Below are 54922 nucleotides of genomic sequence, written 5' to 3'. Positions count from 1 at the left end.
ACCCACCTGCAGGAAGAGAAACAGCCCGTGATCTCTGCGTTTCCGCAGGTCACGGGCTGTTTCGTGTCTGGCTCCCCCGATTGGACTCGAACCAATAACCCTGCGATTAACAGTCGCATGCTCTGCCAGTTGAGCTACGGGGGAATGCTACGTGTCCACCCACGGGGTGGAGCGGGGAAACACTAGCAAGGCAGGGGCGGTCGCCAGAAATCGAGGTGCCCCGCCCGAGGCGTCAGACCTGGACGTCGGCGCGGGCCGCGGCCAGCGCCTCCTGCACCACCGCGTCGACCTGCGGGTCCGTGGGGTCCAGCCCGTCGTCGTACTCGACGAACCAGGCGAGGTCGCCGTGGCCGCTGGGGGCGCGGCGGGCGAGGATCCGCACCGAGCGGCGGCCGGAGACGGCGACATGGCGCTGGACGGCGATGCTGGCGGTGACCCGCTCGCGGACGAGCTGGAGCAGGCGGTCGGCGTCGTCGAGGCGCAGGACGTGGAGCGGGGTGGGCTCGCCGAAGCGGGCGACCTCGACCACGCGCAGCACCGACTCCTCGTGGTCCCAGTCGGCGCTGGCGACCTGCTCCCACGGGATCCGGCCGGGGAGGTAGAGGGCGTCGCGGGTGCCGCCGACGAGGGGCGGGCCGTCGCCGGGCTGCCGGACCACGGCCCAGGCGAGCAGCCGCTCCCCCGGCCCGACCGGGAAGGGCGGGCGGCGCGACGGGAGGGGCGGGAACCTCACGGGAGCATCCTCACGGGGCGCCCACGATCTTCTCGCGCAGGGTGCGCCGGTGCTGCTCGAGCGCAGCCAGCTCGCCGAACATCTTGTTGTAGTCGCCTGCGTTCTCGAGCGGGTTCGTGCGCTGTAGGCGGGAGCGGACCTCGTCGATCCGGCGCAGCACCGTCAGCTCCTGCAGGCGGTGGACGTGGTGGGCGACGTACCCGGCGTCGACGTCGCGGTTGACCGGGATCGGCTCGACCGCGAGCGCGCTGATCAGCGACGAGACCGCCGGGTCGGTGGCGGCGTCGCGCAGCCGCGCCACCCAGCCCGGGTCGTTCTGCCCGGCGACGGTGCCACCGGCGGCGGCGACCAGGTCCCACACGGCGCGGTAGGTGGGGTGGGTGAAGTCGTTGCTGCCGATGTCGGCGGTGGTGCGCCCGATCGCGAGCGGCTGCTGCAGCACCAGCTTGAGGGTCTCCCGCTCGATGCCGAAGCGCGGGTCCCGGAGATCCGGTACGGCGGAGCGCGGGGCGGCTCGTCCGCCGCCGGGGCCTGCGGGGCGTGGCCGCGGTCGGGGCGGCCGCTGCGCTCGGGGCCTCGCGCCGCGGCCCTGCGCACCTCGGTGCGGGCCTGCTCGATGTCGACGCCGACCATCCCCGCGAGCTCGCGGGCGAAGGCGTCGACCTTGGACCGGTCACGGACGCTGGCGACCAGCCGGGCACCGGCGCGGAGGGCGTCCACGCGGCTGTCGGCGCGGTCGAGGTCGTAGCGGCCGACGACGTTCTCGAGGACGAACCGGTAGAGCGGGCGGCGGCTGGCGACCAGGTCGCGGACGGCCGCGTCGCCCTCCTTGATCCGCAGCTCGCAGGGGTCCATCCCCTCGGGAGCCACCGCGACGTACGTCTGCGCGACGAAGCGCTGGTCGCCCTCGAAGGTGCGCAGGGCGGCCTTCTGGCCGGCCTCGTCGCCGTCGAAGGTGAACACGACCTCGCTGCGCAGCTCGGCGTGGTCGTCGAGGAAGCGCCGCAGCACCCGGGCGTGGTCGTCGCCGAAGGCGGTGCCGCAGGTGGCGACCGCCGTACCCACCCCGGCGAGGTGGCACGCCATCACGTCGGTGTAGCCCTCGACGACGACCGCCTGGGAGCGCAGCGCGATCGGCTTGCGGGCCAGATCGATGCCGTAGAGCACGTTGCTCTTCTTGTAGATCGGGGTCTCGGGGGTGTTGAGGTACTTGGCCTCGATCCGGTCGTCGTCGAAGAGCCGCCGGGCGCCGAAGCCGATGGTGTCGCCGTTGGCCTCACGGATCGGCCACAGCAGCCGGCCCCGGAACCGGTCGTAGAGCGAGCGGCCCATCGCCACCAGGCCGGCGGCGATCACCTCCTCGGAGCTGAACCTCCGGCCGCTCAGGTGGCGCCACAGCGCCTCCCCGTCGCGCGGGGCGAAGCCGATGCCGAAGGTGAGCGCGGCCTGCTGGTCGAACCCCCGCTCGGCGAGGAACTGCCGCGCGGCCAGGGCGTCGGGGCCGCCGAGCTGCTCGGCGTAGAACTCCTGGGCGACGGCGTGCGCCTCCACGAGACGGCGGCGCTGCGGTCCCTTGGGGCGGTCGTCGTGGCCGGTCTCGTCGCGGCGCAGCTGGATGCCGTACTTGTCGGCCATCCGCTCCACGGCCTCGCCGAAGCTGAGGCCGTCGATCTTCATCAGGAACGTGAAGACGTCGCCGCCCTCCTGGCAGCCGAAGCAGTGCCAGAATCCGCGCGTCGGCGTCACGTTGAACGACGGGGACTTCTCGTCGTGGAACGGGCACAGGCCCTTCATCGAGCCGCCGCCGGCGTTGCGGAGGGTGACGTAGCCGGACACGACCTCGTCGATCCGCGCCCGCTCCCGGACCGCGGCGATGTCCTCGTCACGGATCCGGCCGGCCATGCCGCGATCCTACTGACGGCCCCGACCCGACGGCGGCGCCCTGACCCGGGCGGCCGGCCGGGGGCCGCTCAGATTTCGTCCGCCTGAGCGTGACCTTCGTCGCATCCGCCTCGTTACATGCGCGGGAGGACCGCACGAAGGGGTCATGGGGATGAGCGTTCGGGGAGGGACCGAGCATGGAGCAGGCGTCTGCGCGCAGCCGCGCCAGCTGGCCGGTGACCCTGATCGTGCTGCTCTTCGCGATCTCGGCCCTGGTCATGGTCCTCAAGGACGGCGACGACGCGACGGAGCAGCGGTCGGCGCCGCTCTCCTCGATCGACCTGGACCTGAAGGACCTGCCGGTCAGCTCCACGACGACGACCCTCGACGCGGCGCCGCTCGACCCGCGACCGATGAAGGTCCCCAAGGGCACCGTGGTGCACCCGAAGCGGGTGACGGCGCTGTACGACGAGCCCGACGGCACACCGTTCGGCAAGATCAAGCCGACCCAGTTCGGCGACACCTGGCTGCCGGTGATCACCCGCAACCGGACCTGGGTTCAGGTGCTGCTGCCGTCGAAGCCGAACGGCTCGACCGGGTGGATCCGGGGCTCGGAGCTCACCGAGGCGCGCAGCAGGTTCCTGGTGAAGGTGCACCTCGGCCAGCGCTCCCTGGAGATGTTCGAGGACGACCAGCTGGTCGGGAGCTGGACCGTGGCGATCGGCGCCAGCGGCACGCCGACGCCGGTGGGACGGACGTTCGTGCTCGGGCAGATCATCGACGACAAGCAGCCGTTCTCACCGGTGATCATGCCGCTGGGCACCCACAGCGAGACGCTCGACTCGTACGGCGGCGGCCCCGGCACCGTGGCGCTGCACGGCTGGACCGACCCGAGCGTGTTCGGCAAGGCCATCAGCCACGGCTGTGTGCGGGTGCCCGATGACGCGCTCGACCTGCTCCGCACCGTGCCCATCGGCACCCCGGTCATGGTCGACGAGGCCTGACCCCGCGAACTGCTCCACCTCGGGGACAAGTGATGAGGATGAAGGGAACACCCATGAAGAACAAGAGGCACCTGGCTCCGGTCGCCGGCGCCCTGCTGCTGGTGGCGGGAGCGGCGACGTCCGTGTCCCTCCTCGCGGGCGGCTCGGCGACCGCGGCGGGCAACCCGTCGTCTGCATACGGCCTCGAGCTCGCGATCGCCGACAACGCGGTGATCGACCGGATGCCGGCCGTCACCTCGACGGACGGCACGCTCAAGACGGACTCCCTCATCGGCCTGCCCACGAACCCGGTCGCCAGCGGCGGCATCGTGAACGCCTCGGCGCAGAACGGCGCCGCGAGCGCGAGCGTCGCCGACCTCGCGGTGGGCGACGGTCTGCTGTCCACCATCGACCCGCAGGGCACGCTGACCGGCCAGCTCGACACGGTCTGCCAGCAGATCGTCGGCCAGCTCGGCCCGGTCCTCGACCCGGTCAACACCCAGGTGCTCGGCCCGCTGCTCACCCAGCTGCAGGGCGTCCTCGACCAGGTCGGGACCGCCACCCAGGGCACGCCGCTCAACCTGTCCGCGCTCGGCGCCCTCGACATCAGCAACCTGACCAACGGCCAGCTCGACGGCCTGTGCGACGTCCTCGCCGGCAAGCTGCGGCTGGTCGGCGCCGGCGCGATCGAGGCCAGGTGCACCGGCAACACCGGCACCACCACCGTCGCGGACCTCAAGGCCCTCGGCCTCCCGGTCAACGTGGACACCAAGAAGGCCAACCAGGCGGTCAAGATCCCGGACGTCGCCGGCGTCCCGCCGATCATCGAGCTCGTCGTGAACCGCCAGACGCCCAACGCCGACGGCACCTTCACCGTGGACGCGCTCTACCTCAACGTGCTCGACCAGATCAAGCTGACCGTCGCCTCCGCCACCTGCGGCAATGTCACCAGTGACCGCGCGCCGGCTCCGGACGACGCGCCGGCCCCCAAGCCGGTCAAGGACCACGTGCCGGTCACCGGCTGACTCGGCTCCGCCGCACCACCGACCCGTCGCGTCCGAGACGCGACGGGTCGGTGGTGCTCGCCTCGCTCAGCCGAGCAGTCGCTCGTGCCAGGCGACCGCGCTGGCGTCGGTGAGCGAGGCGACCTGGTCGATGACCACCCGGGCCCGGGCGGCGTCGTCGGTGGCCGCCCTCCAGTCGGCGGCGTAGGTCTCGTCGAGGGCGTCGGGTCCACGGTCCAGCAGGACGTCGACCAGCGCCGCCAGCAGCTCGCGCTGGCGCGCCTGCAGGGCGACCCGGTCCGCGGCCTCCATGACGTAGTGGGCCGCGATCCCCTTGAGCACGGTGATCTCGGCCCAGGTCTCCGGCGGGATCACCAGGTCGGCGGCATAGCGGACGAACGGGCCGGGACCGGTGGCGAAGGTCGCCTGCTGGACCGCTCCGCAGAACCGGCCGATCAGGTCGCTGGTGAGGTTCTTCAGCGCGGCGAGACCGGCCCGCCCGCCGTCGTACGGCGTGCGCGGCCAGCTCCCGACCTCCCGCAGCCGGTCGAGCACGTCGTCGAGCTCGGCGTCGGTCGCCTCGGGGCGGTACCAGGACCGCACCGTGTCCCACACGGCCGCGGTGTCGAGGCGGGTCAGGTCGACCTTGCCGGCGACGGTCCCGTCCTCGACGTCGTGCACGGAGTACGCCACGTCGTCGGCGAGGTCCATCACCTGGGCCTCCAGGCACCGCCGGCCCTCCGGTGCCCCGGCGCGGAGCCAGTCGAAGGCGGCTCGGTCGTCGTCGTACACGCCGAACTTGCCGTCGTGGCCGGCGGCCTCGGCCCGGCTCCAGGGGTACTTCGTGCAGGCGTCGAGCGTGGCGCGGGTCAGGTTGAGGCCCGCGTCCGGCGTCTTGGCCTCCAGCCGGGTCAGCAGCCGCAGCGTCTGGGCGTTGCCCTCGAAGCCGCCGCAGCCGGAGGCCAGCTCGGCCAGCACGCGCTCGCCGTTGTGGCCGAACGGCGGGTGGCCGAGGTCGTGGGCGAGCGCGGCGGTCTCGGTGATGTCGGGGTGGGTGCCCAGCGCGCGGGAGAGGTCGCGCGCGATCTGGGCGACCTCGAGGCTGTGGGTGAGCCGGTTGCGGACGAAGTCGTCGCTCTGCGGGCCGACCACCTGGGTCTTGGCCGCCAGCCGCCGGAACGACGCCGCGTGCACCACCCGCGCCCGGTCCCGCTCGAACGGCAGCCGCTCGGGCGCCTCCACCCGCTTCGGCGGCTCGGGCACGATCCGCTCGCGCGCGTGGGCGTCGTACCGCTGCTCCACCTCGTCCACCCGGCGACCCTATCGGCGCGGCTCACCCCGACGTGAACGCGGCGAGCGCGATCCGCATCAGCCGGTCGTCCTCGCCACCGTCGCCGTTGCCGGTGGTGGTGAGGGAGAGCGCCAGCGTGCGGCTCGACCCGGGCGACGCGACGGCGAGCGTGCGGTAGCCCGGCACGCTGCCGCTCTTGCCGTACACCACGACGCCGCCCGGGAGCGCCGTGCGCTCCAGGCCGGCGGCGAACCTCGCGTCGCCGCCACCGGCGTCGGGCAGATCCGGTACGGCGAGCATCCGGTCGAGCCAGGGCTGCGGGACCACGCGCCCCGCCATGAGCCGGTCGAGGAAGCGCGCCAGGTCACGGGTCGTCGACACCAGCCCGCCCTCGGCCCATGCGTAGGCGCTCTGGGCCGTGACGTCGACCAGCCGGCCGTGGACGCGGACATACCCGTGGGCGTGGGGACCGCGCAGCCGCACCTCCCCGCGGCCGGGCAGGTAGGTGCGGTCGAGTCGCAGCGGCTCCAGCAGTCGGGCCCGCAGCTCGTGCGCGTAGCTGCGCCCGCTCGCCCCCTCCACGACCAGGCCGGCGAGGAAGTAGTTGATCCCGTTGTACTGCTGCCGGGTCCCGGGCGCGAACGCCATCGGCCGCTCCGTCGCCGAGCGGACGACCGCTCGCGGCGTGTGCCAGTCGAACCGGTGCCGCACGACCCAGGCGGGGTCCTCGTGCCCGGCGTCCTCGGTCGACATCGGCAGCCCGCTGGTGTGGTCGAGGAGCTGTCCGACCGTCACGATCGGGTACGACGACGGCAGCACGCCCGGTAGCAGGCGCTGGACCGGGTCGTCGAGGTGCAGCCGTCCCTCGGCGGCGAGCTGCAGCACCAGCGCCGCGGTGAACATCTTGGTGACGCTCCCGATCCGGAAGCTCGCGTCCTCCGGCACCGGCCGCCCGGTGCGGACGTCGCGGACGCCGGACCGGCCGGCCCACCGGTCGTCCCGGCCGGTCACCCGCACCTGCGCTCCGGTGACCGCGGGCTCGGGCAGCCCGGCGATGCTCGCCGCGAGCGCCTCGTGGTCGGGTGGTGGGGCCGGGCCGGCTCCGAGCACGGCCACGGTCAGCGCACCGGTCAGATGGACGAGGAGTCGTCGGGACATGCCCTCCACCGTGCACGCCGTACCGGCCCGCCCCCATCGGGGACGCCACCCATTCCGGCCCGGGGCCGCCCCTGAGGGGCCGCGTTACGGTGGAACGGTGACGACGCCGCTCGGGACCACGCGCGTCCGGCGGGCACGCTCCGAGGAGTACGCCGCCGTGGGCGAGCTGACCCTGCAGGCGTACGACGCCGACGGGCTGCTCAGCAGCGCGGACGAGACCGACGACGTGTACGCGCCGCAGCTGCGCGACGCCTCACGACGCGACGCCGAGGCCGAGGTCTGGGTGGCCGTGGACGACGCGGACGCCGTCCTGGGCACGGTCACCTGGTGCCCGCCGGGCTCACCGTGGCGGGAGCTGGCCGGCGGCCGGGACCAGGCGGAGTTCCGCATGCTCGCCGTACCGCCCGCCCACCGGGGCCGGGGCGTGGCCCGGGAGCTGGTGGCCTGGTGCGTACGACGGGCGAGTGCCGAGGGGATGCGCGAGATCCTGCTGTCCTCGCTGCCCGCGATGACCGCGGCCCACGGGCTCTACCTGTCCGCCGGATTCCGTCGCGCGCCCGAGCTCGACCACCGGCCGATCCCCACGGTGCTGCTGTGGGCCTTCCGCAGGGACCTGCCGGTCGCGGGCTGAGCCTGCCGGCGCCGTCTGCGGCGCAGGAGGCCGGCGAGGACCAGGACGAGCGGGCCGCCGACGAGGGCTCCCATCTGGAGCACGGCGCTGCGGCCGAGCCCGGCGCCGTCGTACCCGGTGTCGCGGTCGGCGCTCGTGGTGGCCGTGGCGCCGCCGGCCGGGCTGCCGAGGCCCGGTGCGGTGCCCTCGGCCAGCGACCAGCGGCGGGTGGGGTCCGACGATGCGTAGACCGCGCGCTGGCCGTCGGGACCGGTGGCGAGGGTCCGGTACGCCGGATCGATGTCGGTGAGCGTGCTGACGGTGAGCTCGGCGGCCGCCGGCGCGGTCGGGCAGGTGAACCGCAGGACGGCGCCCTGGGTGACCAGGTTGCCGACCTCGCTGACCGCGCCGGGGCAGGCGACGCCGTCGGCCACGACCGCGATGTGCTCGAGCAGGTAGCCGGGCAGCGCCGCCGACGCCGCCACCTTGCGGCCGTCGGAGAACTCGTAGGCGATCGTCCCGTCGGCGCGCACCCGGTCGCCGGGCAGCACCCCGAGGTCGATCCCGAGCAGGGTGAGGTCGTCGGCCGCGCCGGCGCGCCAGACCACCTGGACGACGTCCCCGTCACGCCCGACCTGCAGGGTCTGCGGGTCGCCGAACGGGTGCAGCAGGACGCCGGCGAGGAGCACGCCGGCCAGCGGGGTCATCGAGCGCTCACGCGGCGACCAGGCCGGACACGCCGGCGGCGGCCACCGCGCAGCCGATCAGGGTGATCGTGGTCGCGGCCAGCAGCGGACCCACCCGCGTGGCCAGCGCGAGCACTCGGCGGGACTCGGCGGCACGGGCGACCACGTTGCGCCCGCCCAGGGCGAGCAGGCCGACGACGAACAGGACGGACGCCAGACCGAGGCCGAAGGTGATGACGAGGGCGAGCGCGAAGCCGGAGCGGCCGGTGAACAGGCCGGTGACCAGCACCAGGAACGCGGTCGGCGACGGGACCATGCCGCCGGAGACGCCGAGCAGGATGAGGCCGGGGCGGGCGCTCCCGTCCCCATGGCCGTGACCGTGCCCGTGCCCATGTCCGTGCCCATGCCCGTGCCCATGTCCGTGCCCATGTCCGTGCCCATGTCCGTGCCCGTGACCATGGCCGTGCCCGCCGCGGAGCACGCGGCGCATCAGCACCGCGCCGACGGCGATCACCAGCAGGCCGCCGGCCACCTGGAGGGCGCCGGTGAGCTGCTCGAGACGGACCAGGTCGGAGAGGGAGAAGAAGGTCCAGGCGACCGCGAGCACCAGCACCGAGAGGGTGTGCATCACCGCGACGCTGCCGCCCATCCACGCCGCGTCCCGGACCCGCCCCTCGGAGCCGATCAGGTACGCGGCCGCCAGGCTCTTGCCGTGCCCCGGTCCCACGGCGTGGGCGGCTCCGGCGGCGAACGCCACCACGAAGGCCAACGGGACGAAGCCGGGCGACTGGACCAGCCCCACGAAGTCCTCCCCCAGCGCGGTCGCGAAGGAGAACTCGAAGGACGACGGGAGAAGGGCAGGCAGCATGGACTTTCCGGGAGCTCGGCGGGCCTCGGGCGCGGCAGCCACCCGGGCGACGCCGCTCCGTCCTACCCTTCCGGCGCCGCCCGACATCCCCGTCGCCGCGGTGTGACCGGCGCGGAGCCGAGCGGTGAACACTGGGCGACCGGACCGATCCCGCTCAATGGCCGAACGCGTGCGACGGAAGCGCGTCGAGCGGCAGGGGGCGCACCTGGTTGCCGGCGGCGAGATGCACGACCTCGCAGGCCACGCCGGCGAGCCGCGCGGCGACGTACAGCGAGGTGGCCCAGGCCAGGTCGCGCTCGCCGACGACGGGCGCGCCGGGACGGGCGATCATGAACGCGATGCGCCAACCAGCGGTGTCGTCGTCGAGCAGGTGACGAATCCAGTGGACGAAGCGGCGCTGACGCCCGTCGTCCAGCGGCCCGTCGAGGTCGGTGAAGGTCACCGTGCTCCGGGTGACCCTCCCGTCGGCGTACACGAGCAGGCAGGTCGTGCCGACCGGCGGCTCGTTGCGCCGCCGTACCCAGCCCCGCCAGAGCTGGTCCAGCTCGGCCTGGGTCCGGATGCGCGGTCGAGGGTCGCGTCGAAGCATCTGAGCAGGATGCCCGGCGGGACGGGTCCGGGCCACCGGCTATCCACAGGCCCGGCCTCAGCCCCAGAGCTCGGCGAGCTGCTCGGCGAGGGCCCGGGCCTGGTCGCGACCGGCCCGTGCCGCGGGCGCCCGCAGCGACAGATCCGTCGCGTTCGCGCCGAACATGTGCTCGGCCCCGCTGTCCGGGACGACGGTCGCGACCCTGCTGCCCTGCGCGCGGAGCTCCTCGACCTGCGTGGCGAGCTGCATGCCCCACTCCAGCGGGTGCCGGGTCCGGCCGCCGAACGGTGACAGCACGAGCACCCGGGCGTGCCCGGCGGCCAGGTCGGCGTTCTCGTTGCGCCGGTAGCCGCCGTCGATGTAGCGGCGCTCGCCGATCCGGTACGGCGGCCCGCTGGACGTGCTCGCCGCGACCGCGTCGACCAGGTCGACCCCGCTGGCGCGGTCGAAGACGACCGGCTCACCGGTGGCGGCGTCGACCGCGGTGACGAGCAGCGCCCGGTCCGGCCACTGCCGAGCGGGCAGCCGGGCGGCGACGATGGCGCGCCACCCGGCGTGCCGGGAGCCGTCCGAGGCCGCGTCCAGCTCGAGTGCCGCCGTACCCATCCTGCGGCGCATGTCGGCGGCGTCCTGCGCGGCGGCGATGATGCGGCCGGTCCGCTCGAGGTGGTCGGCCACCGCTCCCGCAGGACCGGGTCGGCCGCCGGGACCGGGCGGACCGGGACGAGCGGGACGAGCGGGAGGAGCCGCGAGGACGGCGGCGTACAGCTCGGGCAGCGCCGCGCCGGTGATCTGGGCCGCGGTCGTCGCCCCGGCCGAGGTCCCGACGATCAGGTCGGCGTCGGTCACGTCCAGGCCGACGTCGAGGAGGCCGGCCGTCACGCCGATCAGCCACGCGTTGCCGACCGCGCCGCCGCCACCGAGGACCAGCGCGCGCTCAGGTGAGGAAGTCGTCATGCTCATGGGAGTCGCCTTTCCCGATTGCCTGGAGGCGCTCCCCGCGACGGCTACCTCCGTCGCGCGATCGTGAGCAGGGGAGCACCCGTTGCGGATACTGCGTTCACGGGACTCACCTCCTCGGATCACGACCGCCGCCACGCTAGTGGTCGTCTCCGTTGATACGTCGGGGGTATCCGTGCTCAGGGTGCGTGCATCGCAAGGCGGCGGCGCGACGGCATACCGGGCTGTCTTCCGAGCGTCGCCAACGCGGCGAGGTGCGTGCCCTGGGTGCGTAGACCCTTGATGAATCAACGGAGATGACCACTAGCACCCCAGATGGGTGGAGGATCTGCTCATGGGTCGGTTCGGCTTCTCGTTCGTCGGTGCGGCCTTCCTGGCCGCCCTGTTCCTGCCGAACCTGTGGTGGGCGTGGCGCGCACGACCTGCCGGGTACGACGCGACCGGCGAGCCGAGAGCGCTCGTGATCCTCGAACGCGGCGGCCAGGTGCTCACCACCGCGGCCGCACTGCTCTTCGCCGACACCAACCTGCGGGCGTGGTCGGCATGGTCGTGGTGGCTCGTCGCGGCGACCGCGGCGCTCGGGGCCTACCTGGCCTGCTGGATCCGGTACGGCCGCAGCGACCGGACCGAGGCCGACTTCTACCGGCCGCTCGGCCCGGTGCCGGTGCCGCTGGCCACGCTGCCGGTGGCGGCGTTCGTGCTGCTCGGCGTCTACGGCCGCCTGCTGCCGCTGGTCGCCGCGACCCTGCTGCTCGGCGTCGGCCACATCGGCATCCACCTCCACCACGTCCGGGACCTCGACACGGCCCCGGACGGTGAGCGAGCAAGCCCTCGACGTGGCGACCGCACAGGTCCCGCTGGGCGCTGCTTGATCGCGGCGACCGTCTCCTCCGGAACGTCCCTGCCTCGGGTTGTGCCGGTGGAGTCGGATGATCGAAGTGTCGGAATAGCTTGTAGGAGTGCATGTCAGCAGGTGCGCTGACATGCTCACCCGGCGGTCCTCAGGGCTGTGCGGGGGTCGCTGTGAGGGCCAGAGCCGCGAGGAGCTGAAGCCGTTCGGCGGTCGCAGAGGCGGGCTCGGCAATGTAGGCGGACAGCGTGATCGACGGGATGGAGTCGAGGGTGAGTTCCTCGAACCCGAGGACGAGGTCGCCGACCTCGCGGTGATGGAGGGTCTTGCTGCCGGCGCGATGTTTGCCGACGTCGTGGGCGCCCCAGCGGGCGCGGAAGTCCTCGCTGCGGGTGGAGAGCTCCCCGACGAGGGCGGTGAGACGTGAGTCGTGCGGGGTGGAGGCGGCTTGGGTGCGCAGTATCCGCACCGTGGTGTCTGCGGCGTCGTCGAGGTCGGCGTAGAACTCCCCGGCGACGGGGTCGAGGAACACGAACGATGCCAGGTTGGGCGGCGCGACTGCGGATCTCCTGGTCGGGCTGTCGTAGATGTCGGAGAACAGTGCCCGGCCCAGCGGGTTCGCGGCCAGGATGTCCAGGCATCCGTTGTGCGCGATGACCGGCGTGGTGCTCATGGAGTCGATGAGCAGCTGCGCCTGCTGCGGAAGGATCGACGACGGTCTGGTCCGTCTGCGGGCGCGGGCGGGCCGACGGACCGCGCGGGCGAGGTCATAGAGGTAGGCGGTCTCGTCGTCGGTCATCTGCAGGACACGGGCGACGGCATCGAGGACCTCGTCGGAGACGCCGGTGAGGTCGCCCTTCTCGATCCGGGTGTAGTAGTCGACGGAGACGCCGGAGAGGATCGCGACCTCCTCGCGACGCAGGCCGGGCACGCGCCGGACGCCGCTGCCTGTGGGCAGCCCGGCCATGTCCGGGGTGATCTTCGCGCGGCGGGTGGACAGGAAGTCCCGCACGCGCTCGTCCTTCGGACTCATGGCCCAAGCCTACGAACGCCTGCTGCCGGGAGACAGGCCCTGCCAGAACCCCGCGAGCGCCTACCAGTGGGGACGGAGGGGGTTCCAACGGAACCTTCCGGGGCCGTCGGTCGCGTTCCACGATTGAGCTGTTCGGTGCGACAGGGATCGCGAGACGCAGGCCCCACGCACAGGCATGAAGCGAAGGGAGAACCCATGAGTGAGAACATCGACATCAAGACCCTGAACGGCTACGGAACGACGCTGGCGGCCGTGATCAACCTCCCGCCGGACTTCGACGCATCGAGGACCTACCCGGCCGTCGTCGTCTCCCATCCCGGCGGCGGCGTGAAGGAGCAGACCGCGGGTCTGTACGCGGGCATGCTGGCGGAGCTCGGGTTCGTCACGGTCGCCTATGACGCGTCGTTCCAGGGCGCGAGCACGGGCGAGCCGCGTCAGCTGGAGAACCCCTACATCCGCACCGAGGACGTGTCCGCGGTCGTGGACCACCTGACCACGCTCGACTACGTCGACAGCGACCGGATCGGCGCGATGGGCATCTGCGCCGGCGCCGGCTACACGGCCAACGCCGCGATCGACGACCCCCGCATCAAGGCTGTGGGAACCGTCAGCATGGTCAACATCGGCCAGATGTTCCGCAACGGCTGGACCAACGACGTCAAGGATGCCGACGCGGCTCCGGTCCTGAAGATGGGCGCGGACGCGCGCACCGCCGATGCCGCGGGGAAGGACAACCCGTTCCCGCTGGCGCCGATGAAGGAGGAGGACGCCCCGAACGAGGAGCTCCGCCAGGCGTGGGAGTACTACCACACGCCGCGCTGCGAGCACCCGAATGCCCCGGGCTACATGACCGCGCGCAGCCTGTCGCAGATCATCGCCTACGACGCCTTCCACAAGGCCGAGGCGTTCCTGACCCAGCCGCTGCTGTTGATCGCGGGCAGCGAGGCGGGGTCGAAGTGGATGAGCGACGACCTGTACGAGCGCGCCGCCAGCACGGACAAGTCGTTCCACGTCGTCGAGGGCGCGAACCACATGGAGCTCTACGACGGCGAGAAGGAGGTCGCCGAGGCCGTCAGCAAGCTCGGCCCCTTCTTCACCGACAAGCTCTGAGCTGGACGATGGGGACGCGTGTCGCCTCGCACGACGGCGGAAGTCGTTCGGGCCCACCACAAGGCTGCATGGCGCCTACATCCAACGCAAGAATCGTACGTCGGATGCAACGTCCGACATTGTCAGAAGACCGAGACGTGCACGTGGTCGTAGTGGTTGGCGGTGGCCGAGCCGCGGTTCGGCATGCCCCGCCAACCCTCGCCGGAGCGCTCCACGGACCAGATCTTCTGCGCGTAGATGACGTACGAGACGCCGAGGGCGGAGTAGTTCGCGCGAACGAAGTTCGCGATCTCCCAGCCGCGGGCGCCCGAGATCATGATGTCGACGGCCCGGCCGCGGGGGTGGTCGCCGCCGCCGCCGCGGAGGGTGCCGTAGACGCGGACCTCCGGGAAGTTCGCGCAGACCGCCTCGTGCACCTTCTTGATGCTGGCGCTGACGTTGGCCGGGACGCTGGTGCCGTTGGTGCAGGCGCCGCCGAGGGTGGCCGGCTTCTCGTCGGAGAAGTGTCCGGCGGTCACCCAGCGGGACTTGCCGTCGAGGACGATCTCGGCGCGCTCGCCGTACGTGCGGCCGGTGAGGAGGACCTTCTCGCCCACCTCGATCTCGCCGACCTGCTTGGCCCGCTTGTCAGGGCGGGTCCACAGGTTCAGCGGGGCGGCGGTCCAGCGGCGCTGGTCGGCCTCGGCGACGGCCTTCGCGGTCGCGTCGTCGGAGAGCAGCGCGTCGAGCTCGGTGCCGATGGCGTCGGCGGACCGGTCCGCGCTGCGGGACAGGACGGGGAGGCGGCGGCCGCTGTCGCCGACGGAGCCGGCCGCGGCCTTCGAGCGGTCGACGGCGACGAGGTCGGCGCCGGGGGCCGAGGAGTTGAGGACGCCTCCCGTGACGACCGCGGTGGTCGCGAGGGCGGCGAGGGAGCCGGCCAGAACGGCGGCTCGGGGCGTACGTCGCGCGGTTTCCCGCTTGTGGCTGGTGGCCACGCGCTGATTCCTTTGCTGTCGCTTACAGATGCATCCCGAGAACCCTGGCCTGCGCCAGAGCATCGTGCGAGTAGAGCACAGAGATCAAGCCTTCAACCAATTGGTGAGACCGCTCGGAGGGGTGAGTCGGGTCACCCGCCGGTGGTCTCGTCGACGTCCTCCAGTACGCCGGAGCAGCCGTCGCCGAGCCCGTCGGTGTCGTCCAGCCAGCCCTCCGGGAGCACCACGCGGTGCCGGGGGGCACCCTGCCGGCCGCGGGGGCGCCGAGCTCGGAGGCGGGGAACGGCTCGGCCGGGTCGAGGTCGGCGAGCAGCCGGTCGAGCGTGGCGAGCGAGTCGACCAGGCCCAGCGAGCGCCGCAGCTCGCCGCCGGCCCGGAACCCCTTGAGGTACCACGTGACGTGCTTGCGGAACTCCTTGCAGCCCCGCTCCTCGCCCATGTGCTCGCACAGCAGCTCGGCGTGACGGCGCATCATGACCGTGACCTCGCCCAGGGTCGGGAGCGTCGTCTCCCCCGGGCCGTCGTCGGAGAACGCCGCCGCGAGGTCGCGGAACAGCCAGGGCCGCCCCAGGCAGCCGCGCCCGACCACGATGCCGGCGACGCCGGTCTGCTCGACCATCCGCAGCGCGTCGGCCGCCTCCCAGATGTCGCCGTTGCCGAGGACCGGGATGTCGACGTGCTCGACCAGGGCGGCGATCGCGTCCCAGTCGGCCTGGCCGGAGTAGGCCTGCGCGACGGTCCGCCCGTGCAGGGCGATCGCCGCGCACCCGGCGTCCTGAGCGATCCGGCCGGCGTCGAGATAGGTGAGGTGGTCGTCGTCGAGGCCCTTGCGGGTCTTCATCGTCACCGGCACGTCGTACGGCGCCGCCGCGGCCACCGCCTCCTCCAGGATCCGGCCCAGCAGGTTGCGCTTCCACGGCAGCGCCCCACCGCCGCCCTTGCGGGTGACCTTCGGCACCGGGCAGCCGAAGTTGAGGTCGACGTGCGCGACGCCGTACTCCTCGCACAGGATGCGGGTGGCCTTGCCGACGTACACCGGATCGGTGCCGTAGAGCTGGACCGAGCGGACCTTCTCGGCCTCGTCGAAGACCAGCATCCGCCGGGTGGTCTCGTCGCCCTCGACCAGGCCGCGGCTGGTGATCATCTCGCAGACGTACAGGCCCGCGCCCTGCTCGGCGCACAGCCGGCGGTAGGCGGCGTTGGTGATGCCGGCCATCGGCGCCAGGACGACGGGCGCCGGCACCTCGAGCGGGCCGAGGCGCAGGCCGCTCACGGGGTCTCCTCGTCCTTCTCCTTGTTCTTCTTCACCTTCTTGACCGGGCTCAGCTCGCCGCTCCAGCTGATCGCGTCCAGCCCGCCGAAGGGCGTGAAGGAGACCCGCTCCAGCTCCCGGGTCGGGGCGATGAAGTAGACCTGGCACAGCTCGGCGGTGGCGCCCTCCGCGAACGGCGCCGGCAGCGGGTCGCCGGAGCACACCGGCAGCTGCTCGGCGGTGTAGTAGTTGGGCGCCTCGAGGGTGGTGCCGTCCTCGGCCCACAGCACGTTGTCGAGCCGCAGCCCGCCGAGGTCGACGTCACCGGCGTTGGCGACCCTCACGCGCACGAAGTACGGCGTCCGCGCGGCCGTCACGTCGTCGACGTTCCAGCCCTTGAAGGACTTCTGGAACGAGGTGCGCTCGATCCGCTCGACGGTGACGGCGAGCACGCCGACCTCGTCCTGGCGCCGCTGGAACGCCACGACGCCCTCCTCCCCCAGCGCGAGGGCGGTCCCGGGCTCGGTGAGCGTGACGTCCTCGGGCACCGGCAGGTACGTCGCCGGGGCGGCGGACGTCGCCTCGCTCGGCGACGGCCGCTCCTCGGCGTCGTCGCCGTCGTCGGAGCCGCACCCGGCCAGGGCCGTGAGCGCGAGGCCCGCGGCGATCACCAGCCGGGTGCCCCTCAGCATCCGACGAGCCGCTCGGCGAAGTACGTCGTGAGCTTGTCCAGCGCGACCCGCTCCTGGGACATGGTGTCCCGCTCGCGGACCGTGACCGCCTGGTCGTCGAGGGTGTCGAAGTCGACGGTGACGCAGTACGGCGTGCCGATCTCGTCCTGGCGGCTGTAGCGCTTGCCGATCGAGCCGGCGTCGTCGAAGTCGATGTTCCACAGCGCCCGCAGCTCGGTGGCGACGGCGCGCGCCTTCGGCGTGAGGTCCTCGTTGCGGCTCAGCGGCAGCACCGCGGCCTTGACCGGCGCCAGCCGTGGGTCGAGGCGCAGCACGGTGCGCTTGCGGACGCCGCCCTTGGTGTCGGGCGCCTCGTCCTCGGCGTACGCGTCGACGAGGAAGGTCATCAGGCTGCGGGAGAGACCCGCTGCGGGCTCGATGACGTAGGGGACGTAGCGGGTGTTGGAGGCCTGGTCGAAGTACGACAGGTCCTTGCCGGAGTGCTCGGCGTGGGTCGACAGGTCGAAGTCGGTGCGGTTGGCGATGCCCTCGAGCTCGCCCCACTCGGAGCCGGCGAAGTTGAAGCGGTACTCGATGTCGACGGTGCGCTTGGAGTAGTGGGACAGCTTCTCCTTGGCGTGCTCGTAGTGGCGCAGGTTGGCCGGGTCGATGCCGAGGTCGGTGTACCACTTCGTGCGGGCGTCGATCCAGTACTGGTGCCACTCCTCGTCCTCACCCGGCTTGACGAAGAACTCCATCTCCATCTGCTCGAACTCGCGGGTGCGGAAGATGAAGTTGCCGGGCGTGATCTCGTTGCGGAAGCTCTTGCCGATCTGGGCGATGCCGAACGGCGGCTTCATCCGCTGCGAGGTGACCACGTTGGCGAAGTTGAGGAAGATGCCCTGCGCCGTCTCGGGGCGCAGGTAGTGCAGGCCGGACTCGTCCTCGATCACGCCGAGATAGGTCTTGAGCAGGCCGGAGAACTGGCGCGGCTCGGTCCAGGCGCCGCGGGTGCCGCAGTTGGGGCAGGCGATGTCGGACATGGGGACGTCGTCGGGGTCGTCGATCCCCTTCTTCTCCGCGTACGCCTCCTGCAGATGGTCGGCGCGGAACCGCTTGTGACACGACTGGCACTCGGTGAGCGGGTCGGTGAAGGTCGCGACGTGCCCCGAGGCCTCCCAGGTCTGGCGCGGCAGGATCACGCTGGAGTCGAGGCCGACGACGTCGTCGCGGCTCTGCACCATCGAGCGCCACCACTGGCGCTTGATGTTCTCCTTGAGCTCCACCCCCAGCGGGCCGTAGTCCCAGGCCGAGCGGGTACCGCCGTAGATCTCCCCGCAGGGGTAGACGAAGCCTCGGCGCTTCGCGAGGGAGACGACCTGGTCGACGGTGGACGGGGGCGGCTTGGCCACGTGGATTCCTTTGTGGGACGAGCCCGGCTGGCTGCCGGGCGGGCTTGGTGCGCGACTCGCAGAGCGAAGCCCCTAGGTTACGCGAGACTCCGCCACGTTGAGCATTCCTCCGGGCTCCACGACCTCGTAGGCGCCGGGCTCGTCGATGGCCCGGCTGAGCACCGGGACGCCGTGCAGCTTCAGGTCGTACGACGACAGCGCGCGCCGGTACGCCCCGACGTTGGCCCAGCGGGTGGTGAGCGTCCACAGGCCGGGGTCGTCGACATTGCGGCCGACCCAGCCGTCGACGTACCCGGTCTGCTCGGCGAGGAGGCGGTGGACGCGCTCGAGGTCGGCCCGGAGCCCGTCCGGGTCCTCCCCTGCGCGGAAGCGGTTCACGACGAGCACGGCCGCACTCTACGCACGCGCCCGCCGCATCGATTTGACGGCGACCCGCCCACGGATGAGAATGATTCTCATGCGCTCTCTGCAGGCCGTCGTCGCCGTCACCACGCTCGCCCTCGCCACCGCCGGCTGCTCGGCCTTCTCCGACGGCGGCGACACGAAGTCGGGCACCTCCGGGGCCAGGCCCGAGGTCGTCGCCGCCTTCTACCCGCTGGAGTACGTCGCCGCGCGGGTCGCCGGCGACCACGCGAAGGTCACCTCCCTCACCAAGGCGGGCGTGGAGCCGCACGACCTGGAGATCAACGTGCAGGACACCGCGCGGATCGCGGCGGCCGACCTGGTGGTCTTCGAGAGCGAGTTCCAGCCCGCGGTGGACGAGACGGTCGCCGAGAACGCCGGCGGCGAGACGCTCGACGTCGCCGACGTGGTCGAGCTGGAGCCCTTCGAGGAGCACGAGGACCACGACGAGCACGCGGACGAGGAAGGCGACGAGCACGCCGACGAAGAGGGCGAGGAGGGCGAGGAGGGCGAGGAGGACCACGAGCACGGCGAGTTCGACCCGCACTTCTGGCACGACCCGATCCGGGTGGCAGCCTTCGGCGACGCCGTGGCGACCTCGCTGTCGGAGCTCGACCCCGACCACGCGGCGGACTACGCGGCCAACGCGGCCGACCTGCGCTCCGACCTGGAGGCGCTGGACCAGGAGTTCGAGGCGGGGCTCTCGTCGTGCGAGCGGGACACGATCGTGGTCTCCCATGACGCGTTCGGCTACCTGGAGAAGTACGGTCTGCACATGGCATCGATCGCTGGGCTCTCCCCCGACGCCGAGCCGACCCCGGCCGCGATCGCCGAGCTCCAGCAGCTGATCCGGCGCGAGGGGATCACCACGGTCTTCAGCGAGACGCTGGTGAGCCCCAAGACCGCGGAGACCCTCGCCGGCGACCTCGGCATCGAGAGCAAGGTGCTCGACCCGATCGAGGGCCTCACCGACGAGACCGCGGACCAGGACTACCTGTCTCTCATGCGGTCCAACCTGGCCGCCCTGCGCACCGCCAACGGGTGCTCATGACCTCAGCCTCCGCTCCCGTCACCGACGCTGCCGTCGCGGTCCGCGACGGCAGCGTCGCGCTCGGCGGGCGCCCGATCCTGCGCGGCATCGACCTCGCCGTGCGCGACGGGGAGTTCCTGGCGCTGATGGGCGCCAACGGCTCGGGCAAGTCCACGCTGGTCCGGACCCTGGTCGGGCTGAACCCCCTGACCACGGGCGAGGTGAGGCTCTTCGGTGCGCCGCTCGACCGCCACGCCGCCTGGCAGCGCGTCGGGTACGTCCCCCAGCGCGCCTCGGCCGCGTCCGGCGTACCGTCATCGGTCTGGGAGGTCGTCGCCTCCGGCCGGCTCACCCGCCGGCGCCTGCTGCGGCCGCTGAGCCGCGCCGACCGGTCCGCGGTGGAGCGGGCGCTCGACGTCGTGGGGCTCCGCGACCGGCGCCGGGAGTCCGTGGGCGACCTGTCCGGCGGCCAGCAGCAGCGGGTCCTCATCGCGCGTGCGCTGGCCGGCGAGCCGGACCTCTTCTTCCTCGACGAGCCGACCGCCGGCGTCGACCTGCCCAACCAGCAGATCCTCGCCGACACCCTCGGCCACCTCAAGGACGACGGCGCCACCATCGTGCTGGTCGCCCACGAGCTCGGGCCGCTGGCGCCGCTCGTCGACCGGTGCGTCGTCATGCGCGACGGCCGGATCGCGTACGACGGCCCGCCGCTGGCCGACCACGAGGTGCACTCGTCGTGGCTCGCCGAGCCGCACACCCACCACCATCACCCCGGCTCGGAGCCGAGCACGGGCGACCGCTCCCCGCAGATCTCCGCGCCGGTCGACACCACGGAGGACGAGCGCCCGTGAGCCCGGCCGAGCTGTTCTCCCTGCCGTTCATGCAGCGCGCGCTCATCGCCGCGCTGGCGACCGGCATCGCGGCGCCGATGATCGGCACCTACCTCGTCCAGCGCCGGATGGCGCTGATGGGCGACGGCATCGGCCACGTGGCGGTCACCGGTGTGGCGATCGGCCTGGTCACCGGCACCTCGCCGATCTGGACGGCCGTCGTGGTGACCGTGCTCGCCACCTTCCTGATGGAGCTGATCCGCGAGAAGGGCCGCACCAACGGCGACGTCGCCCTCGCCCTGATGTTCTACGGCGGCCTGGCCGGCGGCCTGCTCATCACCGGGCTCGACGGGCAGGGCACCCAGACCATCGGCCGCTACCTGTTCGGCTCGCTCACCGCGATCTCGGTCGACGACGTGCTCACCACCATGATCCTCGCGGCGATCGTGATCGTGCTGTGCGTCGGACTCTCCCCCCAGCTGTACGCCATCGCCCAGGACGCCGACTTCGCCCGCGTCGCCGGGCTGCGGGTCCGTGCGTACAACCTCCTGGTCGCGGCGCTGGCGGCCGTCAGCGTCACCGTCGCCATGCGCACCGTCGGCCTGCTGCTGGTCTCCGCGCTCCTGGTGATCCCGGTCGCGACCGCCCAACAGGTGTCCCGCTCGTTCCGCACCACCATGGCCGCCTCCGTGCTCCTCGGCACCCTCGCGGCGGTCGGCGGGCTGGTCCTCGCCGCCCTCGCCCCGAGCGACGTGACCGTGCAGCCGGGACCCACCATCGTCATCCTGGCCCTCACCCTGTACGCCCTGACCTGGCCGGTCGGGATCTGGCTGCGCCGCCGCACCCGGCTGCGCGAGCCCTTCGCCTCCGGCCGGGCCGTGCCCGCCCACGAGACCTGCGACGAGCACCCGCACGCCCACGGGCCCGGCTGCGGGCACCTCGCCGTCCCCCACGACGACCACGTCGACTACGTCCACGACGGCCATCGCCACGCGGCTCACGGCGCCCACTACGACGAGCACTAGGTTCATGGGCCGAGCGTGTCGCTCGTCCCTCGCGCCACGCTGCCGGCCGCGCGGTCGAGGCTCGCTCGGTGTCAGGTCGCCTGGCGGCCAGACGGTCGGCTCGCGGGAAGACTCGCCTCCTCCGCTCCGGTCGCTCGTCCCTCGCTCCCTGCGCTCCGTCGCCCTCGCATCCCGCGATGACCGACACCAGTGGCAGGTGGGTCGGGCCCGGCGACTTCTCTACTTGACCCACTGCAGCGAGGCGTCCCGGGCTGCCTCGACGACCCAGTCCCAGAGGCGCTGCACCGGGTAGAAGATCCCCGACGTGCCCGCGAGCAGCATGACCGGCAGCATCCCCCAGGTGCCGACCTTCTGGCTGCTCGGCACCAGGATGACCAGCATCTGGGCGCCACGCTAGTGAGGTGCGGAGTCAGGCGCTCCCGTAGCGGCGGTCGCGGCGGGCGTACTCGTCGATCGCGGCCCACAGGTGGCGGCGGTCGACGTCGGGCCACAGGACGTCGGAGAAGACGAGCTCGGAGTACGCCGCCTGGTAGAGCATGAAGTTCGAGAGCCGCTGCTCGCCGGAGGTGCGCCAGATCAGGTCGGCGTCGGGGAGCTCGGGGACGTAGAGGTAGCGGCCGAGGGTGCGCTCGTCGACCTTGTCCGGGTTGATCCTCCCGGCAGCGACATCGCGGGCCAGGGCGCGGGCGGCGTCGCCGAGCTCGGAGCGGCCGCCGTAGTTGACGCACATGGTGAGCGTCAGCACCCGGTTGTGCCGGGTCAGCTCCTCGGCGACCTGCAGCTCCTTGATGACCGACTTCCACAGCCGCGGCGCGCGGCCGGCCCAGCGGACCCGGACGCCGAGCTCGTGCATCTCGTCGCGGCGGCGACGGATCACGTCGCGGTTGAACCCCATCAGGAACTTCACCTCCTCGGGGCTGCGGGACCAGTTCTCGGTGGAGAAGGCGTACGCCGAGATCGCCTTCACGCCGATCTCGATCGCCCCCTCGACGACGTCGAACAGGCTCGACTCGCCCTCCTCGTGCCCCCGGGTCCGGGGCAGCCCGCGCTCCTTGGCCCAGCGGCCGTTGCCGTCCATCACGATCGCGACGTGGGGGGGCACGAGCGCCTTCGGGACGGCCGGGGGCGGGCGCCGGACGGGTGCGGGCTGGGCGGACGGACGGGAGAGCGGCGGGCCACCGGAGCACCCTACGACGCGCCGCGCGCGTTTCCGGGACGAGCCCGCGGGTAGGCCCCGCTCATGGGCTACAACCTCAATGTCGTGGTGGTCGAGAGCACTCCGCTGGCCGGCCTGGCCGAGGCCGGGTGGGTCCGGTCCGGGGACGAGCTGCCCGCCGAGGAGGCCACGCTGAGCACCTTCGACGGGGTCGCCGGCTACGACGCCGGCGGTCACGCCGTGCTGTTCGACCCGGCCTTCGAGATCGACACCGACGCCCTCGCCCGGCGGCTGGGGGTGACGGTGGTGAACGCGCTGTTCGGGAGCGCCGCGGACGTCTACCAGTACCGCGTCGCCGGCCCCGCCGGCGTACGGATGGTGGTGCTGCAGGCCGGTGACGTCACCGAGTCCGTCGGCGAGCCGCTGCCGGAGGAGCAGGAGGTCGCCTCCGGGCAGTACCCGGAGGACTGGCTGTTCGCGCTGCTGGCCGCCCGCGGCCATGCCCTCGTCTGGGACGACCGTACGGCGGTCCGGCTGGTCCCGGCGGCGCCGCCGCCCGCACGCAGGCGCGGCTGGTTCCGGCGCGGCTGACGCGCCCGCTGTCTGTGGAAGAGCGGTTGCGACCGCATCCTCGCTCGCTGAGCATCGCGGCATGGAATCTCTCGGGAAGGTGGGGCAGCATGGTGACCATGACGATCGACACGGGGGTGCCGCCCGGGCGAGCGCTGACGGTCGACGACCTCGACGCGCTGCCCGAGGACGGGCTGCGTCATGAGCTCGTCGACGGGGTGCACGTCGTGAGCGCGGCACCGACACCCCTGCACCAGCGCGTCAACTTCCAGCTGTGTCGCATCCTCGATGATGCCGCGCCGGAGCACCTCTGGGTGGTTCCGCCGATCGACGTGGTGCTCGCCCACGACACCGTGCTCGAGCCCGACGTGGTCGTCGCACCGCGCGACCGGCTCACCGGCAAGCGGCTCGACGGCCCGCCGCTCCTCGCCGTCGAGGTGCTCTCGCCGAGCACCGCACTGACCGATCTCAACACCAAGCACGACCGCCTCGAGCGCGCCGACGCGCCGCACTACTGGGTCGTCGATCCGGTCGCGCCGCGGCTGATCGCCTGGGAGCTGCAGGACGGTCGCTATGTCGAGGTCGCCGACGTCTCCGGCGACACTTGCTGGCACGCCGAGCGACCGTTCCCCGTCTCGATCCGGCCGACCGACCTCGTTCGGTAGGGCTCAGCGCTCGACGTACGCCAGCGAGCGGAGCCCGCGCTCCAGCTGCCACTGCACGAACGCCGCGACCAGGCCGCTGGCCTCGCGGACGTGCCGCGGGTCGGCGGCCTCGACCACCGCCCAGTCGCCGGCGAGCAGACCGCCCAACAGGGTGAGGGTCTCGGGGCGGGGGTCGCGGAGCCGGGGATCCGGCAGGTCGAGCACAGCACGCCGCCCATCGAGGGGTTGAACCAGCGGTGGTGACCGAGCTCCCCGGTGGCGGTCACGGGCGGACGGCCGCAGTGGGCGCAGTCGACGAACGCGGGCGCGTAGCCGGCGATCGCCAGCGCCCGCAGCAGGTACGAGTCCATGACGTGACCGGGCAGCCGCTCCCCCGCCGCCATCGCGTTGAGCCCGCCGAGGAGCAGCGAGAACTGCTGCCGGGCCGGCTCCCGCTCCTCCACGACCAGCCGCTCGGCGGTCTCGAGCATGGCCGTGCCGGCGGTGTAGCGGTCGTAGTCCGCGCCCAGCGGCGCGGCGTACGCGCCCCGGGTCTCGGCCTGGGTGATCGTGTCGAGGTTGCGGCCCTCGGCGAGCTGGAGGTCGACGTGGGTGAACGGCTCGAGCCGCGAGCCCCACCGCGAGGTCGTACGGCGCACGCCCTTGGCCACCGCACGGACCAGGCCGTTCTCGCGGGTCAGCAGCGTGACGATGCGGTCCGCCTCACCCAGCTTGCGGGTGCGCAGGACGATCGCCTCGTCACGGTAGAGCGGCACCCCCTCATTGTGCGGCCTCGGGCGTGACGAAGCCCGGCGCCACCCCGTTGAAGGGTCATGCGGCGCATCACTCTCGGTCTGCTCGTCCTGCTCGGCCTGGTCCTGTCCCTCCTCGCGCCCGGCGCGGCGCGCGCCGACGCCGGCGACCCGGCGTACGCGCCCCTCGACCGTCCCGGCCCCACGCTCAGCGTGCCGGCGGCGACCCTCGACGCCGCGCTGAGCTGTCACGGCGACCCGGCCACGGGGCCGCGGCCGATCCTGCTCAACCCGGCCACGAGCGTCACGCCGGTCGAGAACTACTCCTGGAACTGGGAGCGGGTGTTCGCCGCGCAGGGCCGCTACTACTGCACGGTGACGATGCCGTTCCACACCTTCGGCGACATCCAGGTCGCCGGCGAGTACGTCGTCCACGCGATCCGCACCATGTACGCCGCCACCGGCCGCCGGATCGCGATCCTCGGCCACAGCCAGGGCGGGATGAACCCGCGGTGGGCACTGCGGTTCTGGCCCGACGTACGCGCTCAGGTCGCCGAGGTGATCGGCATGGCCCCGTCCAACCACGGCACCGCCCTGCTCGGCGGCTGCATCCCCGGCCTGACGACGTGCGTGCCCGCGGTGTGGCAGCAGAAGGCGGGCTCGGCGTTCATGAAGGCCCTCAACAGCGGCGCCGAGACCTTCGCCGGCATCGACTACACCAACGTCTACACGAGCCTCGACGAGGTCGTCGTCCCCCACGTCTCCTCGACGCTGACGACCGGCGACGGCGCCATCGCCAACGTCCGGGTCCAGGACGTGTGCCCGCTCGACCCCTACGAGCACGTCCTGACCGGCACGGTCAGCCCGGCGACCTACGCCATCGTCACCGACGCGCTCGACCACGACGGCCCCGCCGACCTCGCCCGGATCGACCGGTCGTGGTGCTCGCGGCTGTCCATGCCCGGCGTCGACCCGCTCGACGTGCGGTCCTACACGCCGGTCCTGTTCGCGCTGCCGAGCCTGGTCAGCACGGTGCTGCCGATGGTCACGTTCAGCGGGGCGCCGCTGGTGCGGCGGGAGCCGGCGCTGCGGTGCTACGTGTACGCCGCGGGCTGCTGACGTCGGTCAGGAGGAGCCGGTACGACGCCCTCGCCGCGCCGAGCGGGTGCACTCGCGCGCGAACCGGGTGACCGCGATGTCGAGCCGCTCGGGCCGGCGGCGCCACTCCAGCGGCACCTCGGCGCGCTCGAGGACGGCACCGGGGATCTCGCCGGCGAGCATCTCGGCGTCGCCGGCGGGGTGGAACGGGTCGGCGGTCCGGGCCAGCACGAGGGCGGGCACGGCCACACCGGCGCGCTCGTCCGCGGAGGGCGCGAACCGGCCGAAGAGCACGCCGTGGACGACGGCGGCGACCGGTGCGGGACGTGCGTCGAGGGTGTCCAGGGCCAGCCGCACCCAGGCCGGGGCGATCCGCCGCGGCAGCGGGCGGGTGGCCAGCCGCACGGCGGTGAGGGCGAAGGGGGCGAGCCGGGCGGCGGCGAGCACCGGGCCGAGCACGGCGAGCTGGGCGCCGAGGGCGTTGTCGAGGACGGGCCCGTCGAGGATCAGGCCGGCGACCCGCTCGGGGCGAGGACCGCGACCTCGAGCGCGACATTGGCGCCGATGGAGCTGCCGCCGACGACGGCCCGCGCTGCGCCGACGTGGTCGAGCAGCGCCACGACCTGCTGGGCGAAGGCCGTCACCGAGTACGACAGCGGGTCGGCCGGGCGGTCGGAGCGGCCGTGACCGAGCGGGTCGAGGACGAGCACGTGCAGGCCCTGGGAGGCGAGCATCCGCGCGGTGCGGTCGTGCACCCGCCGGGGCACGAGCAGCGGCGGGAGGAGCACGACCCAGGCCTCGCCGGCGCCGTACTCGGTGTACTCGAGGCGGTCGCGGCCGCGCCGGCCCTCGACGAAGACCTGTCCGACCTGCTCGGAGGCCAGCGCGGCGCGACCCATGCTCAGCCGCCCGCCGGGATCGTGATCGCCTGCGCGCGGTTGGCGGCGCACACCACCGCACGGAGCGAGGCCGTGACGATGTTGTGGTGGATGCCGATGCCCCAGACGATCTCGCCGGCGATCTCGCACTCGACGTACGCCGCGGCGACGGCGTCGCCGCCCGACGAGAGCGCGTGCTCGGCGTAGTCGAGCACGCGGATGTCGGCGCCCGCCTGGCGCATGCCGTCGACGAACGCGGCGACCGGGCCGTTGCCCATGCCGGTGAACGCGATCTCCTCACCGCGGACGACGAGGCGCACCTCCTGGCGGTCGTCGCCCTCCTCGTCGGTCGTCGAGGAGAACGACACCAGGCTGTAGGGCTCCTCGCGGTCGAGGTACTCCGCGCGGAAGATCGTCCAGATGTCCTCCGGCGTGACCTCGCCGCCCTGGGTGTCGGTGTGCTGCTGGATCACCCGGCTGAACTCGATCTGGGCACGGCGCGGCAGGTCCAGGCTGTGCTCGGCCTTGAGGACGTACGCGACGCCGCCCTTGCCGGACTGGCTGTTGACCCGGATGACCGCCTCGTAGGTGCGGCCGACGTCCTTGGGGTCGATCGGCAGGTACGGCGCCTCCCACGGGATCTCGCTGACCGGCTTGCCCTGCTCGGCCGCGATCCGGTCGAGGTCCTCCAGGCCCTTCTTGATGGCGTCCTGGTGGGAGCCGGAGAACGCGGTGTAGACCAGGTCGCCGGCCCAGGGGTGCCGCGGGTGGACGGGCAGCTGGGTGCAGTACTCGACCGTGCGGCGGACCTCGTCGATCTCGGAGAAGTCGACCTGCGGGTCGATGCCCTGGCTGAACAGGTTCATGCCGAGGGTGACCAGGTCGACGTTGCCGGTGCGCTCGCCGTGGCCGAACAGGCAGCCCTCGACCCGGTCGGCGCCGGCCATCAGCGCGAGCTCGGTCGCGGCGACCGCCGTACCCCGGTCGTTGTGGGGGTGCAGGCTGATGATCGAGTGGGCGCGGCGGGTCAGGTGGCGCCCGAAGTACTCGATCTGGTCGGCGTAGGTGTTGGGCGTCGACATCTCGACCGTCGCGGGCAGGTTGAGGATGATCTCGCGCCCCTCCTCCGGCTGCCACACGTCGGAGACCCGCTCACAGACCTCGATCGCGAAGTCGGTGGGCGTCTGGGTGAAGATCTCCGGGCTGTACTGGTAGCCGAAGTCGGTGCCGTCGAGCAGCTGGTCGGCGTACTTCATCACCCACTCGGTGCCGCGGGTCGCGATCGCGATGCACTCGGCCTCGGTGACGCCGAAGACGACCCGCTGGAACAGCGGGGCGGTCGCGTTGTAGAGGTGGACGGTCGCCTTGTCGGCGCCGACGAGCGACTCGACGGTGCGGGCGATCAGGTCCTCGCGGGCCTGGGTCAGCACCGAGATGCGTACGTCGTCGGGGACCCGGTCCTCGGTGACGAGCTGGCGCACGAAGTCGAAGTCGGTCTGGCTCGCGGCCGGGAACCCGACCTCGATCTCCTTGTAGCCCATCCCCACCAGGAGCTCGAACATCTTCATCTTGCGCGAGGGGCTCATCGGGTCGATGAGCGCCTGGTTGCCGTCGCGCAGGTCGGTGGAGAGCCACCGGGGGGCGCGGGTGATCTTCCGGTCCGGCCAGGTGCGGTCCGGCACGGTGACGGGCTCGAAGGCGGTGTAGCGGTGGTAGGGCATCCCGCTGGGCTGCTGGCTCGGGACGGTGACGCTCGGCCGTGCGTTGGTGGTCATGACTTCCTCGGTTCGTGAGTTTCGAGATGGGCGCCGGGCGCGCGACTCACTCCGCAGCGAGGGGTCCGGCAGATCAGACCTCGCTGCGGCCGCTAAGAAGCAGAACTCGCGTCATGACGGCAGCCACTCTAGCAGCACCGCGGCGCCGGCCGCTCCGTAGGCTGGCCGGGTGCCGAGCCTGCTGATCGTCCACCACTCCCCCAGCCGCTCGATGCGGGCGCTGCTCGAGCAGGTGGTCGCCGGCGCCCACGACGACGACGTCCAGGTCGCCGGCGGTGGCGTCGAGGTCGTCGTACGGCCGGCGCTGGAGGCGACCGCGGACGACGTGCTGGCGGCCGACGGCTACGTGCTCGGCACGACCGCGAACTTCGGGTACATGAGCGGCGCCCTCAAGCACTTCTTCGACTCGACCTTCCTCGCCGTCGGCGGCGCCCTCGACCCGTCCGGCGCCCCGGCCGACGGCGCCGGGGCGACCACCGGGCGGCCGTACGGGCTGTGGCTGCACGGCCGCTACGACCTCACCGGCGCGGAGCGGTCGGTGCGGTCGATCGTGGGCGCGCTGGGCTGGCGGCAGGGGTACGACGTGCTCGGGGTGCTCGGTACCGTCGACGACGCGGCGCTCGAGGCGGCCTATGCGCTGGGCGCTACGATCGCGGCACTTCTGACCGACTGATCGCCGACCGACCATCGACGTCACGAGAGGGGCTGGATCGCGTGCTGCACCGTGTCGTCGTGGTGCTCGCGCTCGCGCTGCTGGCGCCGGTCCTCGCGTCCTGCGGCTCCGAGAGCCAGGGCGGCAACACCGACGACGACCTGGTCGACTCCGTGGAGATGCCCGAGAGCGGCGTGTGCCGCTCGCTGACCCCGAAGACGTCGCCCTGCCGGCCAACGCGACCAAGACCGTGCCGTGCTCGGAGGAGCACACCGCCGAGACCTTCGCGACCGGGAAGCTGCCCGCGGAGTTCGACGACGTCGAGTACGACGACGCGAGCCTCGGCGCGTTCGCCTACCGCACCTGCTCGACCGCGTTCGCCAAGTTCGTCGGCGCCGACGAGAGCCTGGTGCTGCGCACCACACTGAGCTGGGCCTGGTTCCGGCCGTCGGAGAAGGCGTGGAAGAAGGGCGCCCGCTGGTACCGCTGCGACGTGCTGGGCGGGAGCACCGCGAGCACGTCGTACCGTCCCCTGCCGGAGACCGCCGAGGGCATGCTCGCCGGGCGGCCGCCGGACGTGTGGCTCAGCTGCGCGCGCGGCCCGTCGGTCGGCGAGGGCGAGAAGGTGCCGTGCTCGCAGAAGCACGACTGGCGCGCGGTGACGACGGTGAAGCTCGGGCAGCCCGAGGACGAGTACCCCGGCGACCGGGTGATGGAGAGCCGCACCCGCTCCTTCTGCGCCACCTCGGTCAAGGCGTGGCTGAACTACCCGGCCGAGTTCGAGTACGGCTTCACCTTCTTCCACAAGGCGGAGTGGGACGCCGGCATCCGGCGGTCGGTGTGCTGGGCGAGGACGGGTGAGTGACGTGACGGGGAGCCTTCGCCGGGTACGACGCGCGGCCAACGCCGGCGCTGCCCTGCTCGCGCTGACCGGCCTCGTCGCGTGCAGCGGCGGCGGGGAGGAGAAGGAGCCGCCCCCGACCGCGCCGTCCACGCAGGCCCCGGCGGCGGCCCCCGATCCCGGCCCCACCGCAGGCGCCTGCTACCCGCTGCCGTACGACGCCGCCGTCGCGCCCACCTCCGAGGTCGAGGCCGTGGACTGCGAGCAGCCCCACACCAGCGTGACCTTCGCGATCGGCACCATCGACGCCTTCGTCGACGGCCACCTGCTCGCCGTCGACTCCGAGAAGGTCCAGGCCCAGGTGTCCTCGGCCTGCCCCACCCAGCTGCTGAGCTACGTCGGCGGCACGCTCACCGACCTCCGGCTGAGCATGATCCGCTCGATCTGGTTCACCCCGACCGTGGAGCAGTCCGACGCCGGCGCCACGTGGTACCGCTGCGACGCGGTCCTCCTCGACGGCGCCTCGCGGCTCGCCGACCTCGACGGCGACCTGGAGGGGGCGCTCGCGGGCGAGGGCGTCCCGAACAAGTACGCCATGTGCGGCACCGCCGCCCCCGACGCCGAGGACTTCGAGCGGGTCCGCTGCTCGGCGAAGCACTCGTGGCGCGCGATCGACGTCGTCGCCTTCGAGGCGGTCAAGTACCCCGGGGTCAAGAAGGTCCGTGCCGCCGGCCGGACGCGCTGCGAGGACGCCGCCGCCGACGTCGCCGAGGACCCGCTCACCTTCCAGTGGGGCTATGAGTGGCCGACCAAGGAGCAGTGGGCCATGGGCCAGAAGTTCGGTCGGTGCTGGACGGCTGATTAACGCTGTTCACAATCTGACGCGGGGTTCTGAAATGTTGCGGTTGGGGACCAAACCGGGTGATTTCGGCGACGGGACATGCAGTCTCTGCCCAAACGCAAAGACTCACCAATCTCACCCGACGAGACAGGCAAGGGGTCACGCAGCCTAGAAGCCCAGCTTGCGCAGCTGACGGGGGTCCCGCTGCCAGTCCTTGGCGATCTTGACGTGGAGGTCGAGGTAGACCGGGGTGCCGAGGAGGGCCTCGATCTGCTGACGGGCGGCGGTGCCGACCTGGCGCAGGCGGGCGCCCTTGCGGCCGATGACGATGCCCTTCTGCGAGTCGCGCTCGACGTACAGGTTGGCGTGGATGTCGAGCAGCGGCTTGTCGTCGGGGCGACCCTCGCGCAGGCCCATCTCCTCGACGACGACGGCGATGGAGTGCGGGAGCTCGTCGCGGACGCCGTCGAGGGCGGCCTCGCGGATCAGCTCGGCGGCGAGGATCTCCTCGGGGGCGTCGGTGAGGTCGCCGTCGGGGTAGAGCGGCGGGCCCTCGGGCATCAGGCCGACGAGCAGGTCGCCCAGGAGGGAGATCTGGTCGCCGGCGACGGAGGAGACGGGGACGATCTCGGCCCACTCGGTGCCGGTGGTGCGGCCGAGCTCGGCGATGTCGAGCAGGTGCTCGCCGATCCGCTCCGGGGAGGCGAGGTCGGTCTTGGTGGCGACCGCGATCTTGGTGGTACGCCGGACCTTGGCCAGCTCGTTGACGAGGAAGGTGTCGCCGGGGCCGATCCGCTCGTCGGCGGGGAAGCAGACGGCGACGACGTCGACCTCGGCCCAGGTCGTCCTCACCAGGTCGTTGAGCCGCTCCCCCAGCAGGGTGCGGGGGCGGTGCAGGCCGGGGGTGTCGACGAGGACGAGCTGGCCGTCGGGGCGGTGCACGATGCCGCGGACGACGGTGCGGGTCGTCTGCGGCTTGTCGGAGGTGATCACGATCTTCTGGCCGACCAGCGCGTTGGTCAGCGTGGACTTGCCGACATTGGGGCGCCCGACGAAGCAGGCGAAGCCGCTGCGGTAGCCCTCGGGGACGTCGCCGGTGCCGAACACCGGCGCCACCGGCGCCACCGGCGCCGCCGGCGGCGGCAGCGCCCCGAAGTCCTCGTCGAACTCGTCCAGCTCGTCCAGCTCGTCGTCGTGCTCGCTCATCCCTGTGCCTCCCGGGCGGCGTCGTAGTCGGCCCAGATCTCCTCGTCGGACTTCCCCGCGGCCTTGCCGGCGCGCCAGATCGGGCCGGGGTCGACGGCACGCGGCTGGCGCTTGGCGACCGAGCGCCAGTAGCCCATCACGTCGTAGTGGGTGCTGGGGAGCCTGCGCTCGCGCATCAGGTGCTTGCGGATGGCCCGCATCTGGGCGGACTCGCCGGCCATCCAGAAGTAGCCCGGGCCGTCGGGCCAGTCGAGCTCCTCCACGACCTCGGCGAGCCGGCTCTCCCCGTCGAGCGGCAGCCAGGTGACGTCGGCGGTGTCGGGGAAGTAGCCGGGGATCCGCGAGTCGGCGGGCACCTCGGCATGGATCCGCACCGGCAGCCGGTCGCCGTGCTCGACGGCGATCCGCGCCATCGCGGGCAGCGCGGTGAGGTCGCCGACCAGCAGCAGCCACCCGGCGTCGTCCGGCGGCAGGAAGGAGCCCTTGGCCTCGGTGAGGACGACCTGCTGGCCGACCACGTCGTCGGGGTCGCCCGAGCCACCGGACGCCCACTCGGTGACCAGCCCGACGTCGTGGACCACGATGTCGAGCACCATCGCGCCGGCGTCGAGCGAGCGCACCGTGTAGTAGCGGCTCTGGAACTGGCCGGGCACCACCAGGCCGATCCACTCGTCGGAGATGCCGGTCGAGGCGAAGCCCGGGACGTCGAGGGTCAGCCGCACCAGGTGCGGCGTCAGCTGCTCACGGCCGCGGACCGTGGCGTCGTACTGCTGGGCCCGGGTGCTCACCCGCCCAGGCTAGCGGTCGCGGACACCCAGTCAGCGGTTGTTGATGGTGGCGCGGTACCTGCGGTGGGAGGCGTCGGTCGGGACGAGGAACAGCGAGGTGGCCTTGAACTTGCGCCGCTTCACCGTGTAGGTGCCCTGTCCGGGGCCGGGGCGCCGGGTGGTGAAGGTGAGCTCGAAGCTGCGGTTCGAGCCGCGGGTGACCAGCGGGATGTTGGAGACGTCGACCAGCTTCATCTTCAGCCGCACGCCGGGGCCGACGACCTTGAACCGCGCCTTGCGCTGCTTCTTGAAGCGCTTGCGGCGGTACAGCTTGGCGTTGCGGGTGTAGGCGCGCGGCGCGGCCGCGACGGCCGGGGCCGCCGCCGCCTGCGGAGCGGCGACGGCGAGGCCGGGCGTGGGGAGGCCGACGACGGCCACGGCCGCGCCGGTGGCCCCGGTGGCGAGGACGGTACGGCGGGTCAGGTCGGTCATCGGATGCTCCTGGCGACGGCACTAGGCTGGCGGTTGTGACTGCGTGGTTCGACGTCGAGGACTTCTCCGGACTGGTGGGCGACCCGTTCGAGGTCGCCCTGCCGGACGGGGGCGCGCTGACCCTGGTCCTGCGCGAGGCGTCCACGACGGGCGTGCCGGGCGGGACCGGGCCGGACGGTACGCCGCGCGACCAGTTCTCGCTGGTCTTCACCGGCCCACGGCGCCGACCCTGACGCAGGCCACGTGGGCCGTCAGCCACGCCGGGCTCGGCGGCCTCGAGCTGTTCCTGGTCCCGCTCGGCCCGCAGGACGGCGCGATGCGCTACGAGGCCGCCTTCGCCTGAGCGTCCCGCCGCGCGGGGGCTCCAGGGGCTCACGACGGGCTCCGTTCCATCAGCACGTAGACCCCGCGCCGGGCGACGGGGCGGAAGCCGAGCCGCTGGTAGAGGCGGGCCGCGGGGTTGTGCACCTCGACGTGGATGCTCGTCGACCGGCCGGACGCCGTCGCCTCGTCGATCACCCGGGACACCAGGGCTCCCCCGATGCCGCGGCCGCGGAACTCCGCGGTCAGCGCGACGTCGACGATCCGGATGTCGTCGGGCCGGCGGCTGACGTAGAGCCGGCCGGCGGGCCGGCCCTCGACCTCGACCAGGTCGAAGCTGCCCTGCGGGTGCGCGGCGCGGTACTGGGACGTCTGCAGGTCCAGCTGCATCCGCAGGAACGCCTCGCGCTGGCCCGGCTCCCAGGCGACCTGGTCGAGCTCGGCGGCGCGGATCTCGCCGTAGAGCGCCAGCAGGAACGCGTCGTCGGTGTCCGTGACCGGACGCAGCACCACCGGGTCGAGGACCGTCGTGCCCATGCCCTGCTCCTCTCAGCTCCGCGGCGGGTACACGCCCTGGAGGGCGATGCAGAAGTAGAAGGTGAGGTACGGCTGCATGTTGTTGTGCGGCTGGCTGCTGCCGGCGGGACTCAGCGCCTCGGCCGCGAGGTACTCGCCGCCGGTGGCCGTGGACTGGTAGAGGGTGCCGCCCGAGGACGGCGCGAAGGCGGCCGCGGCGCTGGGCGCGCTGGTGTCCGCCACGCCGTCGGTGTTGGCCCGCAGCGGGTGGGTGTGCGACGGGATCTCCGACTCCAGGAGGGTCACCGTCTCCGAGCCGCCGGTCTCGCCGAGGTCGTGCAGGCTCAGTCCCGGGCCCTGTCCGGGGTGCATCGGCGCCCGGCCGTGCAGGTCGGGGAGCGCGAAGTTCGACTGGCCGTTGCCGCCGTATGTCGTGCCGAGGAGCGAGAACAGCGCGGTGTTCTGCGACAGCGGCAGCAGCTGGCCGTCGCACCACGCCCAGCCGCGCGGGGCGAAGTTGAAGGGGAAGATGCGGATCTCCGCAACGAAGGGGTCTGCCATGACGTGTCCTGCTCCTACGTGGGCGAGGGGAAGATCCCGTAGAGGGAGATGATGAAGCTGACGCAGAGGTACGGCTGCATGTTGGCGTGCGGCTGGCTGCCGCCCGCCGCGGTGATGGCCGCCGGGTTGAGGTTCGTGGCCGGGACGTCGTTGACGTACGGCACGACGTTCAGCGACATCGCGGGCAGGTTGCCGGCCGGGCTGACCTGGGTGCCGGGCTTCCCCTGGACCCCGAGCAGGGAGTGCTGGTGGCCGGGCAGCTGCTGCTGGGTGAGCGTGACCTCCTCGGCGCCGCCGGTCTCGGCGAGGAGGTAGCTGCCTCCCCCGCCGGTGCCCTGGTGGATCGGGATCCGACCGCGCAGGTCGGGCAGCGCGAAGGTGCTCTGCCCGTCGCCGCCGTAGGTCGTGCCGAGGAGCTGGAAGAGGGTCTCGTTCTCGGAGATCGGCAGCAGCTGTCCCTCGCAGAACATCCAGCCTGCGGGGGCGAAGTTGCCGCCGAACATGCGGATCTCGCCGACATAGGGTTGGGCCACGACTGCTCCTAGTTCGGGCTCGGGAAGATGCCCTGCAGCGCGATGCAGAAGCTCAGGGTCAGGAAGGGCTGCATGTTCTGGTGGGCCTGGGAGCCGCCGAGGGCGCCGACCGTCTGGGGTGCAGCGTCGTGCTGGCCGGGCCCGGACGGTACGCGTTGTTGCCGCCACCGAGGAAGGCGTCGGCCGGGATCGCCGTGCCGCCCGTCGCCGCCGTCGAGACGGCGACCCGGTGGGTGTGCTGGGGCAGCTCGCTCACGCTGAGCGTGTGGGCCGCCGCGCCGCCGGACTGCCCGAGGGAGTGCCACGCGTCGACGTGGATCGGAGTGCGCCCGCGCAGGTCGGGCAGCGCGAAGGTCGTCTGCCCGTTGCCGCCGAAGGTGGTGCCCAGCAGCGAGAACAGCGCCTGGTTCTGGTTGATCGGCAGCAGCTGGCCGTTGCACAGCGCCCAGCCCTTCGGCGCGAAGACGAAGGACATCAGCCGGATCTCGGCGAGGAACGGCTCAGCCACGGGCTCTCCTGGTGGGTCGCGGGTTCATGGGGTGGGGCATCCGGTCGCGACGAAGCCGCCGCCGGTGCCCGACGCGCTGGCGTGGACGACGGGCGGACCGGTCGGGTTCTGGGCCGCGATCCAGGACTGGACGGCGGCCGTGCCGGTGCCGACGAGGCCGGGCACCCGGATGGTCGTGTTCTGCCGCTGGCGGAGCACGACGTCGGTGACCAGTCCGTTGGCGGGGTACACGACGGCGCCGCTGGCGTCGAGGACGTTGCCGCGGACGTCGGCGCACACGTCGAAGGAGTCGCCCGGGAAGGTGCCGATGTTGTAGTGGACGCCCTGCTTCGGCAGGGCACCGGTGCCGGGTGCGTTGCCCGGCTCGGTGATGGTGTTCCCGGTGACCACGGTGCTGACGCTGCCGGACTGCGTCACGCCGCCGCCTCCCGCGAGGACCTCGATGCCGTAGTTGTTGTAGCCGCGGATCCGGTTGCCGGTGACGGTCCACGCGAGGGAGCCGCCGCCGAGCTGCTGCAGCTTGAGCGCCGAGCCGGAGACCGATCCCGAGTCGGGTACGCCGGCCGCGCCGAGGTCGTTGTCGCCGAAGCTGCCCGTCTGGTGGGCGGCCCCCTGACCCTTGGCGACCAGGACGCCGGCGCCGACCGCGCCGCGGAAGGTGTTGCCGGTGATGTCCATGGTCGTGCTGCCGGCCGCGCCGTCCTGGTAGATCGTCACACCGCCGCCACCGGTGGCGATGGCCGGGTGGTCGTTGGCGAAGGTGTTGCCCGTCAGCACGAGGTCGCCGGCGCCGGAGGCCGTGTGGCTGTACTGGAGGACGTCCCCGGCCGCGCCCTGGACGCTGCTGCTCGCCACGGTGACCGGGAAGCTGCCGGTCCCGCTGGACTCCAGTGCGATGGCGTCGTTCTGCGGGCTCGCGCCGTTGCGGGTGAACGCGACCCGGGTGAGCGTGAGGCGCTGCAGGTCGGTGTTCGTGTTGCTGACCCGCAGCGAGTCCTCGAGCCCGCCGGCGATCGCCGTGTCGGTGATCGACGCCGTGCCGGAGAGGTTGGTGAGGAGGACCGCCGAGTCGTCGTACGGGGTCGCGGTGGTGGTGCCGAGCGTGCCGTCGACGACACTGTGGGTCAGCGTGAGGCCACGGGTGCGGTCGCCGCGGATGCCGTAGTTGGTGGCGTCGTGGACCCACATCCGGGTCAGCGACGGCGCCTTGGTGTCGGTGAGCACGATGCCGGTGCCGACCGGCGCGGTGCCGGCGTCGTCGCCGCCGGCGCTCGCGGTGATGACGCCGCCCGAGCAACCCGCGGTGCTGCCCGCGGCGCAGGTCCCGCCGGATCCGGTGACCTGGAGCGAGCCGGCGTCGCCGGTGCCCGCGAGCACGATGCCGTTGGGGGCGCCGGCGGCGCTGATCCGCTCGAAGACGAGGCCGGCGGCGTCGATCCGGGTGGCGGAGACGCCGAGCGCGCGGCCGGTGCCGCTGGTGATCCGGTTGCCGGCGCCGGTGACGGCCAGGGTGCCACCGCCGTTCGCCTCGATGCCCCTGCCGATCGACGTGGTGATGACGAGACCGCCGCCGGTGAGGCCGAGGGTGTGCCCGGCGCCGGTGCCGTTCGCGGTGAACACGACCGCGTCGGCGGTGCCGGTGCTCAGGGTGGTGCCCTGTCCGCTCAGGAGGGTGCTGCCGCCGCTGTTGCCGCTGACGACCAGGCCGCCGCCCGCGCCGGCGGCGTCGGCGATCGGCTGGGTGATCGCGACGGTGCCGCCGGTGCGGCCGGAGACCTCGAGCGAGCGTCCGGGGCCGTCGCCGATGGTGCCGTCGTAGGTGATCGCGCCGCTGCCGCCCTCGACGACGAAGGCGCCCTGGGCGTGGCCGGTGATGCTTCCGCTGCCGCCCGAGAACGACCCGCTGCCGAGGCCGCTGAGCCGGATCCCGCGGGTGGTGCTGTTCGTCGAGCTGACGCTGTCGAAGCTCAGCGCCGGGTTCGCCGCGGTGGCGATGTCGACGGCCGGCCCGTTCGCCGCGGCGATCGTGGCGGTGCCGCTCGACGGCACGGTGACCGCGCCCGTCCCCTGCAGGGCGAAGGCGGTCCCGCCCGTGGTCTGCAGGGCGAGGTCGGTGAAGGTGACCGCGCCGGTGGTGTTGACGAGGCTGATCCCGCCGCTGGCGGAGCCGGTGACGCTCACGGTGTCGAGGACGCTGCCGGTGAGGGCGGTGCCGGTCGCCGCGAGGGCCTTGGCGCCCTTGACGTCGAGGCGGATGGTGCCGGCGGGGTCGAAGAGCACCGCGCCGGCGGAGCTGAGCTGGACGCCGACCGAGCCGTCCGTCGTACCGCTGGCGGCGGTGTTGTCGACGGCGAGGTCGGTGACGGTGAAGGTCCCGGTGGTGCTCGCGAGGTTGATCCCCGGCTTCGTGCCCGCCGCGCCCGTGTCGATGATCCGGACGTCGGCGAGGACACCGCTGCTGACGCCGCTGCCGCCCGCGATGGCGCTGGACGCGCCGGACGGGTCGAGGCGCACGCCGGTGACCGTCGCTCCGGAGGCCAGCGTGACGACGTCCCCCATGGTGGCGGTGAGCACCGGGCGGGCGCCCGGCGCGCCGGTCGCGAGGGTGCTGCCGCCGACGACGAGGTCGGCCGCCGCACCGACGAGGCGCTGACCGGTCTTGAGCGTGATGCCGGTCGTGTAGCCGGTGGTCGTGCCGTCGCCGCCCGCGACGTGGATGGTCTGGCCCGCCGCGGAGGCGGCCGCCGCCTGGGCGAGGGTCGCGAAGGGCTCCGAGGAGGTGCCGGCGTCGTCGCCGGTGGCGTCGTTGGCGACGTACCAGACGCATCCGCTGATCTGGACCGTGACGGTGCCGGTGCCGGTCAGCGCGCCCGCCGGGTCCTGGTCGGTGACGGTGTAGGCGAAGGTGTCGCTCGCGACGGTGCAGCCGGCCGGCGGGGTGTAGACGAAGTCGCCGTCCTCCTGCAGGGTGACCGAGCCGCCCTGGGTGGTGCCGGTGGTCGCGGCGACGACGGCGAGGGAACCGGGCGTCTCGACGTCCGAGGCGCCGGCGAGGAGGTCGCCGGTCACGGTCTTGTGCGGCCCGGCCACGGCCGGAGCGGCGTCGGTCGCGTCGTCGACGACCAGCACGGTGTTGCCGACCGCGCCGGAGGCGCCGGTGAAGGTCGCGTCGGCGGCGACCGGCGCATCGTTCACGCAGGTGACGGTGACCGTCACCGTGGCGCTCGAGCCGCCGGTGATCGTGTAGACGAAGTTGTCGAGCGTCGTGCCGGGCGGGTCGTTGCAGTAGTCGGCGTCGGGCACGTACCGCACCTGGGTGCCGGTCATCGAGGTGGTGCCGTGCGCGGGCTGGCCGAGCAGCGTGACCACCGGGCTGACGTCGCCGAGGGTGTCGTTGGCGAGCACGTCGATGGTGACCGCGACGTCCTCGATGGTCGACGCGCTGTCGGCGTGGGCGACGGCGGGGTCGATGACGCAGGTGACGGCGACCGACACGGTGGCGGTCGAGCCGCCGGTGATCGTGTAGTCGAAGGTGTCGGGGAGCGCCGGCGGGTCGTTGCAGTAGTCGGCGTCCGGCCGGTAGGTCAGCCCGGTGCCGCCGCCGGTGATCACGACGGTGCCGTTGGCCGGCTGGGTGGCGGCGGTGATCGCGAGCCCGACGCCGTCGGGGTCCCGGTCGTTGGCGAGGACGTCGATCGCGGTGGCGTCGTCGTCCTCGGTGAGGGTGGCGCTGTCGTCGACCGCGACCGGGTCGTCCGCGACGCAGGTGACGGCGACCGTGACCGTGGCGGTCGAGCCGCCGGTGATCGTGTAGGTGAAGCTGTCCGGGTCGGTGCCCGGCGGGGTGTTGCAGTAGTCGGCGTCCGGCTCGTAGGTGACCGTCGCGCCGTTCGTGGTGGCGGTGCCGTGCGCGGGATGGGTCACGGCCGTGACCGAGGGCGGGGTGTCGCCGATGACGTCGTTGGCGAGCACGACGATGATCACCGAGGTGTCCTCGTCGGTGGTCGCGTGGTCGTCGACGGCCTCGGACAGGTCCTCCACGCAGGTGACGGCGACCGCGACGGTCGCGCTCGGGCCACCCGCCAGCGTGTAGGTGAAGACGTCCGGGTCGGTGCCGGGCGGGGTGTTGCAGTAGTCCGGGTCGGGCTCGTAGGTCAGCCCGGTGCCGCCACCGGTGATGACGACGGTGCCGTGGGCCGACTGGGTCACCGCGCCGATGACGAGCGGGTCGCCGTCGGCGTCGCTGTCGTTGGCGAGGACGTCGATCGCGGTGGCCGGGTCGTCCTCGGTCACCGTCGCGGTGTCGTCCACCGCGACCGGCGCGTCGTCGACGCAGGTGACCGCGACGGCGACGGTCGCCTCGGCGCCGCCGGGGCTGAGCGTGTAGGTGAAGGTGTCCGGGTCGGTGCCGGGCGGGGTGTTGCAGTAGTCCGGGTCCGGGACGTAGGTCAGCCCGGTGCCGCCACCGGTGATGACGACGGTGCCGTGGGCCGGCTGGGTCACCGCGCCGATGGTGAACGGGTCGCCGTCGGCGTCGGTGTCGTTGGCGAGGACGTCGATCGCGGTGGCCGGGTCGTCCTCGGTCACCGTCGCGGTGTCGTCCACCGCGACCGGCGCGTCGTCGACGCAGGTGACCGCGACGGTCACCGTGGCCGTCGCGCCACCGGGCGTGAGCGTGTAGGTGAAGGTGTCCGGGTCGGTGCCGGGCGGGGTGTTGCAGTAGTCGGGGTCCGGCTCGTAGGTCAGGCCCGAGCCACCGCCCGTGACCACGACCGTGCCGTGGGCCGGCTGGGTGACCGCGCCGATGACGAGCGGATCGCCGTCGGCGTCGGCATCGTTGGCGAGGACGTCGATCGCCGTGGCCGGCGCGTCCTCGTCCACCGTCGCGGTGTCGTCGTCCGCCGTGGGGTCGTCGGGCAGGCAGGCGATGTCGACGGTGACCCGGCCGACGTCGGTGCGCCCGGTGCCGTCGGCGACGGTGTAGTCGAAGCCGCCGGCGCCGGGGCCGCAGAGATCCGGCGTCGGGTCGAACCGGATCACCGTGCCGACGATCTCGACGGTCCCGCCGACCGGGTTCACCACCGCGATCACGGTGAGCGGGTCCCCGTCGGGATCGGTGTCGTTGGCGGCCGGGCTGCCCGGTCCGCTGACCGGCAGCTCGAGCAGGGTGTCCTCGTCCGTGCCGACGGTGTCGGGCACGGCGACGGGTGCGCCGGGCTGCCGCGGCGGGGGCTGCGGGTCGGTCCGGTCGGCGCAGCTGCCGTTCGTCTTGTCGCCCTGGGTGGTCACGACCGTGTCGGCGCCGGGACCGCAGCCCAGGCGGTCCGGGCCGGGACCGCCGTCGAGCCGGTCGTTCCCGCGTCCGCCGCGGAGGATGTCCGCGCCGCGGCCGCCGTACAGCCGGTCGTCACCGGGACCGCCGCGGAGCACGTCGTCGCCCGTGCCCCCGCGCAGGACGTCGTCGCCGCGCCCGCCGTACAGCCGGTCGTCGCCGCCGCCCCCGCGCAGCACGTCGTCGCCGCCGCTGCCCCAGATCACGTCGTCGCCCGGGCCGCCGTCGATCACGTCGTTGCCCGGGCCGCCGCTGATCACGTCGTCGCCACCGCGGCCGTAGATCCGGTCGTCGCCGCCGAGGCCGCAGATCACGTCCCGGCCCGGGGTCCCGACGAGGATGTCCGGTCCGGGGGTGCCGACGATGGTGCAGGCGTTGCGCGCCGGCACCACCGGTGCCGTCGCGGCCGCCGGCAGCGTCGCCGCCAGCACGAGCACAACCAACCCGATCCAGCTCGTCGCCCTTGCTGCACGCGTGGTCGCACGACCGAACGCCATGACCGCTCCCCAGCCTGTTGTGTCCCCTCCAGTGCGCACGACGCGACACCGAGCCCCGGGCGCGAGTCTGGCACCCGCCGTGGCCGGCCCGGACGAAAACGCCGCAGGCCCGGGACCAAGGTCCCGGGCCTGCGGTCCGATCGGACCGATCCGTCAGAACTCGTGACGCAGGGGGTAGCCGCTGTCGCCGTCGTCGGTCTTCGTGGCCAGCACGTGGTGGAGCTGGATCTCGTTGCGCTCGAAGGCGATCCGCGAGCCCGCCATGTACAGGCCCCACACCCGAGCCGTGCCCTCGTCGGTCTCGGCGACGCAGGCGTCCCAGTTGTCGGCGAGGTTCCGGCACCAGCCCGCAAGGGTCTTCGCGTAGTGGACCCGGAAGTTCTCGTGGTGCTGCACCTCGAGCCCGGCGTCCTCGACGGCCCGCACGATCGTCCCGGAGCCGGCGAGCTCGCCGTCGGGGAAGACATAGCGGTCGATGAAGGCGCCGGTACGCCGGTCCACGTTGTCGTGACGGGTGATGCAGTGGTTGAGGATCCGGCCCCGCGGCTTGAGCTTGTCGCGCATGAAGCCGAAGTACGCCGGGTAGTTGTCGACGCCGATGTGCTCGGTGAGGCCGATCGAGCTGACCGCGTCGAAGTCGCCCTCCTCGACCTCGCGGTAGTCGGAGTGGCGCACCTCGGCGAGGTCGTCGAGCCCCTGGCGCTTGATCTCCTCCTGCGCCCAGGTGGCCTGCTCCCGGGAGAGGGTCACGCCGAGCACCTGGACGCCGTAGTGCTTCGCGGCGTGGCGCACCATGCCGCCCCACCCGCAGCCGATGTCGAGCAGGCGCTGCCCGGGCTGCAGGTCGAGCTTGCGGCAGACGAGGTCGTACTTGTGGTCCTGCGCCTCCTCGAGCGTGGCGTCCTCGGTCGGGAACACCGCGCAGGTGTAGGTCATCGAGGGGCCGAGGACGTGCTCGTAGAAGGCGTTCGAGACGTCGTAGTGGTGCTGGATCGCGTCGGCGTCGCGCTCCTGCGAGTGCCGGCCCCACTTGCCGAGGGCGCGCAGGCCCTCGAGGCGGTGCCGCCAGGCCGGGAGGTGCTCCTGCGGCGGCGGCGGCGGCGGGATCAGGTGGCTCAGCCCGAGCGAGCGCAGCACGCCGATCAGCTCGAGCGGCCCCGGGATCCCGAAGTCGGTGTGGTCCTTGAGCAGGGAGAACGCCTCGTACGGGTCCCCGGGGTGGGCGCCGTGGAGGACCAGGTCGCCGGCGACGTAGGCGCGGGCCAGGCCGAGGTCGCCCGGCGCGGTCATGATGTAGGAGAGGCCGCGCTCGCTGACCAGCTCCACGCCGTAGGGCCGGCTCTGGTCGCCCGCGACGGATCCGTCGTAGGCCTTGAGCCACAGGGGCAGCCCGCCCGGGAAGAGGGACGCGATCGTGGGCGCGATGCCCTTGCCTGCCGGTGCACTCGTCGGTGCCGTCATCGGCTCTTCACCGCCTTGTCGTAGAGGGTGGTCAGTCGGTCGTCGGGGTCGTAGCGGCGCTTCACCTCGTCGAGGTGGGCCGTGTTGTAGAGAGCGTCGAAGGTGGCCCGGTCGTAGAAAGCCTCGGAGTAGAGCGATTTATGCCCGCCGAGCTCGTGGACCTTGGCCTCGATGGCGCGGTTGCGCGGGGCGTCGGTGGCATCGGGGCCGACGTGGACGGTGCCCCAGAAGCCGACGTTGACGTAGACCTTGCCGGTCTCCAGGGGGTACGTCGGCCAGGGCCGGGTGGTCGCCAGCGGGCACAGCCACACCGGCCGCATCCCGATCTCCTCGTCGAACCAGGCGAGGAACTCCCCCAGCCGCTCGACGGGGACCTCGATGTCCTGGACGACCCGCTCGCGCAGCGGCCGGCCGGCGCGGCGGTCGAGGCGGTCGGCGATCCCGAACCGGCGGTCGAGGTGGAGCAGCCGCATGTAGACGTCGGAGCGGCGGTAGCGGCGCGGCCAGAGCCGGCGGATGCGCGGGTTCTGCGCGCCGAAGGCGCCCGAGCACCAGAACCAGTCGGTGTCCCAGCGCCACAGGTAGTCGTAGGTGGTGAGCCGGTCGCGGTCGCAGGTCTGCAGCGAGCGGTAGTAGACCTGCTGCCCGGCGTAGTCGGAGGTCGGCCCCGGCTCGTCGGTCCACCGGGCGAGGGTGAGGACGTGCTCGCCCGGGCCGAAGGAGACGCCGTCGAGGCCGTGGACCGGCTCGCCGTCGTACTCCTGGGTGGCGGTGACCTCGGCGATGGTCTTGGCGAGCAGGCCGGCGTCGTCGAAGCGGACGTGCCGCAGCGCGACGTACGGCGGCACCGGCGCCAGCCGGATCCGCAGGCGGGTGGCGTAGCCGAGCGAGCCGTAGGAGTTGGGGAAGGTGTCGAAGAGGTCGTCGCCGGGGCGGGTGGTGACCACCTGGCCGCCTCCGGTGAAGACGTCCATCTCGAGCACCGACTCGTGCGGGAGCCCGCGCCGGAAGCTGGTCGACTCGATGCCGAGCCCGGTGACGGCGCCGCCGAGGGTGATCGTGCGCAGCTGCGGGACGACGTACGGCATCAGGCCGTGGGGCAGCGTCGCGTCGACGAGGTCCTCGTAGGTGCACATGCCCTGGACCTCGGCGACCGGGCCGTCGGGACTGTCGGGCAGCACCTCGATGACGCCGGCGAGACCGCTGACGTCCAGGCCCGGCGCGCTGGTGGCCGCACGCGCACGGAACAGGTTGGTCGTGCGCTTCGCGAGCCGCACGGGCTGACCAGGGGGAATGGCGGCGTAGGAGTCGGCGAGCCGTTGCACAGCCCGCGCATGCTCCTCCCGAGCACGGTTTGCCATAGTTCGAAAATACTCCTGTCCGGGGACATCGGCACGGCGGGGGTCAGTTGACCTCAGTCAACCAGTGGTCCCCCTTCTAGAGCCAGCCGTTTCCGAGCGCGACGAGCACCGCCTCGGTGCGGTTGGTCGCACCGGTCTTGCCGATGGCCGCCGAGAGATGGTTGCGCACGGTGCCCTCGGAGAGGAAGAGCTGGGCCGCGATCGCCGCGACGGAGGCGCCGTCGCGGGCCGCGCGCAGGACGTCGGTCTCCCGGGCGGTCAGCGGCGACTCCCCCGCGACCAGGGAGTCGGTGGCGAGGGCGGGGTCGACCACGCGCAGCCCCTGGTGGATCCGGCGTACGGCGTCCGCGAGCTGCGGCGCCGGGGTGTCCTTCACCACGAAGCCGGAGGCGCCGGCCTGGAGCGCCCGGCGCAGGTAGCCGGGCCGGCCGAAGGTGGTGACGATCAGCACCCGGGTGCCGGGACTCGCGGCGCGGACCTCGGCGCAGGCGGCGATCCCGTCCAGGCCGGGCATCTCGACGTCGAGCAGCGCGACGTCGGGGGTGTGGGCACGGGCCGCGGCGACGGCCTCCTCCCCCGTGCCGGCCTCGGCGACGACCTCCAGGTCGGGCTCGAGCCCGAGCAGCGCCGAGAGGGCGCCGCGGACCAGGGCCTGGTCGTCGGCCAGCAGCAGCCGGATGGGCGCGCTCACCGCAGCACCACCGCCACCGACCAGCCGGGGTCGAGGCTGCGGGTGACCAGGGTCGCGCCGAGGGCGGTCGCCCGCTCCTGGAGGCCGGTGAGGCCCGAGCCGTGGGTCGCGCCCGCGGGGACGCCGCGGCCGTCGTCGCGCACCTCCACCGCGTGGGGCGAGAGCCGCACCTCGCAGTGCCGCGCACCGGAGTGCCGCACCACGTTGGTGACGGCCTCGCGGACGGCCCAGGCGAACAGCTCCCGTGCCTCGCTGGGCACCTCGTCGGTGCTGTTGGGGAGCGCGGCGTCGATCTGGGCGGCGGCCAGTGCCGTCCGTGCGCGGGCGATCTCCCCCGGCAGGGTCAGGTCGCGGTAGCCCTCGACCGCGCGGCGTACGTCGGCGAGGGCGTCGCGGCTCAGCCGCTCGAGGTCGGTGAGCTCGGCCCGCGCCCGCTCGGGGTCGGCGTCGAAGAGCCGGCCGGCCAGCTCGGCCTTGATGGTGATCACGGTGAGCGAGTGGCCGAGTATGTCGTGCAGGTCGCGGGCCAGTCGGTTGCGCACCTGCTCGGCGGCGAGCTCGGCGTTGGTCTCGTGCGCCCGGATCAGCTCCAGGTTGCGGTTCATCATCGAGCGCACGCCGAAGACGGCCAGCGACGCGGCGATGATGGAGAAGGCCAGCCAGGGGCTGTGCTCCCACCCCGGCAGCGCGACGCCGGTGACGAGGACCGCCACGGCGAGAGCCGCCACGACCGGCACGAACACCGCGACCGGGAAGAGCATCACGACGGTGACCGCGAGATAGACCACGCTGGCCGTGCCGACCTGGCCGAGCGCGGCCACCATGACCGCCGCCAGGCCGCTCAGCGCGGCCATCCACACCAGCCGGGTCCGCAGCGGCGGCACCTGCACGAGCCGGGCCCGGTCGGTGCGCACGGCGATCCACAGGGCCAGGTAGGTCGCCGCGAACACCAGGGTCGCGACCAGCCCCAGCCAGGCGTGCGCCGCCGGCAGGTCCGTCCAGGCCGCGCGGACCGGGTCGAGGAGGAACGCCAGCCAGATCGCGGCGAACATCGGGCCGAGCCGGCCCATCGCCCGCGGCGGCTCGACCTGGCCCGGTGTCTCCACGGTCGTCACGGTAGTCCCCGGCGCAGAGGTCCCGGCTCAGACCCGCGCGGTGTCCTTGCTCATCCGCCACGCCGCGCCGGCCACGAAGAGCGCGCACCAGCCGACCGCGTTGACGACGGCGTACCAGGGCAGCTCGTGGGTGAGCGGGGCGCGGACGACCTCGGCCACGCCGTACATCGGCGTCCAGTAGGCCACCAGCCGCACACCGTGGGCGTACTGGCTGAGCGGGATGAACAGGCCGCCGAGGAAGGACAGCAGCGCGAGGCCGGGGCCGAGGATCTGCATGGCGTTCTCGCCCGGCACGACGTAGCCGACGAAGACGCCGAGCGCGGCGAAGGTCAGGGTGCAGACGAGCGCCAGCACGCCGCACTGGATCCAGGTGCTGGCCGGCATGTCCGCCTTGCCCTGCAGCACCCCGACCACGTTGACGGCGAGGATCGCCAGCGCACCCATCACGAGAGCGACGAACGCCTTCATCAGGATGTAGGCGACCGGGTGGAGCGGGGTGAGGCGCAGCTGCCGGGACCAGCCCAGGGAGCGCTCGAGGGCGACCATCGAGCCGCCGGCGGCGGCCGTGAGGGCGGCGCCGTACATCGCCATCGAGGCGAGGATGTAGGCCGCGACGTTGCCGACGCCGGCGCGCTCGTCCCAGCCGGACTGGCCGCCGAAGCTCAGCGTCAGCGCGGCGGGGAGGACCAGCGTGAAGATCACGGTGCGGCGGTTGCGCAGCATCCGGCGCAGCTCGATGCCGAGCACGGTGGGGTTCAGGCCGCCCAGGGGCGGGACCCGGCGGGCGGTCGGGTCGACGGTGCTCGTGGTCATGCCGATTCTCCTGTCAGGCTGAGGAAGGCCTCCTCGAGGCCCATGGCGGTGATCTCGACGTCGCGGGCGTCGGTCTCGGTGAGCAGGTAGCGGGCGACGGCGTCGCTGTCCTTGGCGTGGACGGTGACCGACTCGCCGCGTACGTCGACGTGGTCGACGCCGCCCAGCCCGGCGATCGCCGCGGTGTCGGCATCCGGGAGCCAGGCGCGGATGGTGCGGCCCGAGGCCAGTGCGCGGATCTGCGGGCCGGTGCCGTCGGCGACGATCCGGCCCTTGCTGATGAGGACGATCCGGTCGGCATACTGGTCGGCCTCCTCGAGGTAGTGGGTGGCGAACAGGACGGTGCGCCCGGCGCCCGCGTCGGCGCGGATCGCGCTCCAGAACGCGCGGCGGCCCTCGACGTCCATACCGGTCGTCGGCTCGTCGAGCAGCAGCAGCGCGGGATCGGGCAGCAGCGCCATCGCGAACCGCAGCCGCTGCTGCTCACCGCCCGAGCACTTGGCGACCTTGCGGTCGGCGATGCCGGCGATGCCTGCCCGCTCGAGCACGGCGTCGACCGGCTCGGTGTCGGCGAACAGGCTCGCGGTGTAGGCCACGGTCTCACGGACCGTGATGTCCTTGAGGAGACCGCCGGTCTGCATCACCGCGGACACCAGGCCGCGCGCGATGGCGCGCCGCGGGTCCAGGCCGAGCACCTCGACGGTCCCGGTGGTCGGCCGGCTCAGGCCCAGGACCATGTCGATGGTCGTGGTCTTGCCGGCGCCGTTGGGGCCGAGGAAGGCCACGATCTCGCCCGGGTGCAGCTCGAGGTCGATCCCCCGGACCGCCTGCACCGGACCGAAGTCCTTGGTCACGCCCGCGAGGCGGACCGCCAGCGGGCTCGTGCTCGTCGTCGTCATGGCTCCAGCGTCGCCGCCGGCGGGCCCGCACGCCTCTGGCAGGCGTCACGACCCGGCCATGACAGATGTCATGGCCGGGTGACGGTGGCCCCGATCGCGCCGCGGGCGTCGCCGAGGTGGACGACCACGCCCGCGGCGCCGGCGAAGTCGGCGAGGACGGCGGCGTCCGGCTCGGTGAGGTCCTGCCCGGCGTCCGGCGCGTCCCCGAGGAGGACGCAGGCGTCGACGCCGCGGGAGCCCGAGGCGACGGCCATCGCGACCACGGCCTGCACCGCGCTCAGCCGGAGGGAGGGCAGGTCGACCGTGGCGGCGGCGTACGTGCGGCCGTCGGTGTCGCGGACGGCGGCGCCCTCTGCCGCCTGGATCCGCGCGCGGGTGGCGCGGGCAAGGGTGACGAGCTTCTGGTCCTCGGCGGAGAGGTCGGGCATGGGCCCATCCTCTCAGGGGTGCAGGATGGGCCCATGCCTGCCTACTGGATCAGCAACTACCGCGCCGTCCACGACGCCGAGAAGCTGGCGGCCTACGCCGCCCTCGCCGGGCCGGTGCTCGCCGAGCACGGCGGCCGGTTCCTCGCCCGCGGCCTGCCCGAGCGGGTCTACGAGGCCGGGCTCGACCAGCGGGTGGTGGTCATCGAGTTCGACAGCGTCGAGGCGGCGGTCGCGGCCCACGACAGCACGGGCTACCAGGAGGCGCTCGCCGCGCTCGACGACGGCGCCGAGCGCGACCTCCGGATCGTCCCCGGCGTGTAGCCGTGGCCCTCGGCCTGCGGCTCCGGCTCGGGCGTCCCGAGATCGGCCGGTACGCCGACCGGTTCGGCCTGCCGCAGCGCGCCGACGGCGTCGGCGTGACCTTCCTGGGCGTGGCGTCGCTGCTCGTCGAGGACGGCCGCTCGGCGGTCCTCACCGACGGCTTCTTCTCCCGCCCGTCCCTCCCGCGCGTCGCGCTCGGCCGGATCGCGCCGGACGAGCAGCGGATCCGCCGGACCCTGGCCCGGGCCGGGATCGACCGGGTCGACGTCGTCGCGCCCGTGCACACCCACTACGACCACGCGCTGGACTCCGCGGTCGTGGCCGCCCGCACCGGCGCCCGGCTGCTGGGCGGCGCGTCGGCCGCGCAGATCGGGCGGGGCGGCGGGCTGCCGCAGGACCGGGTCGGGGTCGTCGTACCGGATGAGCCGGTCGTGGTCGGCGGGTTCCGGCTGACCTGGGTCGAGGGCGAGCACTGCCCGCCCGACCGGTACCCGGGGCCGATCACGGCGCCGGTGGTGCCGCCGGCGCGGACCGACGCCTACCGGTGCGGCGAGGCGTGGTCGATCCTCGTCGAGCACGACAGCGGGCGCACCGCGCTGGTCCAGGGCAGCGCGGGCTTCCGCGCCGGAGCCCTGGCGGGCCGCCGCGCCGACGTGGCGTACCTCGGCGTGGGACAGCTCGGCGTGCAGGACCGGGCGTACGTCGAGCGGTACTGGGCCGAGACGGTCGAGACCGTCGGCGCCCGGCAGGTCGTGCTGATCCACTGGGACGACTTCTTCCGGCCCCTCGACCGGCCGCTGCGCGCCCTGCCCTACCTCGGCGACGACCTCGACGCGACGATGGCGGTGCTCACCGGGCTCGCGGAGCGCCAGGGCGTCGGGCTGCACTTCCCGACGGTGTGGCGGCGCGAGGACCCGTGGGCGCTGCTCGGCTGATCAGCCGCCGCTGACGGCGCCGGCCGACGGCGCCCGCGAGATCAGCACGGTGCCGATCTTGTTGCGGCGACCGGCCGCCTGCTCGGCCTCGAAGCGCAGCCCGTGGGCCTCGACCACCGAGCCCGGGATCGGGACCCGGCCGAGGTGCTTGGCGAGCAGCCCGCCGACCGAGTCGACGTCCTCCTCCTCGATCGGGAAGCCGAAGATCTCGTCGAGGTCGTCGACCGGGTAGCGGGAGGAGACCCGGACCTCGTCGTCGCGGCCGTCGCCGACGTGCTCGACCTCGACCTCGGCCTCGTCGTACTCGTCGGTGATCTCGCCGACGATCTCCTCGAGCAGGTCCTCGATGGTGATCAGGCCGGCCGTGCCGCCGTACTCGTCGACGACGATCGCGACGTGCTGGCGGCGCAGCTGCATCTCGCGGAGCAGGTCGTCGACCGGCTTGGACTCCGGCACCCAGACCACCGGCCGCATGACCTCCTCGACCTTCTGGGTGAGCTCGACGTCGGGCGCCTCGAAGTCGCGGCGCACGACGTCCTTGAGGTAGGCCATGCCGCGCACGTCGTCGAGGTTCTCGCCGATGACCGGGACCCGGGAGAAGCCCGAGCGCAGGAACAGCGACATGGTCTGGCGCAGGTTCTTGTGGGTCTCGATGTAGACCACGTCGCCGCGCGGCACCATCACCTCGCGCACGGTGGTGTCGCCGAGCTCGAAGACGGAGTGGATCATCTTCCGCTCGCCGGCCTCGATCAGCTCGGAGGCCTCGGCGATGTCGACGAGCTCACGCAGCTCGGTCTCCGTCTGGAACGGGCCCTCGCGGAAGCCGCGGCCCGGTGTGATCGCGTTGCCGACCAGGATCAGCAGCCGCGGGATCGGGCCGAGCACGGTGGTCAGCGCCGACAGCGGCCAGGCGCACCACACGGCCACGGTCTCGGCGTGCTGGCGGCCGACGGTGCGCGGCGCGACGCCGATGACGACGAAGGAGACCACGAGCATCACGCCCAGCGCCAGCCCGCCGCTGGCCCACCAGGACGCGTCGAGGCGGTCGTCGACGTACAGCGTGACGACGACGATCGCCGCGATCTCGCACAGCAGCTGCAGCAGCAGCGCGGTGTTGAGGTGCCGCGGCGCGTCCTCGAGGACGACGACCAGGCGCCGCGCGCCCGCGCGACCCTCGCCCACCATCTCCTGCGCCCGCGCGCGCGAGAACCCCGCCAGGGCCGCGTCCGCCGCGGCGAACAACCCTGCGAGCACCACCAGGACGGCCGCTGCACCCAGCGGCCACAGACTGTCGGCGATCATCTCCGCCCGCCCGGCGTCAGGAGGCGGCCACGTGGGCGCGCCACTGGGCCAGGAGCTGGTCCTGGAGGCCGAACATCACCGTGTGCTCCTCCGGCTCGGCGTGGTCGTAGCCGAGCAGGTGGAGGATGCCGTGGGTGGTCAGCAGCTCCAGCTCGGCGAGGGTGCCGTGGCCGGCCGCCTCGCCCTGGCGCTCCGCGACGACCGGGCAGAGCACGAGGTCGCCGAGCACGCCCTCCTCGGGCTCCTCGTTGACCAGGCCCGGACGGAGCTCGTCCATGGGGAAGGCGAGCACGTCGGTGGGGCCCTCCTTCTCCATCCACTTCGCGTTGAGCTCGGCGATGGTGTCCTCGTCGACGGCCTTGATGCAGAGCTCGGCGAGCGGGTGGACGCGCATCTGGTCCATCACGAACCGGGCGAGCCGCGAGAAGTGCTTGACGTCGATCCCGCTGCCGGACTCGTCGAGGATCTCGATGGTCACCGGGTGCCCTTCTTCACGCTCTTCTTGGCCTCGCGCCTGGCGTCGAACTCGTCGTACGCCGCCACGATCCGCCCGACCAGCTGGTGGCGGACGACGTCGTGGCTGGTGAGCCGCACGAACGCGAGGTCCTCGACGCCGTCGAGGATGCTCTCGACGACCCGCAGGCCCGAGCTCGTGCCGGAGGGCAGGTCGACCTGGGTGACGTCGCCGGTCACCACGATCTTGGAGCCGAAGCCGAGCCGGGTGAGGAACATCTTCATCTGCTCGGGCGTGGTGTTCTGCGCCTCGTCGAGGATGATGAAGGAGTCGTTGAGCGTGTTGTGCGTGACGATGAAGTCCTCGGTCACGTACAGCGAGTCCTCGGCCGCGACTTGGATGCAGACGCACTCTGCCTCGCCGTCCGGCTCGATGGCAGTGACGAAGCGCATCGGGCGGCCTCCGCCTGTGGCGTCGTACTTCGCCTTCTTCCGTGCGAGTCGGAACGGGCTGAATCCGTCGGGCAGTCGGATGTCCAGAAGGTACGAGTCATGGCGATACGGGACTGGGCGGCCGTTCGCCAAACCGGGCTTGCGGCCGGCCGCCGGGCGGACCCGCCAGGTCACCGTGCCACCCAGCGAGCGGACAAGGAATACGACGTCGTCACGCAGCAGCGGAGAGATCGTCGTGTACTGGACCCGACAGGTGCGACCGTCCTGGGTGACCAGCCCTCCATCGGTGTCCAGGAGTCCCTGGAGTAGCCACAGCCGCACCCATGCCGAGTTGAGCTTGTAGACGTCTGGCACGAACTTCGTCTCCGACTCGCAGCCGGCGAGTCCCAGCGATCGAATCACCCGGGTCGCGGGGTTTTCCACGCGGAGACCGCCACGGCCACCCGCCGGGTGCCGGAGGACGTAACACACCTCGTTCTTGCGGGACAGCTCGATCCCCAACGGTCGCACTGCGTCGGCCAGCCGTTCTGCCAGCTCGGGATCCTTGGTCGTGAAGTCAGGTGTCGTGGCGGTCGTCATGCACCCATCGCCGAGGAGAAGGCCGAGGGCATAGGGATCCATGGGGACATCCTGCGGCTCGAACTCGACCGCGCCCGCCAGCGGCAGCTCGTAGCGGTGAACGTGGCCGCGACGCAAGTGGCCGATCATCTCCCGCGTCTCGAGGGTCCTCGACGTGTAGCGCCGGCGGTCCTCGGGCGTCGTCACCGTCCACAGGTGCTCGCCGCAGGCGCGCGTGGAGGCGCCGTCCTGAGTACGGACGCGATAGACGTCCTTCACTCCCTGGGGAAAGACGCCGAGCACCGGCGTCGGAAGTCCCTGGCTGCCGATGACGAGGTCGCCCACCTCGAGAGATCCGATAGGCGCCCATCCCGCCGGCGTCAGCACCGGAGTGTCGACAGGCTGCGCTCGACCGCGCATATAGGCCAGCGGCGCGACCTCGATCGTCCCTGCCCCCATCAGCTTGGGGATCGACTCCGGGTCGAGCATGTCGTGCAGCGCGTCGTACAGCGGCCGCAGGTAGGGGTCGATCTTCTCGCTGAGGGTGCCGGGCAGGTAGCCCAGTCGCTCGCCGGCCTCGACGGCGGGGCGGGTGAGGATGATCCGGTTGACCTGCTTGGCCTGCAGTGCCTGGACCGCCTTGGCCATGGCGAGATAGGTCTTGCCGGTGCCGGCCGGGCCGATGCCGAAGGTGATCGTGTGCTGGTCGATGGTCTCGACGTAGCGCTTCTGGTTGAGCGTCTTGGGCCGGATCGAGCGGCCGCGGTTGCTCAGGATGTTGAACGAGAGGATGTCCGCCGGCCGCTCGGAGGTGGCGGTCTGCACGCGCAGCATCGCCTCCACGCGCTCGACGACCTCGGGCGTGATGCCCTGGCCGGTGCGCAGGATGGCGACCAGCTCGTCGATCAGCCGCTCGGCGAGCTCGATCTCCTGGGCGTCGCCGGCCAGCGTGATCCGGTTGCCCCGGACGTGGACCTCGACGCCGAACCGCTTCTCGATGATGCCGAGGTGCTCGTCGCCCGGGCCGAACAGGGTGACCATGTCGATGCTGTTGGGCACGACGACGGTGTGGCGGGCGGGGGCAGCCTGCGCGGTCCGGGCTGCGGGGACGGGAGTGGGTGAGTCGGTCATGGATGCCCGAGGACGGGCGGCCTTTCAGGTACGACGATTCGGCCCCTCCATGGTACGGGGCGGGACCGCGTCGCGCCCACCCGTTTGCCGGTGGCGCCCGCCGGCCAGCCGGCGGCGCTCAGCCCGGGGGCCAGGTCAGGTCGCGGCCGGCGAGCACGTGGCAGTGGGTGTGGAAGACCGTCTGCTGGGCGCCGGCTCCGGTGTTGAAGACGAGCCGGTAGTCGTCGTACCCCTCCGCGGTGGCGACCGAGCGCGCCGTGGTGGCGATCTCCGCGAAGGTGGCCGGGTCCGCGGCGGCGGAGGCCGCGGCGTTCGGCTCGTGCTCGCGCGGCACCACGAGGACGTGCAGCGGCGCCTGCGGGTTGATGTCGCGGAAGGCGACCGTGCGCTCGGTGGTGTGGACGACCTCGGCCGGGATCTCGCCGGCGACGATCTTGCAGAACAGGCAGTCGGGTGCGGCAGTCACGGGGACAACCATGCCACCATCGGCGGATGCGCACTCTCCCGAGCCGCCCGTACGCCGTCCTCGCCGCACTCGCCCTCGGCAGCTGCCTGCTGGCCGGGTGCGGCGACGACCCCGAGCCCCGGACCGACCCGACGCCCACGGAGCAGACGTCCGAGCCGACCCCGATCGAGACCGCGACCGAGGAGCCGGGCGACACGGTCGCCGCGCCCGTCTACTTCGTCGGCGAGACCCCGCAGGGGCCGCGGCTGTACCGGGAGTTCCGCCAGGTCGAGGCCGACAACCCGCTCGAGGAGGCGGGGGCGCTGGTCACCGCCGGCGACACGCTCGACCCCGACTACCGCACCGCCTGGCCGCAGGGTGCGTTCGCGTCGGTCACCCAGGCACCGGAGTCGATCGTCGTGGAGCTGGCGGACGACGGCTGGCTGACCGCGGGCGACCTGGACGCGGCGACCGCCGAGCTGGCCGTCCAGCAGCTCGTCCTCACCCTCCAGGGGACCGCCGGGGAGCCGCTGCCGGTGGAGGTGGTGCTCGGCGACGGGCCCGTCGCGACGCTGCTCGGCATCGACGCGACGAAGGGCTTCACCGCGGCCCCCGAGCTCGACGTACTGGCCCTGGTCAACATCACCGAGCCGGCGGAGGGCGCCACGGTCAGCGGCACGTTCACCGCCACCGGCCGGGCCAGCTCGTTCGAGGCGACCGTGCCGTGGGAGGTCCGGGACGAGAGCGGCACGGTCGTCCTCGACGGCTTCGCGACCGCGGAGGGCTGGATGGACAAGCTCTACCCGTGGACCTCCGAGGTCGACGTCAGCACCCTCGAGCCCGGCAGCTACACCTTCGTCGCCCGCACCGACGACCCCTCGGACGGCGAGGGCGGCGGGCCGACCGAGGACACCAAGCGGATCACGGTGAAGTGACGCTCTCGCGCCGCCGGCTGAACCGGACCCTGCTGCTGCGCCAGCACCTGCTCGAGCGCGTCGCGATGCCGCCCGCCGCGATGGTGGGGCACCTGGTCGGGCTGCAGGCGCAGGAGCCGCTGCCGCCGTACCTCTCCCTGGCGGCACGCCTCACCGATCTCGACCCGCACGAGGTCAGCGCGGCGATCGAGGACGGCGCGCTGGTCCGGGTCCTCAGCCTGCGCGACACCGTGCACCTGCACCTGCCGGAGGACGCCGTCACGCTGCCGGTGTGGGCGAGGCCGGTGCGCGAGCGGGAGATGCGGGCGAGCCAGACCATCGGGGCC

53 protein-coding genes, 1 tRNA gene and 8 pseudogenes (1 of these 62 cut by a window edge) are annotated in these 54922 nt (G+C 72.8%); 19 read left to right on the top strand and 43 right to left on the bottom strand.

The window, feature by feature from the left end; all coding sequences use genetic code 11:
* Nucleotides 1–68: 68 nt before the first annotated feature.
* From FIV44_RS26380 to dnaG, 4 genes and pseudogenes are all read right to left on the bottom strand, one after another.
* Nucleotides 69–144, bottom strand: a tRNA-Asn gene (locus FIV44_RS26380).
* Nucleotides 145–232: 88 nt separating this feature from the next.
* Nucleotides 233–733 carry a hypothetical protein gene (locus FIV44_RS26375; RefSeq protein ID WP_141007042.1) on the bottom strand — a complete coding sequence of 167 codons (501 nt, stop codon included), beginning with the start codon at nt 731–733 and terminating at the stop codon, nt 233–235.
* A 10-nt stretch (nt 734–743) separates the two neighbouring features.
* Nucleotides 744–1175 carry a hypothetical protein gene (locus tag FIV44_RS33745; RefSeq protein ID WP_342778859.1) on the bottom strand — a complete coding sequence of 144 codons (432 nt, stop codon included), beginning with the start codon at nt 1173–1175 and terminating at the stop codon, nt 744–746.
* A 233-nt stretch (nt 1176–1408) separates the two neighbouring features.
* Nucleotides 1409–2635, bottom strand: a pseudogene (dnaG, locus tag FIV44_RS33740) (DNA primase); the annotation flags it as partial.
* A 176-nt stretch (nt 2636–2811) separates the two neighbouring features.
* On the opposite strand from dnaG, the gene FIV44_RS26365 reads away from it, so the two are divergent.
* Complete coding sequence (locus tag FIV44_RS26365) at nt 2812–3618, top strand: L,D-transpeptidase (RefSeq protein ID WP_141007041.1); 807 nt, start codon at nt 2812–2814, stop codon at nt 3616–3618.
* Between the two features lie 53 nt (nt 3619–3671).
* Nucleotides 3672–4622: a hypothetical protein gene (locus tag FIV44_RS26360; protein WP_141007040.1), complete on the top strand. Its 951-nt coding sequence runs from the start codon at nt 3672–3674 to the stop codon at nt 4620–4622.
* A 66-nt stretch (nt 4623–4688) separates the two neighbouring features.
* Here the strand turns inward: FIV44_RS26360 and FIV44_RS26355 are convergent, their stop codons facing one another.
* Together FIV44_RS26355 and FIV44_RS26350 are read right to left on the bottom strand one after the other, a co-directional pair.
* A complete protein-coding gene (locus tag FIV44_RS26355) occupies nt 4689–5912 on the bottom strand; it encodes a deoxyguanosinetriphosphate triphosphohydrolase (RefSeq protein WP_181410846.1) in 1224 nt (407 codons plus the stop codon).
* Nucleotides 5913–5934: 22 nt separating this feature from the next.
* A complete protein-coding gene (locus tag FIV44_RS26350; RefSeq protein ID WP_141007039.1) occupies nt 5935–7050 on the bottom strand; it encodes a serine hydrolase domain-containing protein in 1116 nt (371 codons plus the stop codon).
* Nucleotides 7051–7147: 97 nt separating this feature from the next.
* On the opposite strand from FIV44_RS26350, the gene FIV44_RS26345 reads away from it, so the two are divergent.
* Nucleotides 7148–7681 carry a GNAT family N-acetyltransferase gene (locus tag FIV44_RS26345; protein ID WP_219996188.1) on the top strand — a complete coding sequence of 178 codons (534 nt, stop codon included), beginning with the start codon at nt 7148–7150 and terminating at the stop codon, nt 7679–7681.
* On the opposite strand, the gene FIV44_RS26340 is transcribed toward FIV44_RS26345, so the two are convergent.
* The 4 genes from FIV44_RS26340 to FIV44_RS26325 all read right to left on the bottom strand — a co-directional run bounded on the left by FIV44_RS26340 (nt 7579) and on the right by FIV44_RS26325 (nt 10766).
* Nucleotides 7579–8367 carry a hypothetical protein gene (locus tag FIV44_RS26340; RefSeq protein WP_141007037.1) on the bottom strand — a complete coding sequence of 263 codons (789 nt, stop codon included), beginning with the start codon at nt 8365–8367 and terminating at the stop codon, nt 7579–7581. The genes FIV44_RS26345 and FIV44_RS26340 overlap by 103 nt on opposite strands.
* A 7-nt stretch (nt 8368–8374) precedes the next feature.
* A complete protein-coding gene (locus tag FIV44_RS26335; protein ID WP_219996187.1) occupies nt 8375–9214 on the bottom strand; it encodes a HoxN/HupN/NixA family nickel/cobalt transporter in 840 nt (279 codons plus the stop codon).
* A gap of 154 nt (nt 9215–9368) precedes the next feature.
* The gene (locus tag FIV44_RS26330; RefSeq protein WP_141007036.1) at nt 9369–9803 is read right to left on the bottom strand and encodes a hypothetical protein; all 435 of its coding nucleotides are present in this window, start codon (nt 9801–9803) and stop codon (nt 9369–9371) included.
* Between the two features lie 57 nt (nt 9804–9860).
* Nucleotides 9861–10766, bottom strand: coding sequence for a patatin-like phospholipase family protein (locus tag FIV44_RS26325; protein WP_219996186.1), 906 nt, complete (start codon nt 10764–10766; stop codon nt 9861–9863).
* Nucleotides 10767–11097: 331 nt separating this feature from the next.
* Here FIV44_RS26325 and FIV44_RS26320 point away from each other — a divergent pair, with 331 nt between their 5' ends.
* Nucleotides 11098–11745 (top strand): hypothetical protein, encoded by a 648-nt coding sequence (locus FIV44_RS26320; RefSeq protein WP_181410845.1) that lies wholly within the window; start codon nt 11098–11100, stop codon nt 11743–11745.
* 19 nt (nt 11746–11764) lie between these two features.
* Here FIV44_RS26320 and FIV44_RS26315 read toward each other — a convergent pair whose 3' ends face one another.
* On the bottom strand, nt 11765–12646 hold the full coding sequence (locus tag FIV44_RS26315; protein ID WP_141007035.1) for a helix-turn-helix transcriptional regulator: 882 nt from the start codon (nt 12644–12646) through the stop codon (nt 11765–11767).
* Nucleotides 12647–12841: 195 nt separating this feature from the next.
* Between FIV44_RS26315 and FIV44_RS26310 the strand changes: the two genes are divergently transcribed.
* The gene (locus FIV44_RS26310) at nt 12842–13756 is read left to right on the top strand and encodes an alpha/beta hydrolase (protein ID WP_141007034.1); all 915 of its coding nucleotides are present in this window, start codon (nt 12842–12844) and stop codon (nt 13754–13756) included.
* 122 nt (nt 13757–13878) lie between these two features.
* Here the strand turns inward: FIV44_RS26310 and FIV44_RS26305 are convergent, their stop codons facing one another.
* The 5 genes and pseudogenes from FIV44_RS26305 to FIV44_RS26285 form a co-directional block, all read right to left on the bottom strand.
* Nucleotides 13879–14733 (bottom strand): VldE C-terminal domain-containing protein, encoded by an 855-nt coding sequence (locus FIV44_RS26305; protein ID WP_141007033.1) that lies wholly within the window; start codon nt 14731–14733, stop codon nt 13879–13881.
* 131 nt (nt 14734–14864) lie between these two features.
* Nucleotides 14865–15949: pseudogene (dusB, locus tag FIV44_RS26300) on the bottom strand (tRNA dihydrouridine synthase DusB).
* A 53-nt stretch (nt 15950–16002) separates the two neighbouring features.
* The gene (locus FIV44_RS26295; RefSeq protein WP_141007032.1) at nt 16003–16677 is read right to left on the bottom strand and encodes a hypothetical protein; all 675 of its coding nucleotides are present in this window, start codon (nt 16675–16677) and stop codon (nt 16003–16005) included.
* Nucleotides 16671–18068 carry a glycine--tRNA ligase gene (locus FIV44_RS26290; protein WP_141007031.1) on the bottom strand — a complete coding sequence of 466 codons (1398 nt, stop codon included), beginning with the start codon at nt 18066–18068 and terminating at the stop codon, nt 16671–16673. The genes FIV44_RS26295 and FIV44_RS26290 overlap by 7 nt, the downstream gene beginning before the upstream one ends.
* A 72-nt stretch (nt 18069–18140) precedes the next feature.
* Entirely contained in the window at nt 18141–18455 is a 315-nt protein-coding gene (locus tag FIV44_RS26285; RefSeq protein ID WP_141007030.1) for an antibiotic biosynthesis monooxygenase family protein, read from the bottom strand.
* A gap of 70 nt (nt 18456–18525) precedes the next feature.
* Between FIV44_RS26285 and FIV44_RS26280 the strand changes: the two genes are divergently transcribed.
* From FIV44_RS26280 to FIV44_RS26270, 3 genes are read left to right on the top strand one after another with little or no spacing between them, the layout of a single operon-like run.
* On the top strand, nt 18526–19521 hold the full coding sequence (locus FIV44_RS26280) for a metal ABC transporter substrate-binding protein (protein ID WP_246086631.1): 996 nt from the start codon (nt 18526–18528) through the stop codon (nt 19519–19521).
* Complete coding sequence (locus FIV44_RS26275; RefSeq protein ID WP_141007029.1) at nt 19518–20351, top strand: metal ABC transporter ATP-binding protein; 834 nt, start codon at nt 19518–19520, stop codon at nt 20349–20351. The genes FIV44_RS26280 and FIV44_RS26275 overlap by 4 nt, the downstream gene beginning before the upstream one ends.
* Nucleotides 20348–21355, top strand: coding sequence for a metal ABC transporter permease (locus FIV44_RS26270; protein WP_246086630.1), 1008 nt, complete (start codon nt 20348–20350; stop codon nt 21353–21355). Before FIV44_RS26275 ends, FIV44_RS26270 begins: the two co-directional genes overlap by 4 nt.
* A 219-nt stretch (nt 21356–21574) precedes the next feature.
* Here the strand turns inward: FIV44_RS26270 and FIV44_RS30875 are convergent, their stop codons facing one another.
* Together FIV44_RS30875 and FIV44_RS32745 are read right to left on the bottom strand one after the other, a co-directional pair.
* A complete protein-coding gene (locus tag FIV44_RS30875) occupies nt 21575–21736 on the bottom strand; it encodes a hypothetical protein (protein ID WP_181410844.1) in 162 nt (53 codons plus the stop codon).
* Between the two features lie 28 nt (nt 21737–21764).
* Nucleotides 21765–22534: pseudogene (locus tag FIV44_RS32745) on the bottom strand (isoprenyl transferase).
* Between the two features lie 61 nt (nt 22535–22595).
* Between FIV44_RS32745 and FIV44_RS32740 the strand changes: the two are divergent.
* Complete coding sequence (locus tag FIV44_RS32740) at nt 22596–23102, top strand: hypothetical protein (protein WP_141007028.1); 507 nt, start codon at nt 22596–22598, stop codon at nt 23100–23102.
* A gap of 98 nt (nt 23103–23200) precedes the next feature.
* Nucleotides 23201–23746 carry a Uma2 family endonuclease gene (locus FIV44_RS26255; protein WP_141007027.1) on the top strand — a complete coding sequence of 182 codons (546 nt, stop codon included), beginning with the start codon at nt 23201–23203 and terminating at the stop codon, nt 23744–23746.
* A gap of 3 nt (nt 23747–23749) precedes the next feature.
* Here the strand turns inward: FIV44_RS26255 and recO are convergent.
* Nucleotides 23750–24501: pseudogene (gene recO / locus FIV44_RS26250) on the bottom strand (DNA repair protein RecO).
* A 57-nt stretch (nt 24502–24558) separates the two neighbouring features.
* Between recO and FIV44_RS26245 the strand changes: the two are divergent.
* The gene (locus FIV44_RS26245; protein WP_141007026.1) at nt 24559–25596 is read left to right on the top strand and encodes an esterase/lipase family protein; all 1038 of its coding nucleotides are present in this window, start codon (nt 24559–24561) and stop codon (nt 25594–25596) included.
* Nucleotides 25597–25602: 6 nt separating this feature from the next.
* Here the strand turns inward: FIV44_RS26245 and FIV44_RS26240 are convergent, their stop codons facing one another.
* Genes FIV44_RS26240 through leuA form a run of 3 tightly spaced genes read right to left on the bottom strand, consistent with a single transcriptional unit; the run spans nt 25603 to nt 28228 of the window.
* Nucleotides 25603–26034: a hypothetical protein gene (locus FIV44_RS26240; protein ID WP_141007025.1), complete on the bottom strand. Its 432-nt coding sequence runs from the start codon at nt 26032–26034 to the stop codon at nt 25603–25605.
* A gap of 47 nt (nt 26035–26081) precedes the next feature.
* Complete coding sequence (locus tag FIV44_RS26235; RefSeq protein ID WP_141007024.1) at nt 26082–26474, bottom strand: alpha/beta fold hydrolase; 393 nt, start codon at nt 26472–26474, stop codon at nt 26082–26084.
* A gap of 2 nt (nt 26475–26476) precedes the next feature.
* Nucleotides 26477–28228, bottom strand: coding sequence for a 2-isopropylmalate synthase (gene leuA / locus FIV44_RS26230; protein WP_141007023.1), 1752 nt, complete (start codon nt 28226–28228; stop codon nt 26477–26479).
* Between the two features lie 169 nt (nt 28229–28397).
* On the opposite strand from leuA, the gene FIV44_RS26225 reads away from it, so the two are divergent.
* From FIV44_RS26225 to FIV44_RS26215, 3 genes are all read left to right on the top strand, one after another.
* Complete coding sequence (locus tag FIV44_RS26225; RefSeq protein WP_141007022.1) at nt 28398–28901, top strand: flavodoxin family protein; 504 nt, start codon at nt 28398–28400, stop codon at nt 28899–28901.
* A 175-nt stretch (nt 28902–29076) separates the two neighbouring features.
* Complete coding sequence (locus FIV44_RS26220; protein WP_181410843.1) at nt 29077–29745, top strand: septum formation family protein; 669 nt, start codon at nt 29077–29079, stop codon at nt 29743–29745.
* Nucleotides 29738–30586, top strand: a complete 849-nt coding sequence (locus FIV44_RS26215; RefSeq protein WP_141007020.1) for a septum formation family protein — start codon at nt 29738–29740, stop codon at nt 30584–30586. The genes FIV44_RS26220 and FIV44_RS26215 overlap by 8 nt, the downstream gene beginning before the upstream one ends.
* A gap of 144 nt (nt 30587–30730) precedes the next feature.
* Here FIV44_RS26215 and era read toward each other — a convergent pair whose 3' ends face one another.
* From era to FIV44_RS26200, 3 genes are read right to left on the bottom strand one after another with little or no spacing between them, the layout of a single operon-like run.
* Nucleotides 30731–31768 carry a GTPase Era gene (gene era / locus FIV44_RS26210; protein ID WP_141007019.1) on the bottom strand — a complete coding sequence of 346 codons (1038 nt, stop codon included), beginning with the start codon at nt 31766–31768 and terminating at the stop codon, nt 30731–30733.
* The gene (locus FIV44_RS26205; protein WP_141007018.1) at nt 31765–32556 is read right to left on the bottom strand and encodes a siderophore-interacting protein; all 792 of its coding nucleotides are present in this window, start codon (nt 32554–32556) and stop codon (nt 31765–31767) included. Before FIV44_RS26205 ends, era begins: the two co-directional genes overlap by 4 nt.
* A gap of 30 nt (nt 32557–32586) precedes the next feature.
* Entirely contained in the window at nt 32587–33027 is a 441-nt protein-coding gene (locus tag FIV44_RS26200) for a DUF6916 family protein (RefSeq protein ID WP_141007017.1), read from the bottom strand.
* 35 nt (nt 33028–33062) lie between these two features.
* Here FIV44_RS26200 and FIV44_RS34230 point away from each other — a divergent pair.
* A pseudogene (locus FIV44_RS34230) lies at nt 33063–33370 on the top strand (DUF6916 family protein).
* Nucleotides 33371–33399: 29 nt separating this feature from the next.
* Here FIV44_RS34230 and FIV44_RS26190 read toward each other — a convergent pair.
* From FIV44_RS26190 to FIV44_RS26135, 12 genes are all read right to left on the bottom strand, one after another.
* Complete coding sequence (locus FIV44_RS26190) at nt 33400–33885, bottom strand: GNAT family N-acetyltransferase (RefSeq protein WP_141007015.1); 486 nt, start codon at nt 33883–33885, stop codon at nt 33400–33402.
* A gap of 12 nt (nt 33886–33897) precedes the next feature.
* Nucleotides 33898–34425 carry a phage tail protein gene (locus tag FIV44_RS26185; protein ID WP_141007014.1) on the bottom strand — a complete coding sequence of 176 codons (528 nt, stop codon included), beginning with the start codon at nt 34423–34425 and terminating at the stop codon, nt 33898–33900.
* A gap of 14 nt (nt 34426–34439) precedes the next feature.
* The gene (locus tag FIV44_RS26180) at nt 34440–34958 is read right to left on the bottom strand and encodes a phage tail protein (RefSeq protein ID WP_141007013.1); all 519 of its coding nucleotides are present in this window, start codon (nt 34956–34958) and stop codon (nt 34440–34442) included.
* A 58-nt stretch (nt 34959–35016) separates the two neighbouring features.
* Nucleotides 35017–35466, bottom strand: coding sequence for a phage tail protein (locus tag FIV44_RS26175; RefSeq protein ID WP_219996183.1), 450 nt, complete (start codon nt 35464–35466; stop codon nt 35017–35019).
* 24 nt (nt 35467–35490) lie between these two features.
* Complete coding sequence (locus FIV44_RS26170) at nt 35491–41295, bottom strand: Ig-like domain-containing protein (RefSeq protein WP_141007012.1); 5805 nt, start codon at nt 41293–41295, stop codon at nt 35491–35493.
* 153 nt (nt 41296–41448) lie between these two features.
* A complete protein-coding gene (locus tag FIV44_RS26165) occupies nt 41449–42756 on the bottom strand; it encodes an SAM-dependent methyltransferase (RefSeq protein ID WP_141007011.1) in 1308 nt (435 codons plus the stop codon).
* A complete protein-coding gene (locus FIV44_RS26160) occupies nt 42753–44081 on the bottom strand; it encodes an FAD-binding oxidoreductase (protein ID WP_246086629.1) in 1329 nt (442 codons plus the stop codon). Before FIV44_RS26160 ends, FIV44_RS26165 begins: the two co-directional genes overlap by 4 nt.
* Before the next feature lie 112 nt (nt 44082–44193).
* Nucleotides 44194–44808 (bottom strand): response regulator transcription factor, encoded by a 615-nt coding sequence (locus FIV44_RS26155; protein WP_141007009.1) that lies wholly within the window; start codon nt 44806–44808, stop codon nt 44194–44196.
* Nucleotides 44805–45914 carry a sensor histidine kinase gene (locus tag FIV44_RS26150; protein ID WP_219996182.1) on the bottom strand — a complete coding sequence of 370 codons (1110 nt, stop codon included), beginning with the start codon at nt 45912–45914 and terminating at the stop codon, nt 44805–44807. The genes FIV44_RS26155 and FIV44_RS26150 overlap by 4 nt, the downstream gene beginning before the upstream one ends.
* Before the next feature lie 36 nt (nt 45915–45950).
* Nucleotides 45951–46736: an ABC transporter permease gene (locus tag FIV44_RS26145; RefSeq protein WP_141007008.1), complete on the bottom strand. Its 786-nt coding sequence runs from the start codon at nt 46734–46736 to the stop codon at nt 45951–45953.
* Entirely contained in the window at nt 46733–47635 is a 903-nt protein-coding gene (locus FIV44_RS26140; RefSeq protein ID WP_141007007.1) for an ABC transporter ATP-binding protein, read from the bottom strand. Before FIV44_RS26140 ends, FIV44_RS26145 begins: the two co-directional genes overlap by 4 nt.
* A 68-nt stretch (nt 47636–47703) precedes the next feature.
* Nucleotides 47704–48063, bottom strand: a complete 360-nt coding sequence (locus FIV44_RS26135; protein WP_141007006.1) for a cytidine deaminase — start codon at nt 48061–48063, stop codon at nt 47704–47706.
* 33 nt (nt 48064–48096) lie between these two features.
* Between FIV44_RS26135 and FIV44_RS26130 the strand changes: the two genes are divergently transcribed.
* A complete protein-coding gene (locus FIV44_RS26130; RefSeq protein ID WP_141007005.1) occupies nt 48097–48384 on the top strand; it encodes a DUF1330 domain-containing protein in 288 nt (95 codons plus the stop codon).
* A 2-nt stretch (nt 48385–48386) separates the two neighbouring features.
* The gene (locus FIV44_RS26125) at nt 48387–49319 is read left to right on the top strand and encodes an MBL fold metallo-hydrolase (protein ID WP_219996181.1); all 933 of its coding nucleotides are present in this window, start codon (nt 48387–48389) and stop codon (nt 49317–49319) included.
* Here the strand turns inward: FIV44_RS26125 and FIV44_RS26120 are convergent, their stop codons facing one another.
* The 6 genes and pseudogenes from FIV44_RS26120 to FIV44_RS26105 all read right to left on the bottom strand — a co-directional run bounded on the left by FIV44_RS26120 (nt 49320) and on the right by FIV44_RS26105 (nt 53682).
* Nucleotides 49320–50621, bottom strand: a complete 1302-nt coding sequence (locus FIV44_RS26120; protein WP_141007004.1) for a hemolysin family protein — start codon at nt 50619–50621, stop codon at nt 49320–49322.
* 16 nt (nt 50622–50637) lie between these two features.
* Nucleotides 50638–51099, bottom strand: a complete 462-nt coding sequence (gene ybeY / locus FIV44_RS26115) for an rRNA maturation RNase YbeY (protein WP_141007003.1) — start codon at nt 51097–51099, stop codon at nt 50638–50640.
* A pseudogene (locus FIV44_RS32735) lies at nt 51096–51416 on the bottom strand (PhoH family protein); the annotation flags it as partial. The pseudogene FIV44_RS32735 and the gene ybeY, both read right to left, overlap by 4 nt.
* 267 nt (nt 51417–51683) lie before the next feature.
* Nucleotides 51684–52106, bottom strand: a pseudogene (locus tag FIV44_RS32730) (LAGLIDADG family homing endonuclease); the annotation flags it as partial.
* A gap of 387 nt (nt 52107–52493) precedes the next feature.
* A pseudogene (locus tag FIV44_RS32725) lies at nt 52494–53216 on the bottom strand (PhoH family protein); the annotation flags it as partial.
* A gap of 118 nt (nt 53217–53334) precedes the next feature.
* Nucleotides 53335–53682 carry an HIT domain-containing protein gene (locus FIV44_RS26105; RefSeq protein ID WP_246086628.1) on the bottom strand — a complete coding sequence of 116 codons (348 nt, stop codon included), beginning with the start codon at nt 53680–53682 and terminating at the stop codon, nt 53335–53337.
* 26 nt (nt 53683–53708) lie between these two features.
* Between FIV44_RS26105 and FIV44_RS26100 the strand changes: the two genes are divergently transcribed.
* Together FIV44_RS26100 and FIV44_RS26095 are read left to right on the top strand one after the other, a co-directional pair.
* A complete protein-coding gene (locus tag FIV44_RS26100; RefSeq protein WP_141007000.1) occupies nt 53709–54596 on the top strand; it encodes a Gmad2 immunoglobulin-like domain-containing protein in 888 nt (295 codons plus the stop codon).
* Nucleotides 54593–54922, top strand: partial view of a winged helix DNA-binding domain-containing protein gene (locus tag FIV44_RS26095; RefSeq protein WP_141006999.1) — the beginning only. The gene runs 723 nt beyond the window's last position; only the first 330 of its 1053 coding nucleotides appear in the window; it begins with the start codon at nt 54593–54595; its stop codon lies beyond the right edge, outside the window. The genes FIV44_RS26100 and FIV44_RS26095 overlap by 4 nt, the downstream gene beginning before the upstream one ends.

This window comes from Nocardioides humi, assembly GCF_006494775.1.
GTDB lineage: Bacteria > Actinomycetota > Actinomycetes > Propionibacteriales > Nocardioidaceae > Nocardioides > Nocardioides humi.
Note: the sequence above shows the minus strand (reverse complement) of the source record. Positions and strands in the feature narration are given on the sequence as shown.

What these genes read in the sequence shown, in the direction of transcription:
- FIV44_RS26255 (WP_141007027.1), top strand. Translation starts at nt 23,201, where the DNA reads ATGACGATCGACACGGGGGTGCCGCCCGGGCGAGCGCTGACGGTCGAC.
- FIV44_RS26365 (WP_141007041.1), top strand. Translation starts at nt 2,812, where the DNA reads ATGGAGCAGGCGTCTGCGCGCAGCCGCGCCAGCTGGCCGGTGACCCTG.
- FIV44_RS26185 (WP_141007014.1), bottom strand. Translation starts at nt 34,425, where the DNA reads ATGGCAGACCCCTTCGTTGCGGAGATCCGCATCTTCCCCTTCAACTTC.
- FIV44_RS26140 (WP_141007007.1), bottom strand. Translation starts at nt 47,635, where the DNA reads ATGACGACGACGAGCACGAGCCCGCTGGCGGTCCGCCTCGCGGGCGTG.
- leuA (WP_141007023.1), bottom strand. Translation starts at nt 28,228, where the DNA reads ATGACCACCAACGCACGGCCGAGCGTCACCGTCCCGAGCCAGCAGCCC.
- FIV44_RS26335 (WP_219996187.1), bottom strand. Translation starts at nt 9,214, where the DNA reads ATGCTGCCTGCCCTTCTCCCGTCGTCCTTCGAGTTCTCCTTCGCGACC.
- era (WP_141007019.1), bottom strand. Translation starts at nt 31,768, where the DNA reads ATGAGCGAGCACGACGACGAGCTGGACGAGCTGGACGAGTTCGACGAG.
- FIV44_RS26360 (WP_141007040.1), top strand. Translation starts at nt 3,672, where the DNA reads ATGAAGAACAAGAGGCACCTGGCTCCGGTCGCCGGCGCCCTGCTGCTG.
- FIV44_RS26320 (WP_181410845.1), top strand. Translation starts at nt 11,098, where the DNA reads ATGGGTCGGTTCGGCTTCTCGTTCGTCGGTGCGGCCTTCCTGGCCGCC.
- FIV44_RS26275 (WP_141007029.1), top strand. Translation starts at nt 19,518, where the DNA reads ATGACCTCAGCCTCCGCTCCCGTCACCGACGCTGCCGTCGCGGTCCGC.
- FIV44_RS26170 (WP_141007012.1), bottom strand. Translation starts at nt 41,295, where the DNA reads ATGGCGTTCGGTCGTGCGACCACGCGTGCAGCAAGGGCGACGAGCTGG.
- FIV44_RS26350 (WP_141007039.1), bottom strand. Translation starts at nt 7,050, where the DNA reads ATGTCCCGACGACTCCTCGTCCATCTGACCGGTGCGCTGACCGTGGCC.
- FIV44_RS26295 (WP_141007032.1), bottom strand. Translation starts at nt 16,677, where the DNA reads ATGCTGAGGGGCACCCGGCTGGTGATCGCCGCGGGCCTCGCGCTCACG.
- FIV44_RS26190 (WP_141007015.1), bottom strand. Translation starts at nt 33,885, where the DNA reads ATGGGCACGACGGTCCTCGACCCGGTGGTGCTGCGTCCGGTCACGGAC.
- FIV44_RS26130 (WP_141007005.1), top strand. Translation starts at nt 48,097, where the DNA reads ATGCCTGCCTACTGGATCAGCAACTACCGCGCCGTCCACGACGCCGAG.
- FIV44_RS26165 (WP_141007011.1), bottom strand. Translation starts at nt 42,756, where the DNA reads ATGACGGCACCGACGAGTGCACCGGCAGGCAAGGGCATCGCGCCCACG.
- FIV44_RS26340 (WP_141007037.1), bottom strand. Translation starts at nt 8,367, where the DNA reads ATGACCCCGCTGGCCGGCGTGCTCCTCGCCGGCGTCCTGCTGCACCCG.
- FIV44_RS26330 (WP_141007036.1), bottom strand. Translation starts at nt 9,803, where the DNA reads ATGCTTCGACGCGACCCTCGACCGCGCATCCGGACCCAGGCCGAGCTG.
- FIV44_RS26280 (WP_246086631.1), top strand. Translation starts at nt 18,526, where the DNA reads ATGCGCTCTCTGCAGGCCGTCGTCGCCGTCACCACGCTCGCCCTCGCC.
- FIV44_RS26100 (WP_141007000.1), top strand. Translation starts at nt 53,709, where the DNA reads ATGCGCACTCTCCCGAGCCGCCCGTACGCCGTCCTCGCCGCACTCGCC.
- FIV44_RS26310 (WP_141007034.1), top strand. Translation starts at nt 12,842, where the DNA reads ATGAGTGAGAACATCGACATCAAGACCCTGAACGGCTACGGAACGACG.
- FIV44_RS26245 (WP_141007026.1), top strand. Translation starts at nt 24,559, where the DNA reads ATGCGGCGCATCACTCTCGGTCTGCTCGTCCTGCTCGGCCTGGTCCTG.
- FIV44_RS26235 (WP_141007024.1), bottom strand. Translation starts at nt 26,474, where the DNA reads ATGGGTCGCGCCGCGCTGGCCTCCGAGCAGGTCGGACAGGTCTTCGTC.
- FIV44_RS26325 (WP_219996186.1), bottom strand. Translation starts at nt 10,766, where the DNA reads ATGAGCATGACGACTTCCTCACCTGAGCGCGCGCTGGTCCTCGGTGGC.
- FIV44_RS26120 (WP_141007004.1), bottom strand. Translation starts at nt 50,621, where the DNA reads ATGATCGCCGACAGTCTGTGGCCGCTGGGTGCAGCGGCCGTCCTGGTG.
- FIV44_RS32740 (WP_141007028.1), top strand. Translation starts at nt 22,596, where the DNA reads ATGGGCTACAACCTCAATGTCGTGGTGGTCGAGAGCACTCCGCTGGCC.
- FIV44_RS26315 (WP_141007035.1), bottom strand. Translation starts at nt 12,646, where the DNA reads ATGAGTCCGAAGGACGAGCGCGTGCGGGACTTCCTGTCCACCCGCCGC.
- FIV44_RS26135 (WP_141007006.1), bottom strand. Translation starts at nt 48,063, where the DNA reads ATGCCCGACCTCTCCGCCGAGGACCAGAAGCTCGTCACCCTTGCCCGC.
- FIV44_RS26145 (WP_141007008.1), bottom strand. Translation starts at nt 46,736, where the DNA reads ATGACCACGAGCACCGTCGACCCGACCGCCCGCCGGGTCCCGCCCCTG.
- FIV44_RS30875 (WP_181410844.1), bottom strand. Translation starts at nt 21,736, where the DNA reads ATGCTGGTCATCCTGGTGCCGAGCAGCCAGAAGGTCGGCACCTGGGGG.
- FIV44_RS26200 (WP_141007017.1), bottom strand. Translation starts at nt 33,027, where the DNA reads ATGACCGACCTGACCCGCCGTACCGTCCTCGCCACCGGGGCCACCGGC.